The organism is Clostridium sp. KLE 1755 (genome assembly GCF_000466465.2).
GTDB lineage: Bacteria > Bacillota > Clostridia > Lachnospirales > Lachnospiraceae > Eisenbergiella > Eisenbergiella porci.
Genome location: NZ_KE992693.1, coordinates 189405 through 246421, shown reverse-complemented (window position 1 = coordinate 246421; position 57017 = coordinate 189405). Strand labels below are relative to the sequence as shown.

The 57017-nt window shown below is 48.5% G+C and carries 54 protein-coding genes and 1 pseudogene (1 of these 55 only partly in view); 42 read left to right on the top strand and 13 right to left on the bottom strand.

Annotation, left to right across the window (positions count from 1 at the left end; all coding sequences use genetic code 11):
- The 7 genes from HMPREF1548_RS10570 to HMPREF1548_RS10540 all read left to right on the top strand — a co-directional run.
- Positions 1–662: the 3' portion of a YkgJ family cysteine cluster protein gene (locus tag HMPREF1548_RS10570; protein WP_021636051.1), read on the top strand. Its footprint begins 10 nt before the window's first position; the window shows 662 of its 672 coding nt (coding positions 11–672); the start codon falls outside the window, past its left edge; it ends in the stop codon at positions 660–662.
- Between the two features lie 210 nt (positions 663–872).
- Complete coding sequence (locus tag HMPREF1548_RS10565) at positions 873–2348, top strand: D-alanyl-D-alanine carboxypeptidase family protein (RefSeq protein WP_021636049.1); 1476 nt, start codon at positions 873–875, stop codon at positions 2346–2348.
- A 173-nt stretch (positions 2349–2521) separates the two neighbouring features.
- A complete protein-coding gene (locus HMPREF1548_RS10560) occupies positions 2522–5074 on the top strand; it encodes a diguanylate cyclase domain-containing protein (RefSeq protein ID WP_021636048.1) in 2553 nt (850 codons plus the stop codon).
- Positions 5075–5264: 190 nt separating this feature from the next.
- Positions 5265–5804 carry a DUF6323 family protein gene (locus HMPREF1548_RS10555; RefSeq protein WP_021636047.1) on the top strand — a complete coding sequence of 180 codons (540 nt, stop codon included), beginning with the start codon at positions 5265–5267 and terminating at the stop codon, positions 5802–5804.
- A gap of 60 nt (positions 5805–5864) precedes the next feature.
- Positions 5865–6737 (top strand): DUF6179 domain-containing protein, encoded by an 873-nt coding sequence (locus HMPREF1548_RS10550; protein ID WP_157065659.1) that lies wholly within the window; start codon positions 5865–5867, stop codon positions 6735–6737.
- 88 nt (positions 6738–6825) lie between these two features.
- A complete protein-coding gene (locus HMPREF1548_RS10545) occupies positions 6826–7449 on the top strand; it encodes a GH25 family lysozyme (RefSeq protein ID WP_021636045.1) in 624 nt (207 codons plus the stop codon).
- Positions 7450–7616: 167 nt separating this feature from the next.
- Complete coding sequence (locus HMPREF1548_RS10540; RefSeq protein ID WP_021636043.1) at positions 7617–8372, top strand: hypothetical protein; 756 nt, start codon at positions 7617–7619, stop codon at positions 8370–8372.
- A gap of 63 nt (positions 8373–8435) precedes the next feature.
- On the opposite strand, the gene HMPREF1548_RS10535 is transcribed toward HMPREF1548_RS10540, so the two are convergent.
- Positions 8436–8687, bottom strand: a complete 252-nt coding sequence (locus tag HMPREF1548_RS10535; protein ID WP_021636042.1) for a hypothetical protein — start codon at positions 8685–8687, stop codon at positions 8436–8438.
- Positions 8688–8858: 171 nt separating this feature from the next.
- Here HMPREF1548_RS10535 and HMPREF1548_RS10530 point away from each other — a divergent pair, with 171 nt between their 5' ends.
- The 5 genes from HMPREF1548_RS10530 (at position 8859) to HMPREF1548_RS10510 (ending at position 12273) form a co-directional block, all read left to right on the top strand.
- Complete coding sequence (locus HMPREF1548_RS10530; RefSeq protein WP_035321771.1) at positions 8859–9842, top strand: TFIIB-type zinc ribbon-containing protein; 984 nt, start codon at positions 8859–8861, stop codon at positions 9840–9842.
- A 1-nt stretch (position 9843) separates the two neighbouring features.
- Entirely contained in the window at positions 9844–10713 is an 870-nt protein-coding gene (locus tag HMPREF1548_RS10525) for a TPM domain-containing protein (RefSeq protein WP_021636040.1), read from the top strand.
- A 95-nt stretch (positions 10714–10808) separates the two neighbouring features.
- Entirely contained in the window at positions 10809–11432 is a 624-nt protein-coding gene (locus tag HMPREF1548_RS10520) for an MBL fold metallo-hydrolase (protein WP_035321679.1), read from the top strand.
- Positions 11433–11469: 37 nt separating this feature from the next.
- The gene (locus HMPREF1548_RS10515; RefSeq protein WP_035321678.1) at positions 11470–11811 is read left to right on the top strand and encodes an arsenate reductase family protein; all 342 of its coding nucleotides are present in this window, start codon (positions 11470–11472) and stop codon (positions 11809–11811) included.
- Positions 11812–11814: 3 nt separating this feature from the next.
- On the top strand, positions 11815–12273 hold the full coding sequence (locus HMPREF1548_RS10510) for an NUDIX domain-containing protein (RefSeq protein WP_021636035.1): 459 nt from the start codon (positions 11815–11817) through the stop codon (positions 12271–12273).
- A 197-nt stretch (positions 12274–12470) separates the two neighbouring features.
- Here HMPREF1548_RS10510 and HMPREF1548_RS10505 read toward each other — a convergent pair whose 3' ends face one another.
- A complete protein-coding gene (locus HMPREF1548_RS10505; protein ID WP_021636034.1) occupies positions 12471–13823 on the bottom strand; it encodes an MATE family efflux transporter in 1353 nt (450 codons plus the stop codon).
- Positions 13824–14722: 899 nt separating this feature from the next.
- Here HMPREF1548_RS10505 and HMPREF1548_RS10495 point away from each other — a divergent pair.
- The 7 genes from HMPREF1548_RS10495 to HMPREF1548_RS10465 all read left to right on the top strand — a co-directional run bounded on the left by HMPREF1548_RS10495 (position 14723) and on the right by HMPREF1548_RS10465 (position 23259).
- Positions 14723–15178, top strand: coding sequence for a HEAT-like fold family protein (locus HMPREF1548_RS10495; RefSeq protein WP_021636030.1), 456 nt, complete (start codon positions 14723–14725; stop codon positions 15176–15178).
- Between the two features lie 207 nt (positions 15179–15385).
- The gene (locus HMPREF1548_RS10490; RefSeq protein WP_021636028.1) at positions 15386–16027 is read left to right on the top strand and encodes an RpiB/LacA/LacB family sugar-phosphate isomerase; all 642 of its coding nucleotides are present in this window, start codon (positions 15386–15388) and stop codon (positions 16025–16027) included.
- 151 nt (positions 16028–16178) lie between these two features.
- Positions 16179–17537 carry an MATE family efflux transporter gene (locus tag HMPREF1548_RS10485; RefSeq protein WP_021636027.1) on the top strand — a complete coding sequence of 453 codons (1359 nt, stop codon included), beginning with the start codon at positions 16179–16181 and terminating at the stop codon, positions 17535–17537.
- Between the two features lie 192 nt (positions 17538–17729).
- Positions 17730–20342: a glycoside hydrolase family 28 protein gene (locus HMPREF1548_RS10480; protein WP_021636026.1), complete on the top strand. Its 2613-nt coding sequence runs from the start codon at positions 17730–17732 to the stop codon at positions 20340–20342.
- A 13-nt stretch (positions 20343–20355) separates the two neighbouring features.
- Complete coding sequence (locus HMPREF1548_RS10475) at positions 20356–21069, top strand: LytR/AlgR family response regulator transcription factor (RefSeq protein ID WP_021636025.1); 714 nt, start codon at positions 20356–20358, stop codon at positions 21067–21069.
- Positions 21069–22349, top strand: a complete 1281-nt coding sequence (locus HMPREF1548_RS10470; protein WP_021636024.1) for a sensor histidine kinase — start codon at positions 21069–21071, stop codon at positions 22347–22349. Before HMPREF1548_RS10475 ends, HMPREF1548_RS10470 begins: the two co-directional genes overlap by 1 nt.
- A gap of 121 nt (positions 22350–22470) precedes the next feature.
- Complete coding sequence (locus HMPREF1548_RS10465) at positions 22471–23259, top strand: hypothetical protein (protein ID WP_021636023.1); 789 nt, start codon at positions 22471–22473, stop codon at positions 23257–23259.
- Between the two features lie 112 nt (positions 23260–23371).
- Here HMPREF1548_RS10465 and HMPREF1548_RS10460 read toward each other — a convergent pair whose 3' ends face one another.
- Positions 23372–23710, bottom strand: a complete 339-nt coding sequence (locus HMPREF1548_RS10460) for a winged helix-turn-helix transcriptional regulator (RefSeq protein ID WP_035321677.1) — start codon at positions 23708–23710, stop codon at positions 23372–23374.
- A gap of 244 nt (positions 23711–23954) precedes the next feature.
- Between HMPREF1548_RS10460 and HMPREF1548_RS10455 the strand changes: the two genes are divergently transcribed.
- Genes HMPREF1548_RS10455 through HMPREF1548_RS10445 form a run of 3 tightly spaced genes read left to right on the top strand, consistent with a single transcriptional unit; the run spans position 23955 to position 26412 of the window.
- Positions 23955–24287 carry a PadR family transcriptional regulator gene (locus HMPREF1548_RS10455; protein WP_035321676.1) on the top strand — a complete coding sequence of 111 codons (333 nt, stop codon included), beginning with the start codon at positions 23955–23957 and terminating at the stop codon, positions 24285–24287.
- Positions 24280–25836, top strand: coding sequence for a permease prefix domain 1-containing protein (locus tag HMPREF1548_RS10450; RefSeq protein WP_021636019.1), 1557 nt, complete (start codon positions 24280–24282; stop codon positions 25834–25836). Before HMPREF1548_RS10455 ends, HMPREF1548_RS10450 begins: the two co-directional genes overlap by 8 nt.
- 36 nt (positions 25837–25872) lie before the next feature.
- Positions 25873–26412, top strand: a complete 540-nt coding sequence (locus HMPREF1548_RS10445) for a rubrerythrin family protein (protein ID WP_021636018.1) — start codon at positions 25873–25875, stop codon at positions 26410–26412.
- A 72-nt stretch (positions 26413–26484) separates the two neighbouring features.
- Here the strand turns inward: HMPREF1548_RS10445 and HMPREF1548_RS10440 are convergent, their stop codons facing one another.
- From HMPREF1548_RS10440 to HMPREF1548_RS10430, 3 genes are all read right to left on the bottom strand, one after another.
- Entirely contained in the window at positions 26485–28098 is a 1614-nt protein-coding gene (locus HMPREF1548_RS10440) for an AAA family ATPase (protein ID WP_021636017.1), read from the bottom strand.
- A gap of 318 nt (positions 28099–28416) precedes the next feature.
- Positions 28417–29925, bottom strand: coding sequence for a tagaturonate reductase (locus tag HMPREF1548_RS10435; protein WP_021636016.1), 1509 nt, complete (start codon positions 29923–29925; stop codon positions 28417–28419).
- 13 nt (positions 29926–29938) lie between these two features.
- Positions 29939–31447, bottom strand: a complete 1509-nt coding sequence (locus tag HMPREF1548_RS10430; RefSeq protein WP_021636015.1) for a UxaA family hydrolase — start codon at positions 31445–31447, stop codon at positions 29939–29941.
- 423 nt (positions 31448–31870) lie between these two features.
- On the opposite strand from HMPREF1548_RS10430, the gene uxaC reads away from it, so the two are divergent.
- From uxaC to HMPREF1548_RS10410, 3 genes are all read left to right on the top strand, one after another.
- The gene (uxaC, locus tag HMPREF1548_RS10420) at positions 31871–33286 is read left to right on the top strand and encodes a glucuronate isomerase (RefSeq protein ID WP_021636013.1); all 1416 of its coding nucleotides are present in this window, start codon (positions 31871–31873) and stop codon (positions 33284–33286) included.
- A 169-nt stretch (positions 33287–33455) separates the two neighbouring features.
- Positions 33456–34085, top strand: a complete 630-nt coding sequence (locus tag HMPREF1548_RS10415) for a flavin reductase (RefSeq protein ID WP_021636012.1) — start codon at positions 33456–33458, stop codon at positions 34083–34085.
- Positions 34086–34222: 137 nt separating this feature from the next.
- On the top strand, positions 34223–34783 hold the full coding sequence (locus HMPREF1548_RS10410) for a GNAT family N-acetyltransferase (RefSeq protein ID WP_286137921.1): 561 nt from the start codon (positions 34223–34225) through the stop codon (positions 34781–34783).
- Positions 34784–34966: 183 nt separating this feature from the next.
- Here HMPREF1548_RS10410 and HMPREF1548_RS10405 read toward each other — a convergent pair whose 3' ends face one another.
- The 5 genes from HMPREF1548_RS10405 to HMPREF1548_RS10385 form a co-directional block, all read right to left on the bottom strand.
- Entirely contained in the window at positions 34967–35962 is a 996-nt protein-coding gene (locus HMPREF1548_RS10405; protein WP_021636010.1) for a LacI family DNA-binding transcriptional regulator, read from the bottom strand.
- Between the two features lie 162 nt (positions 35963–36124).
- Positions 36125–36883, bottom strand: coding sequence for an ABC transporter permease (locus HMPREF1548_RS10400; protein WP_021636009.1), 759 nt, complete (start codon positions 36881–36883; stop codon positions 36125–36127).
- Positions 36880–37797 carry an ABC transporter ATP-binding protein gene (locus HMPREF1548_RS10395; RefSeq protein WP_021636008.1) on the bottom strand — a complete coding sequence of 306 codons (918 nt, stop codon included), beginning with the start codon at positions 37795–37797 and terminating at the stop codon, positions 36880–36882. Before HMPREF1548_RS10395 ends, HMPREF1548_RS10400 begins: the two co-directional genes overlap by 4 nt.
- On the bottom strand, positions 37794–37997 hold the full coding sequence (locus HMPREF1548_RS10390; protein WP_021636007.1) for a PLDc N-terminal domain-containing protein: 204 nt from the start codon (positions 37995–37997) through the stop codon (positions 37794–37796). Before HMPREF1548_RS10390 ends, HMPREF1548_RS10395 begins: the two co-directional genes overlap by 4 nt.
- A gap of 109 nt (positions 37998–38106) precedes the next feature.
- Positions 38107–38649 (bottom strand): helix-turn-helix domain-containing protein, encoded by a 543-nt coding sequence (locus HMPREF1548_RS10385; protein WP_021636006.1) that lies wholly within the window; start codon positions 38647–38649, stop codon positions 38107–38109.
- Between the two features lie 274 nt (positions 38650–38923).
- On the opposite strand from HMPREF1548_RS10385, the gene HMPREF1548_RS10380 reads away from it, so the two are divergent.
- The 10 genes and pseudogenes from HMPREF1548_RS10380 (at position 38924) to HMPREF1548_RS10340 (ending at position 48203) form a co-directional block, all read left to right on the top strand.
- Positions 38924–39886 (top strand): Gfo/Idh/MocA family protein, encoded by a 963-nt coding sequence (locus tag HMPREF1548_RS10380; protein WP_021636004.1) that lies wholly within the window; start codon positions 38924–38926, stop codon positions 39884–39886.
- Positions 39887–40073: 187 nt separating this feature from the next.
- Complete coding sequence (gene glnA, locus HMPREF1548_RS10375; RefSeq protein WP_021636003.1) at positions 40074–41504, top strand: type I glutamate--ammonia ligase; 1431 nt, start codon at positions 40074–40076, stop codon at positions 41502–41504.
- A gap of 29 nt (positions 41505–41533) precedes the next feature.
- Positions 41534–42937 (top strand): AmmeMemoRadiSam system protein A, encoded by a 1404-nt coding sequence (amrA, locus tag HMPREF1548_RS10370; protein WP_021636002.1) that lies wholly within the window; start codon positions 41534–41536, stop codon positions 42935–42937.
- A gap of 87 nt (positions 42938–43024) precedes the next feature.
- Entirely contained in the window at positions 43025–43858 is an 834-nt protein-coding gene (amrS, locus tag HMPREF1548_RS10365; RefSeq protein WP_035321674.1) for an AmmeMemoRadiSam system radical SAM enzyme, read from the top strand.
- A 149-nt stretch (positions 43859–44007) separates the two neighbouring features.
- Positions 44008–44655 carry a TetR/AcrR family transcriptional regulator gene (locus HMPREF1548_RS10360; RefSeq protein ID WP_051358357.1) on the top strand — a complete coding sequence of 216 codons (648 nt, stop codon included), beginning with the start codon at positions 44008–44010 and terminating at the stop codon, positions 44653–44655.
- Between the two features lie 107 nt (positions 44656–44762).
- Complete coding sequence (locus tag HMPREF1548_RS10355) at positions 44763–45614, top strand: ABC transporter ATP-binding protein (protein WP_021635999.1); 852 nt, start codon at positions 44763–44765, stop codon at positions 45612–45614.
- Positions 45611–46297: a fluoroquinolone export ABC transporter permease subunit gene (locus tag HMPREF1548_RS10350; protein ID WP_021635998.1), complete on the top strand. Its 687-nt coding sequence runs from the start codon at positions 45611–45613 to the stop codon at positions 46295–46297. The genes HMPREF1548_RS10355 and HMPREF1548_RS10350 overlap by 4 nt, the downstream gene beginning before the upstream one ends.
- Positions 46294–46983, top strand: a complete 690-nt coding sequence (locus tag HMPREF1548_RS10345) for an Rv2686c family ABC transporter permease subunit (RefSeq protein WP_021635997.1) — start codon at positions 46294–46296, stop codon at positions 46981–46983. The genes HMPREF1548_RS10350 and HMPREF1548_RS10345 overlap by 4 nt, the downstream gene beginning before the upstream one ends.
- A 56-nt stretch (positions 46984–47039) precedes the next feature.
- Positions 47040–47193: pseudogene (locus HMPREF1548_RS30835) on the top strand (TfoX/Sxy family DNA transformation protein); the annotation flags it as partial.
- Between the two features lie 131 nt (positions 47194–47324).
- Complete coding sequence (locus HMPREF1548_RS10340) at positions 47325–48203, top strand: CAP domain-containing protein (protein WP_021635996.1); 879 nt, start codon at positions 47325–47327, stop codon at positions 48201–48203.
- A gap of 110 nt (positions 48204–48313) precedes the next feature.
- Here the strand turns inward: HMPREF1548_RS10340 and HMPREF1548_RS10335 are convergent, their stop codons facing one another.
- Positions 48314–48820: a hypothetical protein gene (locus tag HMPREF1548_RS10335; RefSeq protein WP_025489668.1), complete on the bottom strand. Its 507-nt coding sequence runs from the start codon at positions 48818–48820 to the stop codon at positions 48314–48316.
- 241 nt (positions 48821–49061) lie between these two features.
- On the opposite strand from HMPREF1548_RS10335, the gene HMPREF1548_RS10330 reads away from it, so the two are divergent.
- The 3 genes from HMPREF1548_RS10330 to HMPREF1548_RS10320 are packed head-to-tail and all read left to right on the top strand — an operon-like array spanning position 49062 to position 51651.
- Complete coding sequence (locus HMPREF1548_RS10330; protein ID WP_035321673.1) at positions 49062–49775, top strand: LytR/AlgR family response regulator transcription factor; 714 nt, start codon at positions 49062–49064, stop codon at positions 49773–49775.
- Positions 49772–50641, top strand: a complete 870-nt coding sequence (locus tag HMPREF1548_RS10325; protein ID WP_021635992.1) for a Spo0B domain-containing protein — start codon at positions 49772–49774, stop codon at positions 50639–50641. Before HMPREF1548_RS10330 ends, HMPREF1548_RS10325 begins: the two co-directional genes overlap by 4 nt.
- A gap of 41 nt (positions 50642–50682) precedes the next feature.
- Positions 50683–51651, top strand: a complete 969-nt coding sequence (locus HMPREF1548_RS10320; protein ID WP_021635991.1) for an ATP-binding protein — start codon at positions 50683–50685, stop codon at positions 51649–51651.
- Here the strand turns inward: HMPREF1548_RS10320 and HMPREF1548_RS10315 are convergent.
- Positions 51626–52510 (bottom strand): AraC family transcriptional regulator, encoded by an 885-nt coding sequence (locus HMPREF1548_RS10315; RefSeq protein WP_021635990.1) that lies wholly within the window; start codon positions 52508–52510, stop codon positions 51626–51628. The two genes, HMPREF1548_RS10320 and HMPREF1548_RS10315, sit on opposite strands and share 26 nt — an antisense overlap.
- A gap of 307 nt (positions 52511–52817) precedes the next feature.
- Between HMPREF1548_RS10315 and HMPREF1548_RS10310 the strand changes: the two genes are divergently transcribed.
- From HMPREF1548_RS10310 to HMPREF1548_RS10295, 4 genes are read left to right on the top strand one after another with little or no spacing between them, the layout of a single operon-like run.
- Positions 52818–53603 carry a sugar phosphate isomerase/epimerase family protein gene (locus HMPREF1548_RS10310; protein ID WP_021635988.1) on the top strand — a complete coding sequence of 262 codons (786 nt, stop codon included), beginning with the start codon at positions 52818–52820 and terminating at the stop codon, positions 53601–53603.
- A gap of 34 nt (positions 53604–53637) precedes the next feature.
- Entirely contained in the window at positions 53638–54816 is a 1179-nt protein-coding gene (locus tag HMPREF1548_RS10305; protein ID WP_035321756.1) for a Gfo/Idh/MocA family protein, read from the top strand.
- Positions 54813–55814: a Gfo/Idh/MocA family protein gene (locus HMPREF1548_RS10300; protein WP_021635986.1), complete on the top strand. Its 1002-nt coding sequence runs from the start codon at positions 54813–54815 to the stop codon at positions 55812–55814. The genes HMPREF1548_RS10305 and HMPREF1548_RS10300 overlap by 4 nt, the downstream gene beginning before the upstream one ends.
- Positions 55815–55851: 37 nt before the next feature.
- Entirely contained in the window at positions 55852–56706 is an 855-nt protein-coding gene (locus HMPREF1548_RS10295) for a sugar phosphate isomerase/epimerase family protein (RefSeq protein WP_021635985.1), read from the top strand.
- Positions 56707–57017: the final 311 nt, after the last annotated feature.

The window sequence follows — 57017 nt, the reverse complement described above, 5'->3', positions numbered from 1 at the left end:
ACATTAATCTGGATGAAATATCCGACGGGAAATTATATGATGCCAATGATATGGTCAAGGTGGGGTGTTCGGACTGCGCCGGCTGTTCGGCGTGCTGCCATGGCATGGGAGAAACGATTGTGCTTGACCCTTATGATATCTGGCAGCTCACCTCCCATCTGGGATGTACCTTTGAGCAGCTGCTTTCATCAGGCCGGATTGCCCTTCATGTATACGAAGGCCTGATTCTCCCCAGCCTGAACCTTGTGGGGGAAGAGGAAGGCTGTCCCTTCTTAAATAAAGAAGGCCGCTGCTCCATCCATTCCTTCCGTCCCGGCATCTGCCGCTGTTTCCCTTTGGGCAGGCTTTATGAAAACGGCTCCTTCCGCTACTTCCTTCAGATTCATGAATGCAGGAAAGAAAACCGGACAAAAATGAAAATCCGCAAATGGCTGGATATTCCGGATTTGCGCCGCTATGAAAAATTCATCTGCGACTGGCATTTTTACATAAAAGCCCTTCAGGAGCAAGCAAAAACCTGCAAAGAAGAAGAAAGGCTGAAGGAACTGAGCATGCGGGTGCTTCAGGACTACTACCTGATACCCTACGCGCCGGAAATGGATTTCTATGAACAGTTCTACAGCCGCGGCAGCCTGGGGGAAGGCGGCAACGAGTTAAATTAAATTTATGACAGTAAATAAATCATTGTATGACCGACAGGAAACTGCCGGTCATCTTCATGAAAAATTAAGAAATTGCGCAAACCAGCATATTTCCAGAAATTACCGGCGCAAAACGTTACTTTTTGTGGAATATTGAGAATTATCTTCTTGACTTGAAATTCCCGGGGAGGTAATCTTTTAAGTAGTAAACTACAAGGAGTACATACCCTGATGAAATATAAATGGAAACCTGTCTTGGCAGCTATGCTTGCCTCTTTTTGTCTTTTTTCTTCTCCCCTGACGGCTTTGGCGACAGATAATACAGTCAGCACCATTGAGGATGAAATGGTTCACAATACGGAAGGAGCCGCCGAAGCAGGCAGCGCAGAGACGCAGACCGGTGAATCGGAAACACTGGGCAGCCTCCCCGTTCAGGCCGACGAAGAACCGGGATGGCCCTCTGGCCCTTCCATAGTTGCGGAATCCGGCATTGTTATGGAAGTCTCCACAGGAACGATTCTGTACAGTAAAAATATGCATGCCCAATATTACCCTGCCAGCATTACCAAAATTATGACGGCCCTTCTGGCCATGGAGAACTGTGAACTGGATGAACAGGTAACGGTTCCCCATGAAGCAGTATATATGGAGGATAAGGGGTCTCACATAGCGCTGGACGAGGGCGAGGTGCTGTCCGTGGAGGACTGTCTGTACGGCATGATGCTGGCGTCTGCCAACGATGCCGCCTATGCGCTGGCCATACATATCGGCGGAACAATAGAGAAATTCGCCGAAATGATGAATGAAAGGGCCAGGGAGCTGGGCTGTGAGGACAGCAACTTTGTCAATCCCCACGGACTGCCTGATGAAAGGCATGTATCCAGCGCCTACGACATGGCTCTGATTACCAGGGAAGCGCTGAAGCATGAGATTTTCCGTACGGTATCCAAAACGGTTTATTATGAGATTCAGCCCACCGATAAACAGCCGGATCTGATTCCCATGTCCAACCACCATAAGATGATCTGCAGCGGCAAATACCATTATGACGGTGTGTTTGCAGGAAAAACCGGATATACGGTGGTGGCAAAGAACACGCTTGTCACCTGTGCGGCACGGGGTGACATGGAGTTGATCTGCGTAACCATGAAAACGGAGGGCAGGCAGGTATATGTGGATACCGCTACTCTGTTTGATTTCTGTTTTGATAATTTTAAAAAGGTGGATATCGGATCCAGCGGCACGGAGGGTGAAGAGATTGAGGTTTCCGTGAAGGAGGGGGACAGCCCGGAGAAAACGGAGAAAATACCGTTTCGGATATCGGAGGACGGCTATGTTGTCCTCCCTTCCCAGGCAGAATTCTCGGATTTGAAGCCTCTGCTTTTGCTGAATGCGGACAGAGGGCCGGAGGTAACCGGCGCGGTACTGGAATATCTTCTGGGTACCCGCACCGTGGGACAGGCTGTCATAGCGCTTCCTGAGTCCATGATAGTGAAGCCGGAGCCTGAAACCGTACAGAATGAGACGGAGAGCGAACCGGAACAGGAGAAAGAGAAAGAGGGCAAAGGCTTCCGCTGGTGGTACATTCCATTGGGTATCCTTGGCGCTCTGGCGGCAGCGGGCGCAGGCTTTCTTATAGTCCGCAGACAGATATGGAAATACAGATGGAGAAAAAACAGGAAAAGGCGCAGAAGCGGACGGCATTAATCTGACAGAGCCTGAATACTGCTGAAAATAAAAATAATTACTTCTTCCGGAGGGACTATAGCTTAACAGTAACAAAGAAAATGCTAAATAACGTAAATCATGCTTGTACATTCGGTTATAAAAGCTTACAATGAGTATATGCATAAACGGCGTATGGCGCAGAAGGAGTTTTTATGGCAACGGAAAAAACATATGATTTTGACGAGGCCTTTTTTACCTCCGTCTTTAATCAGCTGACCACTAATATCTTTATAAAGGATGCGGAAACAGATGTAATAGTTTATATGAACGACGCGATGAAGCGGGAATTTGGACAGATACATCCGGAAGGAAAGCGGTGCTGGGAGATTTTACAAAGGGGGCTGACGGATAAATGCCCCTTTTGTTCGGAACGGGATAAAAAGGGCGGCTTCCGCGCAGGAATACGGCATGAAAGGAATACGTTAACCGGACGCATTTACAAGCATTATGATTCTCTGACGGAGTGGCAGGGAAGAACCTACTGTATATGCAATTTTGTGGATGTTACGGAATATGAAGAGCTGTCGGAGGCTGCGGATCTTGACGACCTGACCGGAATTTATAACCGCAGGGCAGGCAGGGAAAAGCTGGCGGAGATGATAGAGGATGCCAGAAGGGAAAATATAACTCTCACCGTGGCGCTGATAGACGTGAATGGACTGAAGAAAATCAACGATCAGTACGGTCACGGGGAAGGGGATAATCTCCTTACCTCAATGGCCTGCGTGACAAAGGGCTGTCTTGGGGAACAGGATATCATTTTCCGTCTCAGCGGGGACGAGTTCGTGCTGGTATTCTATAATCAGAACCAGCAGGCGGCTGAGAAGCTGATGCGGGAAATCAGCAGGCGGCTCCACGATGAACGGGAGAAATATTCCATTTTTTATGAAGCCACCTTCAGCTATGGCCTGATGGAGGTATATCCGGGAGACAGATATACCTTGTCGGATATCATCAGACGGGCCGATGAGCAGATGTACATACAGAAGCGGAGCTACCATATCATGCGTGCCAAGGAGGGACTCCTTAAAGACGGGCAGAGACGTATGGGGACGAAGCAGTTTGTGTATGATAAGGAGCATCTGTATGATGCGCTGGCCTCCAGTACGGAGGACTATATTTTTGTTGGCAATATGAAGACGGGAACCTTCCGGTATTCACCAGCCATGGTGGAGGAGTTCGGCCTGCCGGGGGAAATCGTGGAGAATGCAGCCGCCTTCTGGAGCGGCCTGATTCATCCCAATGACGAAAACGTGTTTCTGGAAAGCAATCAGGAGATTGCCGATGGCCGGACAGATTCCCACAATATAGAGTACCGTGCAAGGAACACCCGCGGGGAATGGATATGGCTCCGCTGCAGGGGGCGGATGATAAAAGACACGCAGGGCTGTCCGGATCTGTTTGCGGGCATGATTACCAATCTGGGGAAGAAGAGCCAGATGGATCATATGACCGGCCTTTATAACCGTTTTGAGTTTGAAGGGAATATTAAGAAATATATGGTGGACTATCCGGATTTGCAGCGGCTGCAGATCATGATACTGGATATGGACGCCTTTAAGAATATCAACGATCTCTTTGACAGAGCCTTTGGTGACGAAGTGCTCAGGATTACGGCCCAGAGGATTTCCTCTATACTGCCCTCCAATGCACGTATTTACAGGCTGGACGGCGATGAATTCGGAATTATTATCCTCAATGGGGAGGAAGAGGATTACCTGCGGATTTTCAACAGCATCCAGCATAAATTCCACGGACAGCAGGAATACAACGGCAAGAAATATTACTGCACGGTTTCAGGAGGCTATGCCGTATATCCTACGGATGCGGATAATTATCTGGATTTGCTCAAATGCGCCAACTATTCCCTGGAGCATTCCAAGCTGGAGGGAAAGGACAGGATTACCAGATTTTCTGAGGATATCCTGAAGGAAAAGGAAAGAAAGCTGGAGCTGGCAGAGCTTCTGCGGGAAAGCATTGACCGTGGTTTCGCGGGTTTTTCCATCAGTTATCAGCCACAGGTTGAGTCTGAGACCGGAACCCTGTACGGGGCGGAGGCGCTGGCCAGATGGCGCTGTGCCAAATACGGAAATGTATCGCCCGGTGAATTTATCCCTCTGCTGGAGCAGAGCGGCCTGATCGTCCCGCTGGGAAGCTGGGTGCTTTATCATGCGGTGGAGCAGTGCAGGAAATGGTGTGAGCTTAAGCCTGATTTTCACATGAGCATCAATCTTTCCTACCGGCAATTGCTGGAAGGGGATATTGTTGCCAATATTCAGGAGACTCTGGAAGCGCTCCATGTCCAGCCCGGCAATGTGACGCTGGAGCTGACGGAAACCTACCTCATCAAGGAGGATGCCGGAACCCGTGATATCCTGGAGAAAATGAAGAAAATGGGAATTAACCTGGCCATGGATGATTTTGGAATCGGCTATTCCTCCCTTTTTTCACTGAAAAATATACCGGTGGATATTGTAAAAATAGACAGGGGCTTTGTTAAGGGAATTACTTCTGATCTCTTTAATGCCACCTTTGTCCGGGCAATTACGGAGCTGTGCCATGATGTGGGGAAGAAGGTATGCCTGGAGGGAGTGGAGACGAAGGAAGAGTACGATGTGGTGAAAAATTCGGGGCTGGAGCTGATTCAGGGCTTTTATTTCGGTTATCCCATCAATGCGGAAATGTTCGAAAAGCAGTGGCTGTAAACAACGGAATTAAATAAAAAACCATAAAAAGAGAGGAAAGCGCTGTCAACAGCTTTCCTCTCTTTTACGTATACTATTATACTACAAAATTGAGAAAATATCAAGGCTTGTAATAGAACCGGCCAGAACGTATAATAGGCATTTCCAGCAGAAACAATAGGAAACAGGGATTTAAAAGGAGGAGACAGCGGTGAACGAAAGTTTATTGGAGGTGCTGCAGTCACAGAAGGAGAAAAAGGAGCTTTCCGTTCTTATGCAATGTAATGAAAAAACGGAAAGCTTTGGTTTGTCCCTGACGGAGGAGGACGCGCATGAACTGGTTTTGTGCAGGAATGCGAGCCTGAAAAAATACCGCCGGGTGGAGTTCGGAGAAGGGATTCTGGATAAGCTGATTTTTACCTTCTGTGATTCCCAATACATTAATCAGGAGAATTACCGGGAGGTCATGGAGGAGCTGCAGGATATTTTCTATTCCTTTAAGAATGAAGCGATGGATTTGCTGACGGATGACGAGCTTCTGACATTTATGAAGGAACAGTTTGAAGAGATCTGCATGGGAGACACGGAATATCTGGAAAGCACCTGCCTTCCAAGGTTTGCTTGTGCCATTCGTTCCGGTGACAGGGGCTATGTGAAAAGCGGCGGAAAAGGAGAATATGAAAAGCTCAGCGAGGAGCAAAGGTGGGACGGAGAACTCTTTATGGATGTAATAAAGGAGCTTTTCTGGTAATTGTCAGGACCAGTACAGGGGTTTTTCCAAGGAAGGAATAAGGAGGAGAAGGATACGAAAATGGCAGAGGACAGGGAATCAAGGAAAAATGAGGGCAGTATGTATGGTTACGGATTGGAAGAGATACTTCCGGTGGTGATTTATCTGACAAATAAATATACATCCGGGGAAAGCAGCTCCGTGCCCTATGAAAAGGCGGAAATGCTTATGGAAGCCGTGCTTTACTGCATCCGGGAATGCTTTACATGGAATACGGCCGGCGTGCTGCCGGCAGTAAACAGCCTCAGTGCGCGGCAGGCCTATGATAAGGGATATGAATATGTGACGGAAAAGGTAAAAATGGCCAGGGGGCTTTACGATGGCCTGATTACGGATTTCGAAGATTATGGTTGTCTGAATTACCGGAAAACCGTTCTGGAAGGGCTTCCCGCCTTTTTCCTGAAATATGATATCCGCTTCTGCCCGCAGGATCATATCCTGACTCTGGATTATCCGGATATGGCACGCGGGGAGGCACAGTGCGGCGCGGATCGGATTTACAGTTATCTGTCTCATCTTTGTATGGAAAAGAGGTTCCTGGAGCAGTTTGACAGACAGGCGGTATGCAGGGTGTTGGCAGGTGTTCAGCCGGATTACCGGGAACTGTATCTGGACAATATATGCGAAGCAGTGCTGTACCAGGCGGTAAAATGTGTGATTACGGACAGCCCGGTGTGGAAGCTGGAAACATCCGGGGATGAGAAGGAGCTCCTTGGGATATATTTTGACGGCGATACGCGTGAACAGGCTGCCCGCAAAACGGCAGCACTGATCGAAATGCTGGTGGGAGCAATGGAAAATGCGGTGCCGGACCCTGATTTCAGAAATTATTTTGGACAGATGGGGAAAGCTTTTTCCGCCAGATATCTGCTTCAGGCGGGAAGCAGGGAATAAAGGGATAAAAATCCAGAAAGACAAAGACATGTGCCCAGGCCTTTTTTCATAAAATAGGCGTAAGAGTTTATTGGAAAAAGGATAGAAAATGTATAAAGGCATTGATGTGTCGGAGCGCCAGGGAACCATTGACTGGAAAAAGGTAAAAAAAGCGGGCTGCAGATTTGCGGTGCTCCGCTCCATAAAATGGGACGGAAAACCGGACAGTCAGTTTTGGGCAAATGCCAAAGGCTGTTATGCAAATGATATTCCTTATTCTGTTTACCGTTATACTTATGCCGTCCTGCCTACGGAGGCGCTGGAGGAGGCGGAACAGGTAATCCGGCTCCTCCGGTCCCGGGAAAAACGCTCCTGCAGGATATGGTGGGATGTTGAGGATAAGTCCCTGGAGCCTCTGGGAAGGGATGTGCTGACAGGGCTGATAAAAACGGCAGAAAATACCATTACAGGAGCAGGGTATGAATTCGGCATTTATACAGGGCAGTTTTTCTACGATGGAGGATTTTTTGATGCCGGGGCTTTTGACTGTCCCATGTGGGTTGCCCGTTATCCCGTGAGCAGAAGCTTTGTCTTTGATGAAAACCCGCCTTCGGATAAATACCGGCCGGAAATAAAGCAGCCGCTGTTTGCGTGGCAGTATACCAGCAAAGGCAGAATAGACGGGATAGACAGTCTGGTGGATTTTGACATTTGTTATCTGCCTTTTGGGTGAACGGAACAGGGATTGGGAAGCTGTAAATGCCCTGAAACGGAGGGAAAGAAATGGCTGACTGGCTCTTGTGTTTTCCCGCTTACCGTGTATGATAGAGGTAAGAGGCCGTGCAACTGTGACGATGCGGTGCAGTTACGGGAAAATAAAGGAAAGGAAGGTTTTTTATTATGAGAAGGAAAGGTTTTATGAAGCTGGCGGCGGCCGCAGCTGTCGCTGCGGTTTGTTTTTTGCTGCCTCTTAAGGCGGATGCGGCGGAGCTTATTCATTCGGATGAATACGGGGATGTTTATGTAGTGAATTCTGAAGGCAGGGACAGCCTGGTATTTATGGAAGACGCCAGCGGCAAGGTGCTGGAGTTCATGAAAGAAAGCGCGGGAGATCCCTATTTTGTCAGGTATAATGTCATGGATGCTTCGTTGGCAAGGCTGAAAGCAACTGCCAGCGCCATTCAGGTTCTGGATGATAACGGGGAACTGATCGCTAGCAAGGGAGCGGCGGAAATCCAGCAGGAGGTGGCGGCGCATCTGGCTGTGATAAATGCACTGGATGCAATGGATCCCCAGCAGCAGATTATATTGGAAAACCAGCAGCTGGCAAGCCTGGCCGCACTGAAACAGGAGCTGCTGCTGCAAAAGCAGGATTCGCTTGTGAAAATGCAGCAGGCTGCCGCAAACGGTAGTACGGAAGAAGTGATTGCCTGCCAGTTTGCAGCCGCAATGTATGATCAGATGATTACCCTGAGCGCTTCCAAGGAGCAGGCTATCCTTTTGTATCAGCAGCAGTCGATACCGGAGGCGCAGCAGGTTTTGGCATCAATCAAGGAACAGGCAGGAATTATTCAGCGGGAAATATCGGATTTTGCCGTACAGTTCAAGCAGCTTCTGGTACAGGAAATCGTGAACGAGCTGGTAAATCTGCCTTAAGCGGATTAATTTAAGCGGACGGATACATGGGAAAAAGGGCCGGCAGCTGTAAAGCTTCTCCCTTTAATTTTCCTGTTGGGCCGTGAACATTTCCTGCATATCATTGATTAGCTTCATATCCTCCGCAGTCAGCTTCAGATTGGAGCTGAAGGTCTTTCCCTCCGCTGTGGTAACGGTCATTTCCAGCAGCGTCCCTTCCATTACGGCTCCTTTGGAAACAGCATTTAAGAAGGAAGGAAACTTGGGGTGCCTGGCCTTGAACTGCTCCCAGGAGGCCTTTATCTGCAATAATTTCATAGGATTAAACTGGTTCATTTCAAATACTTCCTTTCCCTGATAAATAGAGCCTGGTTCTCAGGCACGTCTATTGTATCATTATTCCCGCTTTTTGGCGAGTGAAAAAACAGGAGACAGACAGTGCGGAAAATGGTAAAATAAATGTGCGGCAATGATAATCAGGCATTTATGGGAATAAGGAGAAGAACGATGATTTATAAGTGCAGGAACTGCGGCGGAAATGTGGTTTATGATCCGGACAGGAAGGAAATGCATTGTCCTTACTGCGACGGGACGGACACACAGGATAAGCTGCCGGGCGGAGGAATGGAAACCTGCGCCAACTGCGGCGCGCCGATAGAGGCGGGGGATTACCGCAGCGCAGTGAAGTGTGAGTACTGCGGCCATTATACGATTTTTGACGAACGGGTGGAGGGCGTATATGAACCCCGCTTGATCCTGCCTTTTAAAATAGGGAAAAATACGGCGGTAAAGCGTTTGGAGAATGAGTTTTCCAGACGGATATTTGCGCCGGAATCCTTTCTTGCACAGGCTACAGTGGAAAAGATGGAGGGAAATTATGTCCCTTTCTGGCTGTACGACATGAAGGCGTACTGTCATTATGCGGGGACAGGAACCAGAGTACGTGTGTGGGTCAGCGGAGATACGGAATTTACGGAAACCTCGTATTTCCAGGTGAGCAGGGATATGGATGTGGATTTTGAAAAGCTGCCGGTGGATGCTTCCCTGGCTATGGAAGATAATGTGATGGATCTGATGGAGCCTTACGGCTATGAGGCGCTGGAAAATTTCAGGCCGGAATATATGTCCGGCTTTCTGGGGGAGATTTACAACCAGGACGCAGAGACGCTGGAAAAGCGAGCCAGGGATAAGGCGGGCAGGGATGCTTCGGTGATGCTGCACAACACCCTGAACGGCTATACAACGCTGATTCCGCAGCAGGAAAATATCAGTTTGAACAGTATACAGTCCAGCTATGCGCTGCTTCCGGTATGGTGGTACCGGTACAGCTTTGAAGGTAAAAATTATGACTGCTTTGTCAACGGACAGACGGGCAAGGTTGTGGGAAAAGCACCTTTGTCGGTCAGGAGAATTTTTGCCTACGGCGGTACTTTTTTCGCCTGCATGTCACTGATTTTGCTGCTTTTGAAGGGAATACTGGAGGAACTGTAGGATGAAAGGGTATCTGAAATATTTCAGGGTGTATTTTATAATCATACTTGTCCTCACTGTGATTTTTGCGGCGCTGAAGCTTACCGGGGCCGGGAAACAGCCGGCAGAGAGGGGCAATACGGAGGCGGTGACGCAGGAACGGGTCTTCGATTATGCGGATAAGCTGACGGATGAAGAAGAGGACAGCCTGCGCAGGCTGATTGCCAAAAGAGAGGCGCAGACAGGCTGCGATATTGTACTGGTGACGCTGAATGAGTCGCTGGAAGAATATGCGAAGGGCTATGAGGAACAGCTGGGATACCTGTATCCTTATCAGTATGTAATGGTGTATGCCGATAATTTTTACGATGAGCATTTGTTCGGCTACAATAAGCCCCAGGGCGACGGCGTGCTGCTTCTGGACAACTGGTACAGGGAAAGCGACGGCAAGGTATATTCCTGGCTGAGCACCTGCGGTAAGGCGCAGGACCGTTTCAGCAGCACAATGATTGATGAACTGCTGGATAAGGCGCTGGAGGATGTGGACAGCAATCCCTATAAAGCCTATAAAAAATATGTGGACCTTTTTTATTATGATATGACCGGGAAAGTGCATATTCCCGTTGCTGCCCTGATTTTTGTGGCTGCGGCCTGCACTGCCGTTTATGTGGGTGTCAACCTGGGAAGAAACAAGGGGCAGAAAACGACCGGGGTGGCGACCTATGTATCGGGCGGGCATCCACAGATGCGCAATCAAAGTGACCTGTTCCTTCATAAGACGGTGACAAGACGTCATATAGAGAGAAATACCGGAGGCTCCGGCGGAGGAGGCGGCGGAGGCCATGTTTCCAGCGGCGGAGTATCCCATGGAGGCGGCGGGCACAGCAGATAACAGAAACCTGTATTTTGCTTCGCAAACCAAGGAGGAAAATTCCTCTGTTCGTCAGAGGATTTACATTTTGCTCCGCAATACGAGTAGGAGGAAGTATGAGAATTCAGTATTTGGGGCATTCATGTTTTAAAATCAGTTCCGGCGGGTATGCGCTGGTGGTGGACCCTTATGAAAATGGTTCCGTGCCGGGGCTGAAAAATCTGGATACCACGGCAAATCTGTGTGTGTTCAGCCATGAACACAGTGATCATCATGGTGAGGGCAGCGTGATTATGGAAGAGAGCTTTCTTCCCTGTCCCTTCCGGATTGAAACCATTGACAGCTGGCATGACGACAGGAACGGGAGCCTGCGCGGCAGGAACCGGATTCATATTTTCCATGTGGAGAAAATGAAGGTGGTTCATCTGGGGGATATGGGGTGCGCCCCTTTGGATTGGCAGATAGATCTATTGAAAGGGGCGGATCTTGTCATGGCTCCTGCGGGGGGCTATTATACGGCGGAACCCTCCGATGTCTGCGCGGTTGTGAGGAAAATAGGCCCTCGTGTGGTGATCCCCATGCATTATCGGACGGCGAAAAGCGGTTTCCCGGTGCTCAGGACCTGTGAGGAGTTTTTATCCTGCTGCGGCCATGTGGTGAGATATGAAACGGATACCCTTACACTGGACAGCGCCACGCCGCCGCATACAGCTGTGCTGAAGCAGTGGGGATATTTGTGAACAGAAGCAGATTCCTATGAAAAGGAGAATTATATCGTTGAACATACAGATTTTCGGGAAGACGAAATGCTTTGATACGAAAAAAGCAGAACGTTATTTCAAGGAACGCGGCATTAAATATCAATATATTGATATGAAGGAAAAAGGAATGAGCAAGGGAGAGCTGAACACGGTCTGTCAGGCAGTGGGCGGCCTGGATAAGCTGCTGGATGATAAATGCAGGGATAAGGATGCGCTGGCGCTGATTCGTTATATATCGGAAGAGGACAGAGCGGAAAAGCTTCTGGAAAATCAGCAGGTCATTAGAACCCCGATTGTACGCAACGGGAAAAAGGCGACGATTGGTTACTGCCCGGATATTTGGAAAGGGTGGGAATAAAGAGTGGAAAAAAAGGCGCCTTATCTTGTGCGGCTCACTGGTATCCTGGTAGAAGAGGGCAGACTCCTGATTATCCGGCAGCACATGCCGGATGGACGGCAATGGTATCTGCCCGGCGGTCAGCTCGAACCGGGAGAAACGATTGAAAAGGGAATTATCAGGGAAATGAGAGAAGAGACAGGGCTGGAGGTTGCGATGGAGAAGTTATTGGCAGTCAGCGATACCTCCTTCAGGAATCCTTCAGCACTGCATATCCTTCTGCAGGTGAAGCGGCTTTCCGGCGAACTTCGTATACCTGGCCTGGAATATGACAGTGTGGCTATAACAGATGTAAGATTTGTCCCAATAGAGAAGCTGTGTGAGTATGGCTTCAGCAATTTTTTTGTCGGTCAGCTTAAGAGTGGATTCCCATTGGAAAACAGATACATAGGGCCGGACACATTTTTTGATTTTCAGGATTAATAGGGCTTACGATTTATGGAAGCTGTGGGATAATGTTAAATTGTATAATTAAAATAAAGTTATTAAAAAAGGTGCAGTGAAACCATCTTCCGGCTTCACTGCACCTTAATTCAATTTTGTAGTTAATGGAACTATCTTATGAAACTGGTTGGCGGATAGCGACGGCATGGTTCTAATTTTGGCGTATATCACTTTAATCAGTCATCGAAGCCATGGATCCAGTCGGCCTTCAGGAAATAAATCAGGAAAATGATGGAACTCAGGGTCCAGGTCAGAGGATAGGCCCAGAAAATAACATTGATTACCGGAATGATTTTTACGACGATGCTGATGTAGGTGATTCTGATGATACACCAGCAGCACATCATAACAAGCATGGGAATCGTTGCCTTTCCTGCACCGCGCAGAATTCCGGCGACGCAGTGTGAATATGCCAGCAGGAAATAAAAGAGCGTAACCGTACGCGCCTGTGTGGTTCCATAAGCGATTACTTCGGGATCGTTGTTAAATGCAGCTATGAGCACAGGGGCAAAGGCATAAATCAGGATACCCACCAGCTCGGCCATAGTGATGGAGCAAAGGATACCGAAACGCGCGCCCTTTTTTGCCCTGTCATATTTTTTGGCGCCCAGGTTCTGACTGATAAACGTAGTCATGGACATAGCAAAGCAGGTGATGGGAAGGAAGCCGAACCCTTCTATTTTGGAATAGGCGCCGCAGCCTGCCATGGCCATTTTGCCGAAGCTGTTGATATTGGCCTGCACCACAACATTGGCAATGGAAATGATGGAGTTCTGAAAGCCGGAGGGCAGGCCGTTCTGAATAATCTGCTTCAGGAAGAAGAGGTCAAAGCGGATTTTGCGGATATGTACCCTGTAATCTTCAGGGCTCCTGGAAAGGCGGATGATACACAGAATCGCGCTGACAAACTGGGAAATGATGGTTGCCAGAGCCGCGCTGCCGACACCGAAACGAAATACGCCTACGAACAGCAGGTCCAGTAAAATATTGACAACAGAGGAAACAATCAGGTAAACCAGGGGATGTCTGCTGTCCCCCACCGATTGAAGAATACCTACAAAAATATTATACAGGACAAAGGCAAGGGAGCCGCAGAAATAAATACGGAAGTAAGTAATGGAATTGGGCAGAACATCCGACGGCGTACCCATCCAGATAAGCAGCTGCGGAGTGAGACATACACCGATGAGCGTAAGCAGTACCCCGGCAGCAAGGCCAAAGGCTATCGTAGTATGTATGGCCTTCTGCACCTTTTCTATTTCACGCGCTCCATAATATCTGCCGATAACAACGCCTGCGCCGATGGCGATTCCGTTGAAAAAACCAACCATAAGGAAAATCAGGCTTCCCGAGGAACTGACAGCGGCCAGAGCCTCGCTCCCCAGGAAATTTCCCACAATGAGGGAGTCTGCCGTATTATACAGCTGCTGGAACAGATTGCCCAGAAAAAGAGGAATGGCAAATGCTATAATTTTTTTCCAGATAGATCCTTCTGTCATCAGTGTGGTCTGCTGTGCTGTTTTATTCATTGATGCTCCTGTCTGCGTGTACTATATGCACATTCGCCCCTGTCTGTACGCATAGTTCCGCCCATATATGTAAAAAATTTAGTATATTTCAAAAGGTATCAAAAACCGGCGGCAAAACAACCGCCAATTTTTTATTATATCACAGCCGGTAAAAAAAGGAAGAGCAAATGTTTTATCTCGCTGTGGCAGTCAGTGATGGATGAAGAAATTTCCGTATGCTCCGCGGCATACAATATTTCTGATTTGAGACATACAATATTTCGGAACCGCCTTGAGGAGAATGCACCGATATGGTATGATGAACTAAATATTGGCTTATATTTGTCGGTTAAGACATATTGCCGGAAAAGGCGGATATATGTTATCTCATGATGATTCAAAAATCCAGGATCGCAAACTCATCCTGTGGGCACGGTTCCATCCTGATTTTTCACGCGATGTACTGATACCTGAAATAGAAGCAAACAGTATACAGTATCATGTTGCTCCTCAGTTAATTGATAACTTCCGAAAATACCGAAATGCTGAAAACTGCCTGTATTTTATCCATGGCTTCGCTTATGCAGATATTCCCGCGGGACAGGAATACGAGGTAGTTATGCGTATCAACGAGGGGATAATCGATCATAATTCCGTAATAAGCTGTAAGGCCATCGTGTTATGTTTCTTCTCAGAATTTAAAATGCAGCCAATCGCGTATGCCTGGCATGGATATCATGCAGGTTGTCTGATTCAGTTTCCCGATGGAATTCCGGATCTCATTCAGGAGATGTATGAGATAACGGAAAAGAAACCTATAAAAATTACTCAGGAAATATGCTTATGCACTTTAGAAACGCTGAAGGCAAACTCAGGTATCCTTGATACTGTCATAGCAGAGGAAAAGGGGGAAAAGTATAATGAAAATAACAGAGGAATATATCCGGGAACAGATACAGCTGCTTTATTCTAAGGACTCCAATACAGGATACGCCGCATTGAAAGAACTACAAGATGCCAGCCATGAGGACTGTATGGTTTACACCCATTTAAATGAGTTTTTTAATATGCTGGAAAATAAAAATTCTTTTGTACGTACAAGAGGGCTTGTTCTGATTGCTGAAAATGCCATATGGGACGAAAAAGGCATCATTGACCGCTTTTTTGACAGCTATCTGCAGCACATTACGGATGAAAAACCGATTACCGCAAGACAGTGCATAAAGCTGCTTCCAACAATTGCGAAGCATAAGCCTGAACTAAAAAAGAGGATGGCGGACGCGCTTCATGTAGCGGATCTTTCCTCCTATAAGGAAAGCATGCGGCCGCTGGTGGAAAATGATATCGAAAATGCGCTGGCTCAAATACAGGAATGACAGAGAAAACTGCAGGAAAACTTCGATACTATTTTCCGGGAAGCGCACAGTACCAAAATGGAAGAGCAGAATATGCATGATTAAGGAAAAGAAAACACAAGCGCTGGTAAATAAAATAAGTTATACTTAAATACAACTGTTCAGCCGGCCCACGTATTTACAGTCAGGTACAGTATAGGCCGGCAATATACAAGGAGGTAAAATTTCATGAAAATTGCACTGATTAATGAAAACAGCCAGGCGGCAAAGAATGCGCAGGTGGAAGAGGTCCTGAAAAAAGTCGTTGAACCCAAAGGACACGAGGTATTTAATTATGGAATGTACAGCGCAGAGGACGAGCATCAGCTTACCTATGTGCAGAATGGTATTCTTGCAGCGATTCTGCTGAATTCAGGAGCAGCTGATTATGTGGTTACGGGCTGTGGTACAGGAGAAGGCGCCATGCTGGCCTGCAATGCATTCCCCGGCGTGTTGTGCGGACATATCGTAGATCCTTCCGATGCCTATATGTTTGCCCAGATCAATGACGGCAATGCCATTGCGCTTCCTTTTGCAAAGGGCTTCGGCTGGGGCGCGGAGCTGAATCTTCAGTATATTTTTGAAAAACTGTTTGAAGGTGAGAGCGGACAGGGCTATCCCAAGGAAAGAGTTGTTCCGGAACAGCGCAATAAGAAGATCCTGGATGAAGTAAAGAAGGTTACACATAACGACCTGTGCACTATCTTGAAAAATCTGGACAGGGAGCTGGTTAAAGGCGCTATTGCAGGAGACAGATTCAGCGAATACTTCTTCGCAAACTGCAAATGTGAGAAAATAGCAGCATGCGTAAAGGAACTGCTGGAAGCATAAGCGGAAAGTAATTTCAGGCGTTTCCCAGGATGGAGGCGGATGCTGCTGCAGGACACAGTTGCAGGGCGACGCACAGCTTTGAAGCATGAAACATATTAACTGGTTCATTCCCGGCGGATGGACCAGTTATTTAGATTAAGGGAGAAGTGGCATGGCAGCTTCTGATATGACAAAAGGCAGTATTATGGGACATCTGGTCCGCTATTCCATTCCCCTGATTCTGGGGAATCTTTTTCAGCTTGCCTACAACGCGGTGGATTCCATGATAGCGGGCCGGTTTATCGGGAAGGAAGCGCTGGCTGCGTTGGGAACGGCAGGGCCGGTGATGAATATTATTATTCTGGGGATTTCCGGGATCTGTATGGGATCCGGCGTGCTGATGAGCGGTTTTTTCGGGGCGGGCAGCCTGGAAGAACTGAAAAAAGAACTGTCCACCACGCTGCTGTTTGGCCTGTATTTTACCATTGGGGTGGCGGTGTGCGGGTTGTTTCTGGCCAGACCGCTGCTTGTATTGCTTCAGGTGCCGGAGGGTGTGCTGGAACGTGCATGTATTTATTTGAAAATCATTATACTTGGTTCCCCCTTCACCTATTTTTACAATGCGCTGGCGGCGGCGCTGAAAAGCGTAGGGGATTCCAGGACACCCGTCAGGTTCCTGATTTTTGCCTCTTTGCTTAATGCAGCTTTGGATTTGGTGTTTATCGGCCTGCTGGGATTTGGAATCGTATGCTCGGCGGTGACTACTGTGGTCGCGGAAGGCGTGTCAGCCGCCCTGACCTGGTATCATATCAGAAAAGCCGTCCCCATGCTCAGCCCTGATAAAAAGACATTCCGCATTGACAGACGGCTTCTGAAGACCACGCTCCGTTATGGAAGCGTTACGGCGCTGCAGCAGGCCTGTCAGCCGGTAGGAAAGCTGCTGATTCAGGGAGCTGTCAATCCCCTTGGCGTGGACGTGATTGCCGCATTCCAGGCGGTGAACCGGGTGGATGATTTCGCATTTACGCCGGAACAGAGCATCTCCCATGGAATCACCACCTTTACGGCGCAGAACCTGGGTTCCAGGCAGGATGAGGAGCGTAAACGGGAACGTGTGGGCGCGGGGCTAAGGACAGGCCTGCTGCTGGAATTTCTGTATTGGATATTTATTTTCCTGCTGGTTTATCTGGGGAGAGTACCCGTTATGAAGGCCTTTGTGACAGGAGAGGGCAGTACAGGCGTTGTGGAGGCGGGGAGCCGGTATCTGGGGACCATGGCTTTCTTTTATCTGCTTCCCGCCTTTACTAATGGGCTGCAGGGCTTTTTCCGGGGAAGGGGAAAAATGGGAATTACTCTGGCAGGCACCTTCATCCAGACAAGCCTTCGTGTGGCGGTTACCTATCTGACCGCCCCTGTTCTCGGTATTTACGGCGTGACAATCGCCTGTGCCGTAGGCTGGACGGCAATGCTGCTTTTTGAAGTGCCCTGCCTGTTCTTTTTCCGGGACAGGACGGTTAAGCAGAAAAAGTAATGTAACAATCCGGACAGGTTTGCGCATTCACTGCGCAAAACGTGAGAAAACGTGGTGGCAGCAGGCATCCGCCCCTCGCCGAAGGCGACTTATAATGGGCGGGTGCAGTAATAGTTCGGCCAAAGCCTGAACTGTTACAAAGTAAATGTTGAGAACGAAACAGCTGTTAAGAGGATAAAAAAGGAGAAAAAGATGGCGGTAAAAACGGCGACAGGCGCCTCATTGCTGGCGGCAGATTTGGAAAAAGCACAAAAATATGATATCACGGCTTACGGGGCCGTTTCGGGCGGCGATCCGGTAAAGAATACGGAGGCGGTCAACCAGGCCTTTGCGCAGGCGGCCCAAAATGGCGGCGGCACGGTCAGCGTGCCCGCAGGCGATTATAAGGTATATACGATAAGGCTTCGCAGCGGGGTGAACCTGTGCCTGGAAAAGGGATGCGTCTTACGGGCGGCCAAAACCGATATCCGGCATTCCTATGAGAAGCAGGAAGGGGAAGGCGGGAATTATGATAAGCCGGAGGTAAACCTGTACGCCGGGATACAGGATCACGGACATACTTATTATGCCAACAGCATGATTTACGGGGCGGATATTTCAGACGTAATGATTTATGGAGAGGGCCTGATTGACGGCAGCTGTTTTGAGGATGGCTTCCGCAGCTATGTGCTGCTGGGCGGCGATCCCAAAATGCCAAAGATGCGCAATGAACCGGGAGTCGGCAGTGACGGGGAATGGTTCGGCAATAAAGCGATTTCCCTGCTTCGCTGTAAAAATGTGGTGCTGAAGGGCTTCAAGCTTGTCATAGGTGGCCATTTTGCCATCATTGCGCAGGGTGTGGAAAATATGTTGGTGGAGGATGTCCTGGTGGATACGACCAGAGACGCGCTGGATGTGGACTGCTGCCAAAATGTGACCATCAGAAACAGCACCTTTAATTCCCTTACCGACGATGCGCTGGTCATGAAAGCGTCCTACGGTGCAGGAAAGTTCATGCCGCTGAAAAATGTCCTTATTGAGGACTGCCGTGTGAGCGGCTACGATGCGGGGAGCGTCGCCGCCGGCGTATACACCAGGGAAAAGCTGGTGGCTGCCGACAGAGGCGGCCCCACGGGAAGGGTGAAGCTGGGTACGGAATCCACCTGTGGCTATGAACAGGTGACGGTGAGAAGGGTCCGCTTTGAGCGGTCCCGCGGCTTCGCACTGGAAGCGGTGGACGGCTCTGACCTGACGGATATTCTTTTTACAGACTGTGAGATGGAAAATATAAGCAGTTCCCCTATTTTTATCAGGGCAGGAGAAAGAGGCCGTTTTCCGGTGACGGGAAACAGCCGGGAGGAAACGGTTGAAGCAGGGGAAGGAAATGTGCGTCTGGATAACCGGAACTGGGTGCTTCCCGCCAGGGAGGAATATACCTGTTATCCGGCAAAAAGGGATACCCCTTCTTACAGAAAAGACCGCGTCGTCAGCATTGACGGCCATTCCGCTTTTACCGTTGTCAGCCAGGAGGAACCGGCGTATGTGAATCCCGCGAATGTTGTGGAAGAGGATGGCGTTTATTATGGGAAAAAATATGATGACCACGCCGGATACTGTATTGACCGGGACAGAAAGGTGGAGGCCTGGGAGCTTCCCTGCTTCGCCAATGCCAGCGGAAGCAGCCATATGGCCAGAGTGGCAGATATAGAAATCAGCAATGTGAAAATCACCAATGCGGATCCCCGTTATCCCATATTGATTATGGGGCTGGCGGACAGTCCGGTACAGCGCGTTTCCATGAAAAATATCACCGTGGAATTCCGGGGAGGTCTGTCCATGGAGCACGCGGTGGAGCAGAGGCAGTTGAATACCAACTGGGAATACACACAGTTCGGGACCCGGCCCAGCGTACAGAGCCTTCCCTGGCTGGTGAATACATTTTTCCTGAAGGAGGAAGGGCTGCTGCCCCGCGTGGACTGGGATAAGGAAGCCGGCGGCTGGAAGGAGGATCCTTATAATGTGCCGGAACTGCCGCAGGTATATCCGGAGCCTGAAAACTGGGGAATCCTGCCCGCCTATGGCCTCTACGCCCGCCATGTGGAGGGATTGTCCCTGGAGCAGGTTTCTTTTGCCTGGAAGGTGGAGGACGGCCGCCATGCGGTGGTTCTTGATGATGCCTGCGGTGTGCGGCTGACGGAGGTATCAGCCATGGTAAAAGAAGGCGTGGAGCAGTTAGCCTTGGTGGAAAGCAATTACCGGAGGGCCACGAACAGAGAGTATATTCTGCACCAGCCCTATGTCAAAACCAGCGTGGAGGATGTCACCTTCCCGGAGAACTGGAGGGTAAAGCAGGTAGTAATCGACGCGCCTGCTCCCGGCACGCCGCAGGATGAGGGCTACGGCTTTCCCACGCTGCCCTGTCCGGAAAACGGCTATACCTATACAAAAGCTACAGAGGATTATCCCCTGCCTCTCACCGTATACCGTCCCTTTTTTGCCATGCCCGTATCAGTTTGTGGCAGAGCGGAAGAGGAGCTGACACTTCCTGTGGTGATGCGCCATCCGGCGGCGGAGGCTTCACAAAAGGAGCTGAACGGACGGATTTATAACGAAGCTGTGGAAGTGAAGGATTATGCGGTTGACGGAGTCAAAGCACAGACGCTGGTTACAGCAGAGGAACTGCCGGAGGGCGCCGTATATCTGGAGGAAGAAAAGGAAATCCGCTGGACGCCCCGCGCAGATCAAAAGGGTGAATTCCTGATCAGGCTGCGGGCGGATGACGGTGTCCTCCCGGAATATGGAACGATTAAGGTATTCATAGAGTAAGTGGGGAAAAAATATGCTTCGGATTGCCATTTGCGATGATGAGGAGTACTACAGGAATAAAATACATATGCTTCTGGATTCCTGGTTTGCCGGCCGGGGTATGGAATATACGGTGAGCCTTTTTTCATCAGGAGCCGATTTCCTTTCGGAGAAAGAAAATGCGGTCGGTTATGATGTGGTTTTCATGGATATCAACATGGAGGAAATGGACGGAATTGATACAGCAAAGCGTATCAGGCAGTTTCATTCCGATACCTGTATTGTATTTGTTACGGCATTCATCAGCTATGCGTTGGAGGGATATAAGGTGAATGCGGTGCGCTACCTCATGAAGGACACACTGGAGGCGGCCCTGCCGGAATGCATGGAAGCCATACTGAAAAAAATGCAGGTCCGGCAGGTGACTTTCCCCTTCGTGGAAGGGGAAAGGACGTTGTATACGGATAATATCCTTTATGTGGAAAGCAGAAAACATAAATCGTTTTTTTCTTATCTGGATAATGAGATCGTGAACTATCAGATCTATGACAAGCTGGATCATATCGAACAGCAGCTTGCAGCATATGGTTTCCTGCGCATCCATAAAAGCTTCCTGGTAAATATGAAGCATATCCGGAAAATAAGCAATTATGCCGTACTGATGGACTGGGGGGAAACACTTCCCGTGCCGCGCCTTAGATTCCAGGCTGTCAGGGAAGCCTTTGTGGCATATAAAGGAGCGATGTGATGGGACAGGTGATACGATGCATTATTTTGTCGCTCATGGTGGGCATCTGCGTAAAAATTTACTTTGAGACGCTGCTGGCGCGTCGGAAATGGAGGCATAAATGGGTGGAATACACGCTGCTTCCGGTACTGACAGCCGGTTTTATGCTGATTGCTTTCACCGAAATCCCTCCCTATTTCCTGCAGCCCCTCCGCCTGATACTTCTGCTTTTTGTAACGGCACAGATTTATTTTCAGGTAAAGCCGCTGCAGAATTTTATATTGTCTGTACTGTTTTGCGGCGTGATATGGATCGTGGAGCTGGTCACCGTTTCACTGCTCTATATGCTGCCCTGGCAGGATTACCTGCTGCCCGGGCTTCAGGAGGAGGCGGCATATTGCATCCTGCTGTGTCTTGTATTGCTGCTGCATCGGAGGCTGAAGGGCCGCGCGTACGTTTTGGAGAATACGAAGTGGCTGCGGTTCGGGTATTTTCCTATAATCAGCATGGCTGCGATTACGGCGGTGGGCATGATTTCCTGGAATGGGGATGAGTCGCAGAACCGTATTTTTCTTATAGTGACGGCGGGCTTCGGAATCATGAACCTGCTCGCCTTTTATTTTATATGGGAAATCCTGGTGAAGGAGGCCAAGCTGCGCAGGTTTGTCATCATGCAGGAAAAAACACGAAACCAGATGGAATTGTACCGGACAATGCAAAGCAGCTTTGAACAGCAGAAACGCTTCCTGCATGATTATAAAAATCAGCTGGGCTGTGTCCAGGGTCTGCTGGCGGATGGAAAAACGGAAGAGGCCAGTTCCTATATTGCAGGGCTTGTCGGAAGCCTTCAAAAAAGCGGGGATTACGTCAATACGAACCATCCCGCAGTCAACGTGGTACTGAACCGCAAGTATGCGGATGCGCTGGAAAAAAAGATTACAATTACCATGTCGGTCAATGATTTATCAGGGCTTACCATGAAGGAAGAGGATATAGTCACGCTGCTCGTCAATCTGCTGGACAATGCCATGGAAGCATGTGAAAAGCTGGACACAGGCAGGATTATCCGGCTGAAAATGATTCTGGAGGACGGTGGACTCACCCTTTCCGTCAAAAATCCTTTTGCAGGGACGTTAAAAAGAAAGGGAAATATCTTCCTCACCACAAAGGAGGAAAGCGCCGGCCACGGAATCGGCCTGCTGAATGTAAATGAAGTGATCCGGAAATGCGGGGGAACCTGTGTGGTAAAAGAAGAGGATGGCTGGTTTTGCTTTTACGCAGTGATACCGGCGGCAGAATAAGGCGCTTCAGGGCGCCTTTTTTTGTTGTCCGGCCGTCTTTTCGTGCAGGATGCGTTGTACGCCGCCCGGGAAGCGAATACAATAAAGGTGACAAAAAACTGCAGAAAAGGGGTAAATCGCTATGAAAAGGAAAACAGGAAAAAGAACGCGTATCAGATGGACAGTCCTGTTGCTTTTAAGTATTTGCCTGACGCTGGGCGCATGCACGGCAAAAAAGGCGGATACAGAGACATCCCCCCAGGATACCGCAAAATATGCCATGGAAGCATTAAAACAGCTGGATCTGGAAACCTGGAACCGATACACGGATAATTATGTGAGTACGGAAAAAAACTGGCTTGGCATTCCTGTCAGCAGGGAATACCGGGTTTTTAACGAACTGCTTCAGCCCGGTCTGTGGAAGGGAAAAAGATACCAGTCCAACTACCGTTTTGCCCAGGGACTTGTTAAGCATCTAACATGGAAAATTGAAGCTGTCAGGGAGAATGGCGAGTCTGCGGAAATTGACATGGTCATCAGCAACAGGGATATGAAGGATGTAACGGGCAATTACCTGATATATGTAATGGAAGAAATGCTGGATGGCGGCACCGGGATAAAGGCCATGCTGAAAAATCTGGCCGATCTTGACTATGATAAGGAACGCATGCTTCCCTTCCTGGAGGAGGCGGACGGCGTAATCAGCGTCAGGGTTACGGTTACAGCTGTTAAGAAAAACGGACAGTGGAGGCTGCATCTGAGTGACTCGTTTATCAATGCTTTTTTCGGTAACTTCATGGCAGATCAATTTTCACCGGAGGTGGAGAAGCGGCTGGAGGAACTGGAAGGTGAGTATGAGAGGAAAATAGAACAGTGGGGAGATGAATTCGGGGATAACGTAGAAAAATGGGCGGAGCGGATGTTTGAATGAAATACGCGGGCCGCGCTGCTGAGCGTACAGACAGGATGCCGCTTTGCAGCACGGCCGGGATGCGCGGGAAAAGTGGCTTTGTAAAATTGCAATCATATTTTCAGGCTTATGGTTAAGACTGCTTGCCGGCGGTTGTATTTTTATAATCGGTTCCCCAGGCCACCATGGAATCCAGGATAGGCTTCAGGCTGCGTCCAGTTTCCGTCAGCGTATATTCCACCCTGGGCGGAACCTCCGGGTAGACCTTCCTTGTGAGAAGCCCGTCCTGCTCCATGGCGCGCAGATGGCTGGTCAGGACCTTCTGCGTGATACCCGTAACAGAACGCATCAGCTCGTTAAAACGCTTGGTGCCCGACATCAGGTCGCGGATGATGAGTACCTTCCATTTATCGCCAATGAGCTGAAGCGTCATTTCCACGGGACAATCGGGTATTTTTCTGTGTGCTTCCATAAAGAGCGCCTCCTTTTGATTATTTGCAGGTAACTGTTCAGTATCTTCACAGTTACATTTACAGTATCCTTTTGTCTGTACAGCTTGTTTTATGTATTTAAAACAATTATATATTAGGAGAAAAAAAGATACAATGTTGTTTTGGAATAATCCGGTTGACATACCTAGATTATCTATGTATAATTCAAGCATAGATAATCTAGGTATTATTTTTACTGAAAAATGCTTTGAGGAGGACAGGCGGATGGACAAAAAAATGATGGCTGTGGGAACTTCCATGCTGCTGCTGAAGCTTCTGGAAAAAGAGGATATGTATGGATATCAGATGATAAAAGAGCTGGAGGAACGCAGCGAAAGCGTCTTTTCCCTGAAGGAGGGGACACTGTACCCGCTTCTGCATACGCTGGAGCTGCAGGGTGATATCGAAAGCTTTGAACAGCCGGCGCCAACCGGAAGGATCAGGCGCTATTACCGCATTACCCCCGCCGGAAGGAAAACGCTGACGGGGAAAAAGGAAGAGTGGAAAACCTATGAAAAGGCGGTTAACCTTGTGCTGGGAGGTGTGAGCCATGCGTAAAAATGAAAAAAAAGGCAGAAATACAGGCACAGACACAACAGAACGCAATGCAGTGGAGCTGTTTCTGGAGGATGTGGAAGCGCAGATTCAGTATAAACCGGCCGCCAGACGGATTAGCAAGGAGCTGTATGGTCATCTGGAGGATAAGACCGAGGAATATAAATCGGAAGGACTGGCGGAAGAGGAGGCCATGTCCTGTGCTGTCAGAGACATGGGGGATGCTGCGGCACTGGGAGTCATGATGAATGATACACACCGTGTAAAGCTGCCGTGGGTATTTATTCTTTCGGTAGTGATGGCGGTTTTATTAGGAATTGCTGGAAACATTGCGGAATATGGAAGCGGTGATTTCTCATTTGAGGAGAAGCTTTTCTGGATAGCCGGGAACAGCATTTATTTCCCTCTGGGGCTTTTGGTGTTTGCGGCGGTACTTTGGAAAGGCTATCCATGGATTGTGCGATACAGCAACAGAGTTCTGGCGGCGGCAATTTTGCTACTGTCCCTGATGATTGTGATATCAGAGCTTAATTACAGCGCGCTGGAAAGGTGGCTGGGGCGTATTGGATTTATGGCCACATACATGCTTTCTCTGCCGGTGATTATATTGACGGTACCGATAATGTTGGTTCTGGCTTATAAATTAAGAAGCTGTAAAACGGCAGGGATTATAGCTATTATGTGCCTTTTCGGGATACAATTCCTTTCTTATTCAAGAACGACGGGGACGGTTAACTTTTCATACCGTTTAGTTGCTTTTGCGGCATTCCTGATTTCCATGATCTTTATGGGTGTAAAAAAATATTTCCGTATTTCTCCCCAAAAAGCGATACCGGCAATAATTATCCCCGGTATGCTGATCGCCGGTTTATGGGGAATGGAAAACAAAGAAATGCTGAGTGATTTTTCACTGCAGTGCTTTCAGCCGGAGCTTCATGCGAAAAATGCCTGGGATGACTCCTATAACAGTATCCTGATAAGAAATCTGCTGCCCCAGGCAAAGCTTTTTGGAGGGCTTACGCTGCCGGAGGAAACTTTGAAGGATTATTATATGGCGGATTGGTATTTTGATGGCAAAGAGGACACAGAAATACCTAATAGAATTTACCGCGAAGAACATTGGAAATACACTTCAAAGAAATTGACCGATATCCTGCCGCAGCATTATCATAACAATTACCGTATTGCTTACTGGATCCTGCAATATGGCTGGGGACCGGGAATCTTTTTGCTGTTGTGTGTGGCAGCAGTGTATGCGCTGATGCTGAAGCTTATTTTAAGAATACATAATCCAATGGGTAAGGCCATATCAACTGCCTGCTTTATCTGCCTGGCAGGTCAGACAGTTCTGTATACTGCAGGAAATTTCGGATTCCAGTTTGGATGGTTTACCGCATTTCCTTTTATTTCGGAAGGTAATGTAAGTATTGTTATGAACATGATGCTTGCCGGACTGATCGCATCCTCATACAGCTACGATCATGCAATATCAGAAGAAGAGGAGCTGAAGATTTTCCGCTCTCTCAGAAAAAAGGTAACGGCCGCAGACTGACGCTCATATGATAAAAGAAAAGCGGCTGACGACAGAATGGATTTTAAGAAAAGCGAAACATATAAAAATTTGCAGCAGGCATATGACGGAGAACGTTTGGCAAGCACAAAGTACCGGCTTTATGCAGAGATCTCCAGAAAGGACGGTTATCAACAGATAGGGGATATCTTTGACGAAGCAGCCGGAAATGAACAGGCGCATGCGGAAATCTGGCTGCGTATGCTCAATGAAGATACCTTCCCCATGCTTGAGGAAATGCTGCAGGATGCCGGGAATGGCGAGCAATATGAATGGAAACAGATGTACCGGGACTTCGCAGGTACGGCGGATCAGGAGGGATTCCATGATATTGCCGAGGTTTTCCGCAGGATAGGAGAGGTGGAGAGACATTATGATTTCCGTTTTACCCAGCTTGCCGAAAATTTCAGGGAGGGATCCATTTTCTGCAAACAGGACAAGGAGGTCTGGATCTGTCTGAACTGCGGATATGTGATTTTTGGAAAATGCGCGCCGGAAAGATGCCCGGCCTGCGGGTATCCTCAGGGGTATTTCGAATTGAACTGTGAGAATTTCTGAAAATTGGAGTAAACTAAGAAGCGGTATAGGCTGAGTTAACCTATGCCGCTTCCCAGTTTGAAATGAATATACTTATAAAACCTCGACCTTACATTTATGCTTCTTATTTGTTCTGTTATAGGAGATACCTACAGCCAGAATTCTGCCGGAATACTTTGACATTTCACCAATTTTTCCCTGAAAACGCATTGCATACTTTTTATCTTTTATCTGTTGGATTGCAGCATCCGGTGTATTATCAACCTTAAGCTCTAAAATGATACAATCAGCATTTTTGTCCGTTTCTGGATAAAAGATAAAATCGACATATCCAATGCCGGCCTTTTCTTCCCGTTCAATCCGATAATTATCACGTGCAGATAAATATACAAGGTTTACAATAGCCGTCAGCTCTGTTTCATGGTGGTAGGTTAGTAAGGGAGTCTCCGTATCATGTGCTAAATCCAGTATTTTTTCCATAGTTTCGGTATCACCGGCAATTGTTGCCTGAAGCATACGATCTGATTCATTTGCCAGACGGTAAACATAACCTAAAGATGGTTCCTGCTTCAGCATATCTGAAAATTTATCCATCAGTTCTTTATTGGGAATGGATACAGTTCCGTTTTGGTAACTCAGGAATCCGTAGACCACCATAGCTGAAAATATTTCTTCTTTGGTTTTCAAGTCAGTTGAAGTCGCAGTATATTCTGAGATTTTTGCCGGAACTGCCATACCCGAAACCATTAAGGTAAGATCATCACGTACAGCCCTTATATTATTTTCAATATAAAAATAAATTTCATCATATGGCCCTGAACTGGTCCAGTAATTTGAAAGTTCATTAAATCTAAGCGCCTGTACGACAGAACGTGGATTATAAACCTGCTCTCCGGATGCCGTGTGATAACCATTGTACCATTGCTGCAGCCCTGTGCGTGTAACACGCATATCTTTGCAAGTATTCTGATATCGCAAATACAAATCATCCACTTCAGCCTGAGTAAAACCGAAATAGTCACTAAATGCCGGAGATTTCGCCATAGTAAATTCTGTAAACATATTTAGTTCAGAACCGCTTGAATATTTTGCAATAGGAAGTATTCCTGTCATATATACAAGCAATACATAAGGACGATCCTTTAACAGACTTCTTAAGAATGACAAATATGCCATTTTTTCGTTTTCTGTAATAAAAGGCTGATGGAAAATAAAATCCCATTCATCCAATACAAAAATAAAACGTATGGAACAATCATCTGTATAGATATCAGTAAGTGCATCTACAGCAGACTGCTCCTGTGCCAGTTTGGCATCAGGAAACTCTTTTTGAAGATCCTTAATTAGTCGTTCCTCAATCCGGGCGATATATTGTTCATAAGACGTACACTGCCTGGAAATATCATTAAAGGAAATATGAATTACATTGTATTTATTTCGGTATATTTGGTAATCCGCATCCTGACTTATTTTCAGACAATCAAATACATCTGCTGCATCTTGAGCTTTTGAAAAAAAAGAGGCAATCATATTAGCCATAACCGTTTTCCCAAAACGCCGTGGACGTGTGATACAAATGTAATTTGTTCCTTCATCAACCAATGGGAATAATTGTTCCAGTATCAGTGTCTTATCAACAAAATAGGGTTTTTTAGTTTCATTTTTATATAATGTATATGCAGTGCTGCTATTCAGATAAATTCCCACGTTTTTCCTCCGAATTTATTAATAAGTATGTTTTGTTCAGCTCCCGGTATTTATTCCCATGACTGTATAAGCCTCGACAAATATGGCTTAACTGTAAGAGCCTTTATATTGATTTTAATCCACGAGGGCAACGGACAAAAACTAACATATTTTATTATAGCAGAAAGGAAGGTAAAAATGTACTGCTATGAAAAATTTTTGCCTGAACTGCAGACAGAGGTATTTGTACTGGCTTGTGATAGCAAAAAGCTGTGCAGAAACGGAAGAGTGCTCAGCGTTTCTGCACAGCTAAATGAATTTAACCTGTACTATAGTGAATTATTTATTCAGGCAATCCTGCATCAGAGCATACGCGCCCTTTTCCCGGATCGTCCTTAAATCTTCGCAGACAGCTTCCTCGAGGCCGGGCAGCGTGGTCAGATCCATTCCCCAGAAGCCGGTCTGCGTGCATACCGCATGGACAAGCTCTTCGGGACTGTCATTTTTATGGGCGTCGTAGAATTCCAGTATGGATCTGTCGTCGCTGATCTGATATTTGCTTCCCTCAGGGCGGGTAGCGGTAAGACCGCTTTCCGTCAGTTCCTTTCCATTGTAGAAGGCAATATAGAAAGCCAGGGATGCGGTAAGGCAGGCAGGAAGCGTTCCTGTTTTCTCAATATATCCCTTCAGGGAAGGCAGGACTCTCGCTTTCCATTTAGAGGTTGAGTTCAGGGAAATGGAAAGGAGGGCGTGGTCAATGTAAGGATTTTTGAAACGTTCCGTTACAGATGCGGCGAAGTCCTCCAGTTCCTCTTTTGGCAGTGTGAGCGTGGGAATAATCTCCTGATAGATGGCCTGGTTCATAAAGCCCTGAATCACTGTATCCTCCATGCAGTCGCGGACAATATCCTGTCCTGACAGATAAGCGCCGAGAACCATGGAAGTATGCGCGCCGTTCAGGATGCGTACCTTACGCTGTTTGTAGGGTTTATGATCGTCGGTTACAAGGATGGGGAGGCCTGCCTTTTCAATAGGAAGCTCATCCTTGATGGACTGAGGTCCTTCGATTACCCAAAAGCCGAATACCTCCCCGGTATCCATGGCATTGTCTTCATAACCGTTTTCCTCATTCAGTGCGGAGGCTTCGGCACGGGGGAAGCCGGTGACAATACGGTCTACCAGTGTGGAGCAGAATACATTTTCACTCTGGAGCCAATGGATGAAATCCTCACCCAGGTTCCACTGGGAAGCGTATTTCAGGACGCATTTTTCCAGCTCCTTTCCGTTGTCATCGATCAGCTCGCAGGCAAGAATAATAAAGCCTTTTCCCGGTTCATTGCCAAAGGTAAGGAATCTTTGGTACAGAAACTGGGTCAGCTTTCCGGGATAGCTTGATGCGGGGCGGTCTTCAAAACGGCAGGCGGGATCATAAGTGATTCCTGCTTCCGTAGTGTTGCATGAAATAAAACGCAGCTCCGGATTTTTGGCACAGTCCATGACTGCATCGAAATCAGTGTAGGAATTCAGGCAGCGGCTTACGCAGGAAATAATCCTTTTTTTATTCACCTTTTCCCCGTTTTCACAACCGCGCAGATACAGGGTGTAAAGGCCATCCTGCTCATTGAGGGCGTTTTTCAGATCAAAAGCGCCGGGAATGGGGGCGATGGGCTGTACCAGAACCACCTTGGAATTAAAATCTGCCTTTTCATTCATATTATCAATAAAATAATCCACGAAGGCTCTCATAAAATTGCCTTCACCGAACTGAATCACACGTTCGGGCGCTTCCTTCAGAAGATAACCGTCATAACCGGCCTCCTGCAATGTCTGATAAGATAATTTGTCCATATTGTTTTTCCTCCTATAAAGTAACGCCTTGTTTGAAAATAGCCATATCGTGGAAGCCGGCGGCTTCTGATTTTACCTGTTCTCCGTTCGCCACACGGATGACGTACTGAAACAGCTTTTCTCCCAGCTCCGTAATGGAACCGCCGTTTACGAGAGTACCGCAGTCAAAATCGATCCAGTTCTTTTTCTTTTCCCCAAGCTGGGAATTGCTGGAGATTTTTACCGTAGGTACAGGGGAGGCAAAGGGAGTGCCCCTGCCTGTGGTAAAGAGTACGATCTGAGCTCCGGAGGCCGCAAGGGCGGTGGAGGCTACCAGATCATTCCCCGGTGCGCTTAGAAGGTTCAGGCCTTTCGTTTGTACCGTTTCGCCGTAGCCAAGAACGCCGCGTACCGGAGCGGAACCGGATTTCTGGGTACAGCCCAGGGATTTGTCCTCAAGTGTGGAGATGCCGCCTTTTTTGTTGCCGGGAGAGGGGTTCTCATATATGGTCTGGTTGTGGTTTTTAAAATAATTCTTAAAATCATTAATGAGATCCACGGTCTGCGCAAAAAGCTGTTCGTTTTCACAACGGTTCATGAGCAGCGTTTCCGCACCGAACATTTCGGGAACCTCGGTGAGGATAGTGGTGCCTCCCAGGGATATCAGCAAATCGGAAAAAGCGCCTACCGCAGGATTGGCGGTGATGCCAGAAAGACCGTCCGACCCTCCGCATTTCATGCCGATGACCAGCTCGCTTAGGGGAATCGGCTCCCGTCTGGCTTTTCCCGCATAGGCGGCAAGCTGCTTAATCAGTGCAAGGCCTTCGGCAATTTCATCCTCGCATTCCTGGGCAACCAGGAATTTAACCCGGTTTTCATTGTAAGGGCCTATGTATTTTTTCAGCTCTTCTATATTGCTGTTTTCACAGCCGAGGCCTAAAACGAGAACTCCTCCCGCGTTGGGATGGTTCACCAGATCTGCCAGGATGCGGCGGGTGTTTTCCTGATCCCCGCCCATCTGTGAGCAGCCGTAGGGATGGGGGAAAGCGGCAATGGCATCCAGATTATCCTGTAAGAAGCCCTGCGCCCGATCTGCAATGGAGGTGGCCACATTGTTGACGCAGCCTACGGTGGGAATAATCCAGATTTCATTACGCACACCGGCACGGCCGTCTTCGCGGCGGTATCCATAAAAAACTTCGTATTCGGAATCATGAATGCATTTGTCCTGTCCGTTTCCCATATTGGAATCTGCTCCGGGCTGATAAGTATAGGTAAGGACATCGCCCAATCCGGTTTTCAGGTTGTGGGTGTGCACCCAGCTTCCCTGTGCGATTCCCGTAATGGCAGTTCCAATGGGGGCGCCGTACTTAATGACCGCTTCGCCCGCCGATATGGGAAGAAGCGCAAATTTATGTCCCTGGGGGATGTCCTCCTTCAGGGTGAACTGCAGGTCATCCAGCCTGATGACGGTTCCGTTCGAAAGCGGCTGCAGCGCCACGGCCACACTGTCCTTGGGATGAATGCGGATAAATGTCTGCATACTGATATGTACTCCTCCTGAATTAATAATTTGTAAGAGCTTACATTTAAAGTACACCTCTTTTTACAGCCAGTCAACCCGTTTTTCATAAAAAAGCCATTCCTCACCAAAACTTTATACATTCTGCCTTATTTGTTAGAAATAATTCATGAGAAAAACAGTGAAAAGAAATTGATTTTACAGCTGTCCGGCAGGATGGCCCAACTGCTGCGCCATCTGCGTGAACAAGCAGCAGCGGGCAGGCAGCCAGTTGTGCAGCGTTTTTAAATGGGCGGAAGCCAGCAGTTGGGAAGTGATGGAACAGTGGCTTGATTTTTATAGAAAAACAGGATATAATGAAAGAAAAAATGTAAGCATTTACATAACCAGGCGGGATCCAAAAATATCCCGTGCCTGTATGCAGACAGGAGCAAAGGAGCAATTATGAAACCTTTTATGGACAAAGACTTTTTATTAAGTACGGATACCGCACGTACCCTTTTTCATGAAATCGCGGAAAAAATGCCGGTATTGGATTATCACTGCCATATCAACCCGCAGGAAATTGCGGAGGACAGGAAATTTGAAAATATCACGCAGGTATGGCTGGGCGGCGATCATTACAAATGGCGTCAGATGCGTTCCAATGGTGTGGAGGAATACTATATTACAGGAAACGCGCCCGACAGGGAAAAATTCCAGAAATGGGCGGAGACGCTGGAGAAGGCAATCGGCAATCCCCTGTATCACTGGAGCCATCTGGAGCTGCAGCGCTTTTTCGGCTATTATGGCGTTTTAAACGGAGATACGGCACAGGAGGTATGGGATCTTTGCAATGCAAAGCTTCAGGAGGACAGCATGAGCGTCCGCAACCTTATCAGGCAGTCTGCCGTAACACTGATTTGTACCACGGATGATCCGGCGGATGATTTGAAGTGGCATAAGGCCATTGCTGAAGACAGCAGCTTTGAGGTGCAGGTCCTTCCCGCCTGGCGTCCGGATAAGGCCATGAATATTGAAAAGCCTGATTATGCCGATTACCTGGACAGACTGGGAAAGGCCGCGGGCATTGAAATCGCATCCTTTGCGGATCTGAAGGCGGCTCTCCGGAGGCGCATGGATTATTTTGACAGCCTTGGCTGCCGGGCAAGTGATCACGCGCTGGAGTATGTGATGTATGTCCCGGAAACGGAAGAAACGGTGGAGGCGGTTTTTGCAAAACGGCTTGCCGGAGAAAGGGTGACGAGACAGGAGGAGCTTGGCTTCAAAACTGCGTTTATGACCTTTGTTGCAGCGGAATATGCGCAGAGAGGCTGGGCGATGCAGCTCCATTACGGCTGCAAACGAGACAATAATACATCCATGTACCAGCTGCTTGGACCGGATACGGGATATGACTGCATCAATAATTATGCGCCCTCCAGCCAGATGGCGGATTTCCTGAATGCGCTTAATATGGCGTCCAGCCTTCCTAAAACCATTATTTACAGCCTGAATCCCAATGACGATGAAGCGATCGGCAGTATCCTGGGCTGTTTCCAGAATTCCGATGCCATCGGCAAGATCCAGCAGGGTTCCGCCTGGTGGTTTAATGACAATAAAACTGGCATGCAAAAGCAAATGACCTCGCTTGCCAACCTCGGGCTGCTGGGCAACTTCATCGGTATGCTGACCGATTCCAGAAGCTTTCTATCCTACCCCAGACATGAATATTTCCGCAGAATCCTCTGCGATCTTATCGGCGGCTGGGTAGAAAATGGAGAATACCCTTATGATAAAAAGGCGCTGACAAAGATGATTAAGGGAATATCCTATAATAATGCAGTGAATTACTTTGGATTCAAGTTGGAAGAAAAGTAGTATTGCAGCATTGTCCTGTCATGCAGCCATTTTAAATGGTTGCATGCCGAAACAGTTCAGGTATCTGAGCTGTTTCGGATGAAAAGAAGGATAAAGCGGAATCTGTAACGGAATTTCCGAAAACAGCTTGACTGTTTCCCGGTTTGGATTTAGAATGAGATAGAAACGTATGTTTGGGGTCGAGCGAAAGGCCCTGTTGATTGGGGAACGCAAGGGGGATATGCATATGGCAAAGGTTTCCGTACCTGTTTCTAATGAATTCTGCCCACAGTGCCTGTATTTGTACGGCACCTATAAGGAAAATGGAGAACCGAATTACGGTGTTTTCTGCTGGGCTACCTACTGCTGGGACGAAGGGCTTAAATTTGTTGCCTGTATTGGGGAAAACAAGCTGACCCGCGACAGAATACGCGCGACAGGCATTTTTTCCGCATCCGTAGTGAATGAAGCGCTGCTGCCTGCAGCTGATTACTGCGGCAACCATCCGGGTTATGATTTTGATAAGTCAAAGGAAATTCCGTCTGTAAAGGGAGCGGTGCTTGATGTACCCGTTCCGGTAAGCGGCCCGTGGACGTTTGAACTGGAAGTGGACAAGACACTTCGCCTGGATGAAAGAAATGAAAGCGAGATCTATATCTGCAAAATCAGAAATGTCCTGACTGAGGAAGGGCTTACCGATGGGCGGAGCTTTGAAGAACGCCTGAAAGAAGCCGCGCCGGTAATTGCCCTGTCCACGAAGTATTTTCCTGTAAAGCCGGAGGCTTTAGGCGATTGGGGACAGTGGAAAGATAAGCATTAATGGATATGGAACGAAGAACCAGAAAAATGGAATTTAGAGCGGACGGTGTTGGTAAAGGCTGCATTTAAGCTGGTTCTTGAAAAAGCGATCTCTGAGATATGCAGGGATCGCTTTTTCCATTGAAAGAGATTAACATTGTGGTAGATAAGATTAGAAAAGTCGAAATCGGAAGGTATAAGCGAATGAATCAATTAGAAATACATACCAGCAGGTTAATAATAAAGCATTTTGATAAATCAATGTATGAACGAGTGCACCTTAATTCTTTGGATGATAATACCCGGAAATTTCTGCCGGATGAGGTATTTGAATCCAAAGAAGATGCCGCAAGCAAAGTAACGCTTTTAATAGAATGTTACAAGAATGATGAAGGGCCGTATGTCTATCCTGTTTGTATGAAGAATGGAGAAAATATAGGATATGTACAAGCTGTAAAGTTCGGAAAAGATTCATGGGAAGTTGGTTATCAGATAGCAGAGCGATACAGAGGAACTGGTATTGCAGTAGAAGCAGTTAAAGCTTTTTTGCCTGAAATATTAATAAGACTTAAAATAAAAGAAATCTGGGGTATATGCAGAGGGGACAATAATGCTTCACGCAGAGTACTTGAAAAGTGTGCGTTCCTATTGCAATATAAACGTGTACAGAACTATAAAGGAGAACCACACGAAGTATATTACTATTTATATAAAGGCTGAACTGGGTTAAGGGACAATAAATGGCATTATTTATTTCATGCGGCGGTGGCCATTAAAAAAATGATTTCTGGCGAAGCATCGCTGAGATAGAGCTTGCCAGAAACATGGTTATAGAGTTAAAGGGTATTAGTTATTCTCTCGAAACAAAACGTTTTAGGGAAGTAAAGGATTTCCCCGCAAAATCTAATTTGTCGTTTCCCGATGAATCAGGTCAGCAGAAAACATAGTCCGGGCAGGGATATCCTTGCCGTCCAGCACCTGCATAAGCAAAGATACGGCAGTGGTGCACATAAATTCCACGCGGTTGTCAACCGTGGTGATTTCAGGGGTGCTGCAGGTGGAAAGAAGAGAGTTGTTATAGCCGGTCACCTGAAATTCTGCGGGAATCTTTTTTCCCTGGGATAACGCGTATTTTACCGCGCCCACGGCCAGCTCATCATCGGCTGTTATGCATGCATCAAAGGTAAGATCTTTTTCCAGCCCTGCAAGGAATGTCATAGTATCGTGGACAGGCGCCGGGCAGGAAAATGCGCGTCCTTTTCCGTCCGATATGCCGTTCTTTTCACAGGCCTCCTGAAATCCGGCCAGTTTCCTTTTCCCGCTGTAGCTCAGGCTGCGGTAGAGATAGACAGGGGAACGGGAACCGCGCTTGATCAATGTGTCCGTCATTTCACTCACTGCCAGACTGTCATCACAGAGCACGGAATGAATGTTATCGCCTGCCAGATAACCGTTCAGAATAAAAACCGGCACCTTGCCGGCGGCCTCAAAGAGATAAGCATTATTTTTTTCAGTATCCTCCACGAAATTGGAGCCGACAAAAAACAGGGCATCCACATTGCGTGACAGCAGAAGCTGAAGATATTTTTTCTTCTCTTCCAGCTGATAGCCGGTACAACAGAGCATGGAAGCATAGGAATGATAGCGAAGCTCCCGTTCCAGATAATAAATAGCGGAAGCCAGGTATACATCGGAGGAATCCGCGCAGAGAATCCCTACGGTATGCATGGAATTCAGCCCCAGGCTGCGCGCAAAGGCGTTTGGCGTGTAGCTGTTTTGTTCCATGACCTTCAGAACCTTCTCCCTGGTGGCGGGGCTTACCTTGTCGCTGCCGTTTAAAACCCGGGAAACCGTTGCGATGGACACACCGGCCTGCTTGGAAATATCATAAATATTCATATCAAATCCATTCCTTTTTTATTTTGCTCTTTGTCCGGCGAAGGCCGGTAGCTGTTTATGATGTAAGCGCATACATTTCTGATTGATGTTATTATACAGTATATATACAAACTACGCAATTGCATAAAATCAATGTACTTATTGTATGGAGACTGCATCCATTTATAATTGTTTCCTGTTAAAGAGCCAGATTGCAGTCAGCAATCCTGAGATGGATATGCCAATGGAAATCAATGCAGGTATCAGAAAATCCGATACGGCAGCCATGCCGGAAATTAAATCCACATTTTTCGTAGTCAGGATAAACGGATTGAAGCCGGCAAGAGGTTTGATAATGCCAAGTAAAGAGATAAGGGCGGCAATACCGCCTGTAAAAAGTATGCTTGTAAAGGTTTGTTTAAAAATGACACAGCCAACCATAAGAATACTCAAATAAAGAAAACCGGCTATCCAAAGGGCAAATGCTGCAAATGCAACATCAGGCAGATTTGTATTATCCCATAAGTAAGCTGTATAACCGTAAGCCGCACCATAACTGACCCAATAGCAAAGGGTCATAAGAATGGCTGCGACAGTAAATTTTGCTAGGATGACAGCCTTACGTGACAGCCCTTTCGTTACCATTAAAATTAAAGTCCCTTTGGAGTATTCAGTTGACAGACAGCTTCCGTATAAAATAATAAATGCACTGAAACCAACACCGGAGATATTTTTGTAAAATTGTTTCCACGCATCCAATGCAACGGGTTCTGAATTCATTTCCATATCCGCAGCTAAAGCTGATAAAATCTCGGGTGTGAATTTTGCAAGAAATGCACTTGCTATGCCAAAAGTCAGGAAAACCGCAAACAAGATAAAAAAACGATAATTTTTTATGTTTTCCATAAATTCTTTTTTCACAAAAGCAATATATCCGTTCATTTTGTCACCTCCAAAAATAGACTTTCAAGAGACGGTTCCATAATTTCCATTTTGACAGGACAAAGCCCCATTTCGGCAAAGACCAGGAAAAGTGAGTGCTGCACCTTTTCCATATTCCGGCTGTGAATAATGATTTCCCTGTTGGTTCCCTCTGAATTGGGAAGGAGAGGTTTTACAGTTTCCTGTTCCCTGAAAATCCGCAGCTCATTATCAGTTGAAAATTCCAAAAGCAGACTGTCATGCTCGTGCAAAGCCTTAATTTCTGCAAGGGTGCCGCAGACAGCAATTTTCCCGTCATTCAAAAAAGCAGCATGGTCACAAATACGTTCCACATCGGAAAGAATATGGGTGGAAAACAAGACTGTTGTTGTACTGCTGATTTTGCGGAGAATATCTAATATTTCTTTCCTACCTGCCGGATCAAGCGCACTGGTCGGTTCGTCACAAATCAGAAGCCGGGGCTTTGTCAGCAAGGCCTGTGCAATTCCAAGACGCTGCTTCATGCCGCGGGAAAAACCGCCGATTTGTTTCGTTACGCCGTCTAAACCAACAAGGGTAAGCAGCTCCTGTCCCCGCTGCGTAATCTCAGTTTTTGATAAACCAATCACTTCCCCGCAAAGGGTTAGGTAATTTAGCGGCGTCATATAATTATAGAACTCCGGGACATCGGGCAAATATCCGATATATTGATTTGTCTTTGTCTGCCCAAAACGAACCGGTTCGTTACAGACAAAGATACTGCCGCTGTCAGGCTGCAGTAAGCCAAGTACCATTTTCATAGTTGTTGTCTTCCCGGCACCGTTTTTGCCAATAAAACCGAAAACACTTCCCTCCGGCACAGACATGCTGAGGCCGTCTATGATTTTTTGCTTTCCAAAACTTTTTGAAAGATTTTGTATGGTTAGTACATTCATTCATTTTCCTCCTTCCCGAACATAAAATAGAAGATTGGCCCAAAAAGCAATAAGACTGTGGCAATGATAAGCCACAGGGTTTTATTGCCGAAATGATAATGCGGATGCCGTAAAATATGAGCCACAGCAGCTGCTGCAAGTGCTGAATCCACAATCAGAACAGGAATAAGCAAAGGCAGAATCCTAAGTAAAGTGTCCAAAATTTAACCTCCTGTAGTTGGTGAATGTTATAATAGTATCATAATGCTAATATTATCATATTGATAATAAAAGATCAATAGAAACCGCCCTGATTTGAGGGCGGCAGTTTTAGTTATCCAATTTTTCAGCCGGAGATATGATTACGCCAATTGTCCGTAATTTACGCTCTGCATTTGGTTCATTATTTTTTACTGCACTGATAGTTTTAGAAATTTCCGTTACAAGGGCTGTCAGTTCTTCATCCGATAAATAGAGAGGGGAAAGAGAAAAGCCGGTCATATCCTCCTTAATATTTATATTTGGGGACTGGCAGTACTGTTGAAATTGTCTGGCAAAGCCCATGATATACTGCATAAAATATTGCATATAAAGTTCGCCGGAGTTTTCTTCCAATATTTTTTCCATATTGGAATTGATATTCTGTGCAAGGGCATAGGTTCTTTCTACGGTGCCGCGCACCTGAGTTTCTTCAACTACCTTCAAAATTCCGTCATGCAGCATCCTCTTCAAATGGCGGTATAGGGTAGCAGGTGGGATATCGGTGTATTTATCGGACAGGTGTTTCGCGGTTGCCTGTCCCTGAGAATATATTTCAAGCAGTAATTTACATTTTACCGGATTGGTTATGCATTCCATAAGTTTATCTGTCATAATTAATTCTCCTGTTTAAATATATGAAAATATTATCACTTTGATAGTAAAGAGTCAATCTGCAGCTGCGGTAAACAAAAAATATATGGATGAAAGGCAGTATTCGCTTCCTGCTGTTACGGACTGTATCCGCGGTCCCTGCCTGGAACGCGGCGCCGAAAAAACAGGTTGCTTTTCCCTGAAAATGCAGTTATCCTGAAAGTAAGCTATTATCATCAGATAGGAAAAATAGATGACCGTTTGTACAGGATAAAAGGACAGAGGAGGTATTGTTATGACTAATTTCAGATTTACAGTAATGGGGGCAGGAAATATTGCAAACAAATTCTGCGATGCGGTGAACCGTATCGCAGACTGCGAGGTGGCGGCGGTTGCGAGTAAATCCATGGAACGGGCGCAGGCCTTCGCACGTAAAAACGGCCTGAAGGCGGCTTATGACAGCTATGAAAAAATGCTGATAGAAGAGAAGCCGGATTGCGTATATATTGCAGTGACCACGGATGCCCATTATGCCCTGACTATGCTCTGCCTGGAACACAAAGTCCCGGTATTGTGTGAAAAAGCAATGTTTGTAAACAGCGCCCAGGCAGAAACAGTATTTGAAAAAGCAAGACAGGAAAAAGTATTTGTCATGGAAGCCATGTGGAGCCGTTTCCTTCCTGCAATAAAGATGGCAAAACAGTGGATGGATGAAGGGAAAATCGGAACGCCGTCTTTCATAGATACGGCTATCGGTTTTCTCGCTCCTGTAGATAAGGATAACCGCTATTACAGTCCTAAACTGGGTGGTGGAGCCGCGTTTGACATAACCGTGTATGCTTATGAACTTACCACTTACATGGCGGGCCGTTCCATCGAAAACATGCAGGTATCCGCAGTATGGAGCGACACAGGAGTGGATTTGTCTGATCAGGTAACAATTTGCTACCCTGGTTTGATGGCGTCTCTGCGCACAAGCTTTGCAGCAGCGCTCCACGAGAGAATGGCAATCTATGGAAGTGAAGGGAAAATAGTCATTCCCCATCCCCATTTTGCCGAGGAGGCTTTCCTTTATAATAAAGACAATGAACTTGTCATGCATTTCCAGGATACTGTGACGGAGAATGGTTTCCTTTATGAAATTGAAGAAGCCGTAAACTGCATCAGGGACGGGCGTATTGAAAGCCCGGTAGTACCTCACAGCCTTACTCTGGACTGTGCAAGGCTGTTTGACAGGATAAACAGTACCAGGACGTGAAAAATATTCATAGCTGCAAAATATTATACAGAACTCAGAGAGAAAGTCCCGGTTTTCCGCCGGGGCTTTTTGTGTTAAAATAAGGTTGAACGGCAGCAGTCAGGAAAGGGGTGCAGACGTATCCGTCCATCCTGCTGCCCATATACATAAAAATGCGGCTTGAGTCCGCAGAAAGCGGGGATTTTTTATGGGGAAGAGTGAAAAAGTGCTGCAGCTGTGCAGAGAAAACAGCATTCGTATGATTGATTTTAAAATGGTGGATTTGGATGGCCGATGGCGGCATATTACCATACCGTTGGAGCGCTTTGGAGACAGTATTTTTACACAGGGGATAGGGTTCGACGGTTCCAATTATGGCTATGCGCCCATCGAAAAAAGCGATATGGTTTTTATTCCCGATCCGGACAGCGCGGTGATCGATCCCTTTGCGGAAATCCCCACACTTTCCATGACAGGGGATGTGTGTGTCATAGGAACGGATGAAAACAAGCCCTTCGATCAGTATCCGAGAAACGTGGCGCTGCGGGCCGCAGAGTATATGAAACAGTCCGGCGCGGCGGATTCTATTGCGATCGGGCCGGAGTTTGAATTTTATCTTTTTGATACCGTAAACTATCAGGTATCTCCCAGAGGCGCTTCCTATGCGGTGGATACCAGGCAGGCCGAATGGAATACCGGACTTGCGGATACCGGCAACCTGGGATATGAGGTGAAGCATAAGGGCGGCTATCACATCGCCGCGCCCCAGGATATTTCCTATAATCTGAGAAGCAAAATGTGTATGCTCATGGAGGATTGGGGAATCCGTGTAAAATACCACCATCACGAGGTGGGAGGCCCCGGCCAGCTGGAAATCGAAGTGGAGCTGGGAGAAATGGTGGACATGGCTGATAAAACCATGATTACAAAATATATCGTAAAAAATGCGGCTGCCGCAGAAGGCCGGACCGCAACTTTCATGCCCAAGCCTGTTTATCAGGAGGCGGGCAGCGGAATGCATGTGCACATGCTGCTGTTTAAGGATGGCAAACCGGTCTTTTATGATAAAGACGGCTATTCTTCCTTAAGCCGTGAGGCCCATTATTTTATCGGGGGCCTGCTGAAGCATGCGCCCTCCCTGTGTGCATGGACGAATCCATCCACCAATTCCTATAAGCGCCTGGTACCCGGCTTTGAAGCTCCGGTTACCATCGGCTATGCCACCTCCAACAGAAGCGCGGTTATCCGTATTCCGGCATATGCGAAAACGCCGGAGCTGAAAAGATTCGAATTAAGAAGCCCGGATGCCACCGCCAATCCCTACTATGCATACGCCGCCATTCTGATGGCAGGGCTGGACGGGATGGAGAAGCAGATCGATCCGCAGGCCAATGGCTGGGGGCCTTATGACTATAATCTTTATGAGCTGTCCCCCGAGCAGCAGGCCCGTATCCGGTCACTTCCCAAGTCACTGGACGAGGCGCTGGATGCGCTGGAGCAGGATCATGATTATCTGACAAAAAATGGGGTCTTCCCGGAACGGCTGATTCAGATCTGGCTGGAAAGAAAGCGGAAGGAAAGCAGGGCAATCAGCCAGATCCCCCATCCGGCGGAATTTGGCGCTTATTATGATTTATAGTGAAACACTGCAGGATTGGAGATGATCATATGGCAGTGACAGCCGGATTTATGCTACCTCACCCTCCTTTGATTGTTCCGGCAATCGGAAAAGGTGAAGAACAGGCGATAACAGACACGCAGGAGGCATACCGGAGGGCGGCGGAGGAAATTGCAGCCCTCCGTCCGGAAACGATTGTGGTGCTGTCGCCGCATACGGTGATGTATGCGGATTATTTTCATGTGGCCTCTGGACATTGGGCGTCGGGAGATTTCGGACAGTTCCGGGCGGGGCAGGTTAAGCTGGAGGCGGAGTATGACACGGAATTTGTCCGGCAGCTCTGCAGCCTTGCCGACAGGGAAAGTTTCCCGCTGGGAACGCTGGGAGAACGGGACAGACAGCTGGATCACGGCGTCATGGTGCCGCTGTATTTTGTGAACCAATATTATGACGGCTACCGGCTTGTCCGCGTGGGGCTTTCCGGCCTGTCCCTTGCCGAACATTACCGGGCCGGGCTGCTGATACAAAAGACAGCGGAGCAGCTGGGCAGAAGGACCGTAATTATCGCCAGCGGGGATCTGTCCCACCGCCTGAAGGAGGACGGCCCTTACGGATACAAAGAGGAAGGACCGGCTTATGATAAGCGGATTATGGAAACCATGGGCAGGGCTTCTTTTGGAGAACTCCTGGAGTATCCGGAGAGTTTTTGTGAAAAAGCAGGTGAGTGCGGACACCGTTCTTTTACCATTATGGCAGGCTGCCTGGATCGCAGGGCTGTGGAGGCGCACAGGCTTTCCTATGAAGGCCCCTTCGGTGTGGGTTATGGAATCTGCACCTATACGGTAACGGGAACGGATGAAGCCCGGGCCTTCCTGAAACGGTATGAAGAAAAGCAGCACAGGAAAGCGGTGGAAGATAAGGGCAGGGAGGATATCTATGTGCGGCTGGCAAGGAAATCCCTGGAAACCTATATCAGAACCGGCAAAAGCCTGACGCTTTCCAGGGCGGAGGAAGAACTTCCATCCGAAATGCTTGCTCGCAGGGCCGGCGTATTTGTTTCCCTTCATAAAGACGGCATGCTGCGGGGCTGCATCGGAACCATTGCGCCGGTTACCGGCTGTGTGGCGGAGGAGATTCTCAGGAATGCGGTAAGCGCAGGAACACAGGACCCAAGATTCCAGCCGGTGAAGGAGGAAGAACTGGAACGGCTGGTTTACAGTGTGGACGTGCTGGGAGAGCCTGAAGCGATCACTTCCAAAGAAGAGCTGGACGTGAAGAAATATGGCGTAATTGTTACAAAGGGGAGAAAACGCGGGCTGCTGCTGCCCGATCTTGACGGCGTGGACAGCGTGGAAGAGCAGATTGCCATCGCCCGGAGAAAAGCAGGCATCCGGGAAGAGGATGAGGTGAGCCTGGAACGTTTTGAAGTGATCAGACACGGTAAAAAGGGGTAGTACCAGCCAAAAGCAGAAAAGAGCTGCGCATGGCAGAAAAGAGTGTGCAAGCGGAGAAGAGCCGCGCATGGCGGAAAGGAGCATTGAATGGCAGAAAGGCAGATACGCTGTCCGGTATGCATGCATCACTGTCTGCTTCAGCCGGGGCAGATCGGGCGGTGCCGGGCAAGAAAAAATGAAAACGGGAAAAGCCGCCCGGTAAACTATGGAAGGCTGACTGCCCTCGCGCTGGATCCCATTGAAAAGAAGCCGCTCGCCATGTTTGCACCGGGAAGCAGGATTTTATCGGCAGGCAGCTTCGGCTGTAATCTAAGCTGTCCCTTCTGCCAGAATTATGAGATATCCATGTGCGAGGAGGAACCTGAAACGGTTTATGTTTCCCCTGAAATGTTGGCGGAAAAAGCCCTGGAGCTTCAAAGGCAGGGAAATATCGGCGTGGCCTATACCTATAACGAACCGTTGGTGGGCTATGAATATGTGCGTGATACGGCGGCGCTGGTGCGCAGGGCGGGAATGAAAAATGTTATTGTGACCAACGGCAGCGTGACGGAAGAGGTACTGGAGGAAATCCTTCCATTTACGGATGCCATGAATATTGATTTAAAGGGCATTACGGACGCCTTTTACCGAAGCCTGGGCGGAGATTTGGAGACTGTAAAGCGGTTTATCAAAAGGGCGGCCCCGGCCTGCCATGTGGAGCTTACCACCCTGATTGTCCCCGGTGAAAATGATTCGGAGGGGCAGATGGAGCAGCTGGCGGCCTGGGTAGCAGGAGTTGACGATAAAATACCGTTACATGTGACCCGTTTTTTCCCCAGATGGAAAATGACGGATCGGCCGCCCACAAAAGTGGAGACTGTCTACCGGCTGGCGGATGTCGCAGGCAGGCACCTGAAGCATGTGTTCACAGGTAACTGCTGAACTGGCCTGGAAAACAGCAGACTTGGCATATATTACCATAAATAACTGCCTTGGAAAAACATTTGACAGTTCAGAAAAATAAAACTATAATGACTAAAACAAACAAAATGGTCAAAAAATAAAAATGCCGGTGAAAAGAGGTGCTGCCATTGCCAAAGTCATACTCGGATCAGGAAAAAGAATATATCATCAGGCGTTTGAAGGATGAGGCAATGAACTGTATGTCCGTTTATGGCATCCGCCGTACCACGGTGGATGAGCTGGTGCGCCGGGTAAGGATACCGAAAGGGACTTTCTATTTGTTTTATGATTCCAAGGAACAGCTGCTATTTGAAGCTTTGATGGAATTTCATGAAAAAATAGAAACACAGCTTCTGCAGCGTGTGGAGCGTATGTCCGGCAGAGAGCCGGAGGTGGAGGCAATAACGGATTTGCTGATGGATTTTTTCAGACAGGCGGATGAGGCTCCGGTGATCCGTCTGATGAACTCTGGTGAACTGGAAATTCTGGCAAGAAAGCTGCCCCAGGATGAACTGGCCGCCCATTTTTCGGAGGATGCTGGAATGGCGGAGACTGTCATTGCCAGACTTTTCCCTGGCATGGAGGGAGAGGCGGAGAAGGCTGCGGAACAGTTCGGAGATGCATTCCGGACAGTTTTTGCTGCAATGATTTATGGGCATGAGGGAGGAATGACCGGAAATACGGATTCACTCAGACTTTTGCTCAGGGGCCTTGTGCTGCAACTGTTTGAGTTATATGACAGCAGAAAAACAAACAGGGATACTGAATTAAAATAAATATAGCCAATGTGTCCGCTGCCGGCACAAAACAGGCGGCGGACATTATTTTATATTTTATTTGACTGTTAATAACATTGTAGTCAAATAGTAAAAGGAGGAGTGTTATGATAGAAGTAAAGGATCTCACATTCAGCTATGACAAAAAGCCTTTTATTGAAAAAATGAATTTTTCGGTGAAAAGCGGAGAAATTTTTGGCTTCTTGGGTCCTTCGGGCGCGGGAAAGACCACTGTCCAGAAGATTATGACTGGATTGATAACGAATTATCAGGGAAGCGTTCGGGTGAATGGAACGGAGTGCAGGAACCGGACGCAGGCATTTTATGAAGATATCGGCGTAGATTTTGAATTCCCGGCCTTGTATGAAAAGCTGACGGCGCGTCAGAATCTGGAGTATTTTGCCTCGTTGTACGGCAGGGTGTGCAGGCCGCCGCAGGAAAGCCTGGAAAAAGCGGGACTGGGAAAGGATGGTGATAAGCGGGTATCCGGTTTTTCCAAAGGTATGCGCTCCCGCCTTGCCTTTTTGCGGGCGCTGCAGCATGATCCGGGCCTTCTTTTTCTTGATGAGCCTACAAGCGGGTTGGATCCGTCCAACAGCCGTGTGATGAAGGATATGATTCTGGAAGAGAAGGAGAAAGGAAAAACAATTATACTCACGACCCACAATATGCATGATGCCGCAGAGCTCTGCGACAGGGTTGCCTTTATAGTAAATGGCAGGGTATGTGCGCTGGATACGCCCCATAACCTGATAATGGGCAGGGGGGCAGCTAGGCTTTCCTATACCTGGAAACGGCAGGACGGCGGGGAAGGGCGGGGAGAATGCCTTTTATCCGATACCTCGCAGGATGTAAGACTGAACAGGCTGATGGCAGAAAACCGGCTCACCTCCCTGCACAGCAGTGAGCCGGATCTGAACGATATTTTTCTGGAGATTACAGGGAGGGCGCTGGTATGAGAATTCTTCGGCTGACGGCCGGTGATATCCGGTTTCAGATTACCTATGGCTTTTGGTTTTTATATGCAGCCCTTACACTTATTTATCTGCTGCTTTTATCGGCATTGCCGGTTACGTGGCGGAGTGTGGCAGCAGCGGTGCTGATTTTTTCCGATCCAGCGGCAATGGGCCTTTTCTTTATGGGTGCGTGCATTTTGTTGGAGAAAAGCCAGAGAGTGCTTCAGGTTCTGGCGCTCTCCCCGGTGCGGATTTGGGAATATATGGCGGCAAAGGCAGTATCCTTTGCCCTGATTTCACTGGTCGTCGCGACAGTGTTGGGCTGTTTTGCAGGCTTTGGACCACGGCGGCTGGCCTGGGCGCTTGTGGGAACGCTGTATGGCTCCCTGCTGTTTTCATTGCTGGGAATGGCCGCAGCCTCGGGCATAAGCAGTCTGAACCAATATCTGCTTGTGACGGTCCCCATAGAGATGATATGCTTCGTCCCTCCGGCGCTGTGCCTTCTGGGAGTTAAAGGCCCGGTTGAATTTTTCCCTACGGTGGCCTGCCTGAAAATGCTGCTGGGAACTGAGACTGTATGGTATGAGCTTTTGCCGGTTTCGGTGTTCACTTTGCTTTTATTGGCGGGATTTGCATGGCTGCGGATGAATAAAATGTGGAGCTGTCTTGGAGGGGCGAAGCTATGAAGGCACAGAAAAAGGCTTTTTTACAAATGCTGTCTGTTATTGGAAAGGACGGTATGCTTCTAATGGCATGTCTGCTTCCCGTAGTGTGCGGTATCCTGTTTCGGTTGGGCATCCCTGGAGTGGAAGCACTGCTTTGTACATATTTTCAAAAGAAGGAGCTTCTTAGCCCTTTTTACGGACTGACGGATGTGTTCTATTCTATGCTTGCCCCGGCCATGTTCTGCTTTGCCGCCGCAATGGTGGTGCTGGAAGAAAGGGATGAGGGCATGGCCTCCTATCTGTGTATTACGCCGCTTGGCAGGAATGGCTACCTGATTTCCCGGCTGGGCGTTCCGGCGGTTCTGGCGGCTGCGGCCTCAGGCGCTTTGCTGGTTCCTTTTTCCCTGCAAAGGCTGCAGGGGCCGGCTGTGGGAATCCTGGCGGTTAATGGCGGCGCTTATGGCCTGCTGTATGCTTTATTGATCCTGCGTTTTTCATCAAACAGGCTGGAAGGGATGGCGGCTGCGAAACTGTCCTCGCTGTTAATGCTGCCGGCTGCCGGCGCATTTTTCATCCATGACGGAATGAAGTACCTGCTTTGGATTTTCCCTTCCTACTGGGCCGGCCTTTCCTTGAGTGAGCAGCAACCGGCGCTGGGGCTTGCAGGGATTGTATGTGCGGCAATATGGGGGCTGCTGTTGTTATAGCCCATAGCCCGCATATTCTCTGATGCGAAGCCTGTTTTCGGCCGCAAATTAAAACGCAGGTCTGGCTGAAGATTCAAAGTATAGACGCTTCGGCGTGTATCCACAGACTTTCGGCGCTGGAGAGCGCAGTTGAAGGTGTCAGGAAAACGGAGCTTGCGCCGGAGATAAAAAGCCGGCCTGAAGGACTTTTATCAGGAGCACAGGCTGTAATGCCAGCAGCCCGGACAGTACCCAAAGCTGCTGTTTCCATAACTTTCCACGATCACAATGCTGTTTTTTGTATTATTATGTGTTTGTAACATATTTGTAACAAATTCGTAATAATTGTAAAGGAGACAGCAATGAGAAAATTAACATTACTTACAGCAGGCGCAGTTACGGTATCTGTTCTGGGAATGGCGGTGGGGATTGCTCCCGGCTCGGCATTAACCGCACACGCAGCTGGAAACAGCCGTGGAATACAGAACGCTGCCTATAAAAATATGATAGTTATTCAGGGCAGCAGCGCGGAGGATATCAAGGATAAGCTGAACGGCCTGGGAAATTCCTTTGGCTCCATCCAGTGGGGCGACTGCCCGGTAATCATTCCTCCCTGTGATACGTTTCCGGGAACGCCCGGCGGCGATCAGAATACAGGAAAGCCGGATGGCAGCCTGCCTGATACAGGAAAGCCCGATAACGGCACGCCGGATCAGAATAAGCCGGGAACCGATCAGCCGGACCAGGGCAAACCGGAGCAGAAGCCGGATCAAAAGCCGGATCAGAACGAACCGGGCCAGGACAATCCCGACCAGGAAAAACCGGGCGGAGATACGGGAAATGATGGAACACAGGATAATGAAACCCAGCTTTCCTTTGCTGCCCAGGTGGCAAGGCTGGTAAATGAGGAACGTGCAAAAGCAGGCCTGTCCCCGCTGCAGGTTGTTCAGAACGTACAGGCGGCCGCACAGGTAAGGGCGGTTGAAATCAAGACGTCCTTTTCCCATACCAGACCGGACGGAAGAGATTTCAGTACGGCGTTGAAGGAGCAGGGCGTCAGCTACAGAGGCTCCGGCGAAAATATTGCCTGGGGACAGAAATCCCCGGAACAGGTTATGGAAGGCTGGATGAACAGCGCAGGACACCGTGCCAATATCCTGAATGAAAAGTTCACTTCTATCGGCGTGGGCTATGTGCAGATTGGCGGCGTGAATTACTGGACACAGCTTTTTACCTATTAAAATAACGATTCTGCAATGAAACAAAAAGAAGGATCAGCCCCAGAGAAATCTGAGGCTGATTTTTTCTTTGGAATCCTGCGGACAGAACCTGCGCCAGAACCGGGGGCATATTACAGGATTGGCCTCCTTCGGCAGCTTCCTTCATCGCTGAGGGGAAGATCCTCATACCCCGGCCGCCCAAAGGTATGTCCCGGAGCGGCAGGAGAGCCGCAGGAAGGGGAACGGTAGGAAAAATAGGAATGAAGGAAACAGAGAATTCCGCCCAGGAGCAGTACGAGAAAGAAAAAACAAACGGCTATGCCGATGGCAAATACTATACCTGTGGAAACCGGACTCAGGAAAGTAAGAAATGCGGCGAGCGTCAGACAGGTGCCTCCCGTAACCGCCAGATTGCCGCAGCAGTAATAGGCCTCCCTCAGCCGGGCTTCATTTTTGGCCGCAAGAGATCCTGCCAGTATTGCCGCCAGTATGATGCAGGCGAACGCGATGAGCACGATAAAGAAAAGGGACGGGTTTGCCAGCGTCAGTATCCCGTTTGCAAAGAGTGTAAAAATAGTGAACGCCAGCAGCATACCGACGACAATGGTGATAATGCAGAATTTAGTAGCATTTTTCATAGGTATCCTCCTTTCTTCGGAAAAAATTTGGGGAAAGTTATACTCCCATACCTTAAGATATGCCGGGAAACAAAAGGTGTGGCTTTTACAGGCAAAATAGAATGGTATCTGTGAAAAAAATATGTTATGATTTAAATGTGTAGTAACTTAAAGCCGCACTTGCCGCAGAGCCTTTGCCTGGAATGTATAGCGGCCGGTTTGTGTGAGCTGTGAACAGACAAATAAGCACATGGAGATTCTCATGATAAAAATAACAGTATGTGATGACGATCCGGATGTACTTGAAACTATTGTGGAGCTGATAAAGAAAAATTATGGAAACTCAGTGAGTATATCCGTCTGCAGTCAGGTACAGCGTCTGTTGGAAGAATGGCAGGCCTCCGGGGACAACAGGGCGGATATTGTTATTATGGATATCGTCTTTGAGCAGAATAACGGCATTACTGCGGCTAAGACGCTGCAGCAGCTGACCCGGAATGTAAAGATCATATTCATATCGGGCTACCTGGAATATGCGGCTGATATTTTTGAGGCAGATCCCTTTTACTTCCTGGCAAAGCCCATAAAAGAGAAAAAGCTTACAGATGCAATAGACAAGGCTTTGGAGAAAATAAAAGAGGAAGACAGGAGCTGCCTCCTGCTTCAGTCCCGTGGAGAAATTGTTAAAATTAAGATAGATGATATATGGTATGTGGAGAGCAGCCGCAGGAATCTGACAATTTATGAAGCAGGCGAAAGCAGCCGCGTTCTCATGAAGCTGAGTGACATGGAGAAGCTGCTGCCGGAATATTTTCTGAGATGCCATCAGAGCTATCTGGTCAACATGGACCGAATCAGGAAATTTACGCTGGATGGAATCGTATTGATTGACGGCAGAGTGATACCTGTAAGCAGAGCCAGATATACGGAAACGAAGGACAAGTTTCTTAAGAACCTGGGAGAAAGGCTGATATGATAGAGATTTATGGCTGTTTTCTGACCCTGATCATAGGATTTATTACCTGTTTCCTTTTTTATCAGATTCTGATACCGAGAAGGGGAAGAAGGCTGACGGCCTGGATCGTGGGGGCAGCGGGCATGTCTGTCTGCAGCCTGCTTCTAAAGCCGCTGGTGCAAAGCCTGCCCCTGTGGATTTATACGGCAGTTATGATGTTCATTATGGCGGTTTTTTTGTTCCTGTTGTACCGGATAAAAATAAAGGAGGCGCTTTTGTGGTCCGTTTTAAGCTGCGGCATCCAGGCTGTAACCGAGCTTATGGCGGTGGGGCTGCTGTTTTGTATCCGCAGGGTGAATTATGAGGCGTTATATGTCCTGAATGAGCTGCATGTAACCGCAACGCTGTTTGCATGTATCATTGAAATGTTTTTTATCATGCTTGTTCTGGTTATCTGGAAATTCCGGGTGCAGGGAAAGCGCAGGAAAAATATCCTTCTGCTTATAACGATTCCGGTATACCAGCTGGCGCTTCTTGGCTGTATGTTTTACATGTGCAGCGATTTTTCCCGGGAGGTTCTGGGCGCGGGAATGCTGATTGTCCTGTTCAGCCTGTTGCTAGACTGGCTTACGGCAGGATTGATCGACGGACAGAACCTGAGGGCGGAAATGGAAGAACAAGTGAACCGCCTGAATGAAGAACGGAGAAAAGAACTGGAATACTGTGCGCAGAACAGCCGTTATCTGGAAGAGGTGCGGCTCATGAGGCATGATTTCTCCAACCAGCTGCAGCTGGTGGACGCGCTTTATGCGCAGGGCGGTAAGGAAGAACAGATCCGGGAACTGATGGATGAACTGAAGAAACGGGTAAATGGAGCGGAAAAGTAGAAAATCGGCTCCTTTTTGCTTTCAGGGAAAAGTGGTGTGTGATGGAATGGATATATGCGGGATTCCTGCTTTCCGCCGGCGTCATGATTGGCGTGGCGGGCTGGAAATTCATAGTGCAAAAGGTACGGAGCCGTTCTCTGCTTCTGGTGGCGGCGGTTCCGGTTTATCAGCTGATTATGGCGGCCTGCTTTTTTTATGTATGCAGGGACCGGGATGAAATGGGATTTTTCCCGGGAGCGGTTCTGCTTTTTTTCAGCTGGACCGTAAATGCCATGGTTCTCCATGCGGTGGAGAATCTTCTTGCAGTGCGCAGGCTCCAGAATGAAATACAGACGCTGTACGAGCTTCGTCAGGAAAACCGGGATATTCACAGGCTGGGGGTGCAGTATGAGCAGGAGAGGAGGCGGATTTGGCGGGACTGCATGAGCCGTCTGGACAAGGCTTATGAAATGCTGGAAGAGAAGGAAGACTTCGGGACGGTGAGAAATACGCTGGAGGATGCCTTCCGTCAGATCCGCACCTGTGAGAGAGCCGTTTACTGCGAAAATCCCATTGTGAATTCCGTGCTGGTGCTGAAAAAAAGATTGGCGGAGGAAAAAAATATTCCCATGCACATTGTTACCTGTGTGGATAAGGAAACAGGTGTGGACCCGCTGGATCTTTGCAGCCTTTTCTGCAATCTGATTGACAATGCCATTGAAGCATCGGAGAAAATCACGGATGGGGATACAGAGCGCTTTATTAAGATTTCTGCAGACTGCCGCAGCGGTTTCCTTATCCTGCGGGTGGAGAATACGGCACAACAGGTGCCGGAGTTCAAGAACGGCGTCTGCCGGACGAGCAAGAGCACGGATAAGGAGCTGCACGGCCTGGGGTTAAAGCTGGTAAGGCAGATCGTGGAGGAATATGACGGCAGGATGGAGATAAAGACGGCAGGCCGTAAATTCACGGTAACCGCCTGTATAAGGACGGATGCGGACAAAATCATTCCTTCAGCCACACATCCATAAGCCCTGCATCCCTTCCGGTATCCAGAGAAGGGAGGACGCCCCGGTCCCGAAGGGGGGAGTGGCCGTTTATTCTGGTATAAGCCCTGTAAAAGGAAGAATAATCGCCGAACCCCGCCTGCGAAGCCGCTTCCTGGGCGCTGTAGCCGGTAATGAGAAGCTGCTGCGCCGCCGTGATCCGCTTGTGCAGCAGATAATCAAAAACGGTGGTTCCCGTAGCCTTGCGGAATACCTTATTCAAATGGTGTTTACTGATAAAAAAGCGTTCTGAAAGCTGATCCAGCGTAATATTTTCCTTCAGATGCTGGTTTAAGTACCAGATTATACGGGTGACGGTGTCCGGTGCGCCGGTCAGGGAGGGCGCGCTTTCGCAGGCATCCCCCATGGAAACGATCTGGGCAAGCAGGGCTTCCACACACACAGGAAGCAGCGCATCCCGGAGCGCTTCATTTTTCAGGGCGCAGTCCTCCAGCGCCTCAAAATAACAGGGAATGCGGTACCGGTCCACCTGCTCATAGTAAATCCTCCGGGAGGGCTGTTTCTCAAAGGCCGGAAACGCAGATAAAAGGAAGGAACGTCTCTCTAAAGAGAGGATATCCGGATGAAAATGGATGGAAAACCGTTTGTAGGTTTTTCCTCCGTTTATTTTTACCCCGTGGAACTCATGGGGGGACAGCAGCAGAAGGCTGTTGGGCGTGGGCTTATATTGCCGGCCCTCCACCAGATAGTCCACGTCCCCGTCCAGGAAGAAATAGACCTCGTAAAAATTGTGACAATGAAGGAAATAGTCCTCCGTAGCCTCATCGCTTTCCCTGTAGCCGAGGCTGACCTTATCCGTATGTATAAAAGCGGCTGGATTCATTGATTAAGCTGCTCCTTTCCTGCGTTTAAATTGCTTTTTCCCGCGGCCTGTGCTGCCTGACAAGCAGGGCAGGCGGATCTTTGCATTCTTTCTTTTGGCAACTGTTTTACACTCTGACAGCTGCATCTTTTTACAGAATAATCCACCACCGCTATTTTTGCAATAAAAAAGTTCCTATATACAATGGTAAAAATATGGCCGGAAAGCTATATTAGAAAGGAACAGACCGGTACGTAAAAAGGGCCCGTCGGGCAGTACATATCCCGGAAAACATGGGAAAAAGCCGGCACAGAAAGGAAATGACAGTATGAAGACAGGAGCGCAGCTGTATACGGTAAGGGCGTACACGCAAAATGAAAAGGACTTTTCCTGCACCATAGGGAAAATTGCAGAAATGGGTTACAAAACCGTGCAGATATCAGGCATTGGGAAGGATATCAGGCCGGAAAGAGTCCGTGAAATCTGCGATGGGGCAGGGCTGGAAATCGTACTGACCCACAGCGATGTGAACCGTATTCTCAATGATACGGAAAATCTGATCAAAGAGCACGATATCCTGGGAAGCCGCTACATCGGGCTGGGCGCGATGCCGGACAAGTACCGCACGAAGGAATGGATAACCCATTTTATGGATGATTTCAGGGAGCCGGCGAAGAAAATAGCGGATGCCGGAAAGCTGCTCATGTACCACAACCATAATTTTGAATTCCAGAAGCTTGCCCCCTGCAGGGACAACGGCGCAGATCGGGAGAAGCGGATTATTGAATATCTGCTGGAGGGCTTCAAGCCGGAGGAAATGGGCTTTACCCTGGATACCTACTGGGTGGCTGCGGCAGGCGGCGATGTGTGCCAGTGGATCGCGGAACTCTCCGACAGGATTCCCTGCGTGCATCTGAAGGATATGGCCGTGGAAGGCTTCAGCCAGCTGATGGCCCCCGTAATGGAAGGAAATCTTAATTTCCCGGCGATTCTGAAGGCGCTTGAGAATACCAGCTGCGAATACATGCTCGTGGAGCAGGATACCTGCCAGGGAAGTCCTTTCGACTGCCTGAAAACAAGCTATGACAATCTGGCGGCTGCCGGATACAGATAAAAACGAACAGGGGAAAGAGAGGATACTTTCATCTATGGAAAAAGTCAGGTTGGGAATTATCGGAATCGGAAACATGGGAAGCGGCCACTGCGGCTCTATTCTGGAGGGAAAGGTGCCGGATATGGAGCTGGCGGCGGTAGCTGATTTAAGAGAATCAAGAAGGGAATGGGCCAGGGAAAACCTGCCTGAATCCGTCCGTATTTTTGAAGACGGGGACGCCCTGATTGCCTCCGGCTGCTGCGACGCGGTCCTGGTGGCAACGCCTCATTACGAACATCCCAGGCTTGTTATGGAGGCCTTTGCCCATGGCCTTCATGCGCTGTGTGAGAAGCCTGCGGGAGTCTATACCAAACAGGTGCGGGAAATGAACGAAGCGGCGGCGAAAACCGACAGGGTATTTGCCATGATGTTCAATCAGCGCACCAACCATGTATACCGGAAAATGTATGAAATCGTCCACAGCGGCGAGTACGGGAAAATAAAAAGAGTGAACTGGATCATTACCGACTGGTACCGCACCCAGGCCTATTATAATTCCGGCGGCTGGCGGGCTACCTGGGACGGAGAGGGCGGCGGCGTCCTGCTGAACCAGTGCCCTCATAACCTGGATCTGCTGCAGTGGATCTGCGGCATGCCTTCCAGGGTGCAGGCCTTCTGCCATGTGGGTAAATGGCATGATATTGAGGTGGAGGATGATGTGACGGCATATCTGGAATTCCCGGACGGAGCCACAGGCGTATTCGTTACCACCACCGGGGATGCGCCGGGAACCAACCGGTTTGAAGTGACCCTGGAACGGGGAAAGCTGGTATGTGAAAACGACAGGCTGAGCTTCTACGAGCTGGAGGTCAGCGAAAGAGAGTACTGCTATACGGCGACGGAAGGCTTTGCCAAGCCTGCCGGACATGAGGTCACTCTTACCACCGATGGGGAAAACCCTCAGCATGTGGGCGTGCTGCGCGCGTTTGCGGCGAATATCCTGCGCGGCGAGCCGCTTATCGCCCGGGGAGAGGAAGGCATTAATGGCCTGACCCTTTCTAACGCCATGCATTTATCCAGCTGGCTGGGCAAACCCGTGGACATTCCCTTTGATGAGGATCTGTTCCTGGAGAAGCTGAACGAGCTGAGAAAAACCTCCAGGGTGAAGGAAAACGTACAGGAAGTGACCTTCAGTACGGCAGGAAGCTACGGGACAAAAGAGGAGACATTATGAAATCAGTCATAGTCGGATGCGGCGGCATTGCCACCGTCCATGCCGCAAGCCTCAGCCAGTTGGGAGAAAGCGAGCTGGCTGGCTTTGCGGATATTAAAAAGGAAAGAGTGGAGAACTTTGTCGCTAAATATGGAGGAAGGGCTTATTCCTGCCTGGAGGAAATGCTGGCGCAGGAAAAACCGGATGTAATGCACATCTGCACCCCGCATTATCTGCATGTCCCCATGGCGGTATATGGCCTGACCCATGGCGTGCATGTATTTATGGAGAAGCCTCCCGTCATCTCCGGAGAGCAGCTTGCGCAGCTGGAAGAGGCGGTGGCCGGAAGCGACAGGCGTCTGGGCCTGTGCTTCCAGAACCGTTATAATCCCAGCGTACAGGAAGTAAAGAAGCTTCTCGCTTCCGGGGAAGCGGGCAGGATCCGCGGGGCCAGAGGACTTGTCACCTGGAGCAGGGGCAGGGAATACTACACGGAGAGCGGCTGGCGGGGCAGCCTTGCCACAGAAGGTGGCGGGGCGCTGATTAACCAGTCCGTACATACATTGGATTTACTGGCATATTTTTTAGGAACTCCCCTGGCTGTGGAGGCCGGCATACAGAACCACCACCTGAAGGGCATCATCGAGGTGGAGGATACCATGGAGGCTTATATCCGTTTCGCGGACAGCACCGCCTGTTTTTATGCTACCACGGCCTATTGTGACGATGTGCCGCCTTTGATTGAAATTTCCTGTGAAAATATGACTATCCGGATCGAAGATCTGGACGTTACCTATTATTACAGGGACGGCCGCGTGGAAAAGCCTGAGATAGACAGGAAGGAATCGCTGGGAAAGAGCTACTGGGGCTGTGGGCATAAGGATTGCATCGGGGATTTCTACCGTTGTGTGCGCACCGGGGAACGTTTTATGCAGGATCTTCCCGGAATGAGGGAAACGATCCGTCTGATGCTGGGCGCCTATGAATCCGCCCGGACCGCAAGACCTGTGGATTTATAAGAAAACAATGCGTTACAGCAAGGAAGGATAATTATATATGGAACGCAAGCTTTTACACAACTCACCCATCAGCTGCTTTGCTGATGAGATAGATTCCTCTGTAGATAAGCAGATTGCACTGCTTAAAGAGCTGGGGATCTCCTGGATAGAATTCCGCAGCGGAGACGGAAAGGGCGTGGCTGATTATACAGCAAAAGAAGCGCAGGCGCTGCGGGAAAAGCTGGATGGCGCCGGTATCCGCATTTCCGCCCTGGGATCGCCCATCGGTAAAATAGACATTACCCAGGATTTTGAGCCGCATTTTAAAACCTTTCAGGCAATGGCGGAGCTGACGAAAATTTACGGGACTGACAAAATCCGTATGTTCAGCTTCTTTATGCCGGAGGGTGCGGACGTGTCGGCATATCGTGATGAAGTGATGAAAAGGATGTCCCGCCTGGTGGACTATGCCGCATCCAAAAATCTGGTGCTGCTTCATGAAAATGAAAAGGACATATATGGGGATTTGGCGCCCCGCTGCCTTGACCTGATGAAGGAATTTTATGGCAGCAGCTTCCAGTGTACCTTTGATTTCGCGAACTTTGTACAGTGCGGGCAGGATACCTTGGAAGCCTATGAAATGCTGGAGCCTTATATTTCCTATGTACATATCAAGGACGCCCTCTTTGAAAACGGCAGCGTTGTGCCTGCCGGAGAAGGAGACGGACAGGTAGCGGAAATCCTGGGCAGACTGGAGAAAAAAGGGTTTGACGGCTTTTTGAGCCTGGAACCCCATCTGGCTGATTTCGCCGGATTAAAGAACCTGGAAAAATCAGCGGCAAGCCGCGGAAGGACCGATGGGGAAGAAGCCTTCTGCACCGCATACCGTGCCCTTCAAAAGATATTGTATTAGAATTAGCTAAGGGTAGAGGGGCCTGGTGTGTGCTCCCGGCCGCCCTGCCATGATCCGCGCCGGTCAGTCCCAAACCGGTTCCGTCCAGGCCTTTCCGGGCTGTGCGGGGGATATTTTATGTTCCAGACTTAAAAAACGGGGTGTTTTTAACTGTCCCGGAACGTCAGGTTTCTGTCAATGCAACTGAACTCCTCGTGAGCGGCTTCCGCCGTCTCACTTGTCAGGCAAGTTGCTAAGGACGACAGAAGCCTGCCGTCCCGGGGCAGTAAGAAACATCACCGTTTTTTTATTCCCGCGAGCAACGAGCCAAG

Excerpts from the sequence above, each read along its gene's own strand:
- HMPREF1548_RS10565 (WP_021636049.1), top strand. The coding sequence starts at position 873 with ATGAAATATAAATGGAAACCTGTCTTGGCAGCTATGCTTGCCTCTTTT.
- HMPREF1548_RS10560 (WP_021636048.1), top strand. The coding sequence starts at position 2,522 with ATGGCAACGGAAAAAACATATGATTTTGACGAGGCCTTTTTTACCTCC.
- HMPREF1548_RS10550 (WP_157065659.1), top strand. The coding sequence starts at position 5,865 with ATGGCAGAGGACAGGGAATCAAGGAAAAATGAGGGCAGTATGTATGGT.
- HMPREF1548_RS10545 (WP_021636045.1), top strand. The coding sequence starts at position 6,826 with ATGTATAAAGGCATTGATGTGTCGGAGCGCCAGGGAACCATTGACTGG.
- HMPREF1548_RS10540 (WP_021636043.1), top strand. The coding sequence starts at position 7,617 with ATGAGAAGGAAAGGTTTTATGAAGCTGGCGGCGGCCGCAGCTGTCGCT.
- HMPREF1548_RS10535 (WP_021636042.1), bottom strand. The coding sequence starts at position 8,687 with ATGAACCAGTTTAATCCTATGAAATTATTGCAGATAAAGGCCTCCTGG.
- HMPREF1548_RS10530 (WP_035321771.1), top strand. The coding sequence starts at position 8,859 with ATGATTTATAAGTGCAGGAACTGCGGCGGAAATGTGGTTTATGATCCG.
- HMPREF1548_RS10525 (WP_021636040.1), top strand. The coding sequence starts at position 9,844 with ATGAAAGGGTATCTGAAATATTTCAGGGTGTATTTTATAATCATACTT.
- HMPREF1548_RS10520 (WP_035321679.1), top strand. The coding sequence starts at position 10,809 with ATGAGAATTCAGTATTTGGGGCATTCATGTTTTAAAATCAGTTCCGGC.
- HMPREF1548_RS10505 (WP_021636034.1), bottom strand. The coding sequence starts at position 13,823 with ATGAATAAAACAGCACAGCAGACCACACTGATGACAGAAGGATCTATC.
- HMPREF1548_RS10495 (WP_021636030.1), top strand. The coding sequence starts at position 14,723 with ATGAAAATAACAGAGGAATATATCCGGGAACAGATACAGCTGCTTTAT.
- HMPREF1548_RS10490 (WP_021636028.1), top strand. The coding sequence starts at position 15,386 with ATGAAAATTGCACTGATTAATGAAAACAGCCAGGCGGCAAAGAATGCG.
- HMPREF1548_RS10485 (WP_021636027.1), top strand. The coding sequence starts at position 16,179 with ATGGCAGCTTCTGATATGACAAAAGGCAGTATTATGGGACATCTGGTC.
- HMPREF1548_RS10480 (WP_021636026.1), top strand. The coding sequence starts at position 17,730 with ATGGCGGTAAAAACGGCGACAGGCGCCTCATTGCTGGCGGCAGATTTG.
- HMPREF1548_RS10475 (WP_021636025.1), top strand. The coding sequence starts at position 20,356 with ATGCTTCGGATTGCCATTTGCGATGATGAGGAGTACTACAGGAATAAA.
- HMPREF1548_RS10470 (WP_021636024.1), top strand. The coding sequence starts at position 21,069 with ATGGGACAGGTGATACGATGCATTATTTTGTCGCTCATGGTGGGCATC.
- HMPREF1548_RS10465 (WP_021636023.1), top strand. The coding sequence starts at position 22,471 with ATGAAAAGGAAAACAGGAAAAAGAACGCGTATCAGATGGACAGTCCTG.
- HMPREF1548_RS10460 (WP_035321677.1), bottom strand. The coding sequence starts at position 23,710 with ATGGAAGCACACAGAAAAATACCCGATTGTCCCGTGGAAATGACGCTT.
- HMPREF1548_RS10455 (WP_035321676.1), top strand. The coding sequence starts at position 23,955 with ATGGACAAAAAAATGATGGCTGTGGGAACTTCCATGCTGCTGCTGAAG.
- HMPREF1548_RS10450 (WP_021636019.1), top strand. The coding sequence starts at position 24,280 with ATGCGTAAAAATGAAAAAAAAGGCAGAAATACAGGCACAGACACAACA.
- HMPREF1548_RS10445 (WP_021636018.1), top strand. The coding sequence starts at position 25,873 with ATGGATTTTAAGAAAAGCGAAACATATAAAAATTTGCAGCAGGCATAT.
- HMPREF1548_RS10435 (WP_021636016.1), bottom strand. The coding sequence starts at position 29,925 with ATGGACAAATTATCTTATCAGACATTGCAGGAGGCCGGTTATGACGGT.
- HMPREF1548_RS10430 (WP_021636015.1), bottom strand. The coding sequence starts at position 31,447 with ATGCAGACATTTATCCGCATTCATCCCAAGGACAGTGTGGCCGTGGCG.
- uxaC (WP_021636013.1), top strand. The coding sequence starts at position 31,871 with ATGAAACCTTTTATGGACAAAGACTTTTTATTAAGTACGGATACCGCA.
- HMPREF1548_RS10415 (WP_021636012.1), top strand. The coding sequence starts at position 33,456 with ATGTTTGGGGTCGAGCGAAAGGCCCTGTTGATTGGGGAACGCAAGGGG.
- HMPREF1548_RS10405 (WP_021636010.1), bottom strand. The coding sequence starts at position 35,962 with ATGAATATTTATGATATTTCCAAGCAGGCCGGTGTGTCCATCGCAACG.
- HMPREF1548_RS10400 (WP_021636009.1), bottom strand. The coding sequence starts at position 36,883 with ATGAACGGATATATTGCTTTTGTGAAAAAAGAATTTATGGAAAACATA.
- HMPREF1548_RS10395 (WP_021636008.1), bottom strand. The coding sequence starts at position 37,797 with ATGAATGTACTAACCATACAAAATCTTTCAAAAAGTTTTGGAAAGCAA.
- HMPREF1548_RS10385 (WP_021636006.1), bottom strand. The coding sequence starts at position 38,649 with ATGACAGATAAACTTATGGAATGCATAACCAATCCGGTAAAATGTAAA.
- HMPREF1548_RS10380 (WP_021636004.1), top strand. The coding sequence starts at position 38,924 with ATGACTAATTTCAGATTTACAGTAATGGGGGCAGGAAATATTGCAAAC.
- glnA (WP_021636003.1), top strand. The coding sequence starts at position 40,074 with ATGGGGAAGAGTGAAAAAGTGCTGCAGCTGTGCAGAGAAAACAGCATT.
- amrA (WP_021636002.1), top strand. The coding sequence starts at position 41,534 with ATGGCAGTGACAGCCGGATTTATGCTACCTCACCCTCCTTTGATTGTT.
- amrS (WP_035321674.1), top strand. The coding sequence starts at position 43,025 with ATGGCAGAAAGGCAGATACGCTGTCCGGTATGCATGCATCACTGTCTG.
- HMPREF1548_RS10355 (WP_021635999.1), top strand. The coding sequence starts at position 44,763 with ATGATAGAAGTAAAGGATCTCACATTCAGCTATGACAAAAAGCCTTTT.
- HMPREF1548_RS10350 (WP_021635998.1), top strand. The coding sequence starts at position 45,611 with ATGAGAATTCTTCGGCTGACGGCCGGTGATATCCGGTTTCAGATTACC.
- HMPREF1548_RS10345 (WP_021635997.1), top strand. The coding sequence starts at position 46,294 with ATGAAGGCACAGAAAAAGGCTTTTTTACAAATGCTGTCTGTTATTGGA.
- HMPREF1548_RS10340 (WP_021635996.1), top strand. The coding sequence starts at position 47,325 with ATGAGAAAATTAACATTACTTACAGCAGGCGCAGTTACGGTATCTGTT.
- HMPREF1548_RS10335 (WP_025489668.1), bottom strand. The coding sequence starts at position 48,820 with ATGAAAAATGCTACTAAATTCTGCATTATCACCATTGTCGTCGGTATG.
- HMPREF1548_RS10330 (WP_035321673.1), top strand. The coding sequence starts at position 49,062 with ATGATAAAAATAACAGTATGTGATGACGATCCGGATGTACTTGAAACT.
- HMPREF1548_RS10325 (WP_021635992.1), top strand. The coding sequence starts at position 49,772 with ATGATAGAGATTTATGGCTGTTTTCTGACCCTGATCATAGGATTTATT.
- HMPREF1548_RS10320 (WP_021635991.1), top strand. The coding sequence starts at position 50,683 with ATGGAATGGATATATGCGGGATTCCTGCTTTCCGCCGGCGTCATGATT.
- HMPREF1548_RS10315 (WP_021635990.1), bottom strand. The coding sequence starts at position 52,510 with ATGAATCCAGCCGCTTTTATACATACGGATAAGGTCAGCCTCGGCTAC.
- HMPREF1548_RS10310 (WP_021635988.1), top strand. The coding sequence starts at position 52,818 with ATGAAGACAGGAGCGCAGCTGTATACGGTAAGGGCGTACACGCAAAAT.
- HMPREF1548_RS10305 (WP_035321756.1), top strand. The coding sequence starts at position 53,638 with ATGGAAAAAGTCAGGTTGGGAATTATCGGAATCGGAAACATGGGAAGC.
- HMPREF1548_RS10300 (WP_021635986.1), top strand. The coding sequence starts at position 54,813 with ATGAAATCAGTCATAGTCGGATGCGGCGGCATTGCCACCGTCCATGCC.
- HMPREF1548_RS10295 (WP_021635985.1), top strand. The coding sequence starts at position 55,852 with ATGGAACGCAAGCTTTTACACAACTCACCCATCAGCTGCTTTGCTGAT.